The sequence below is a fragment of the Micromonospora sp. CNZ322 genome (assembly GCF_007827755.1).
This window is the reverse complement of record NZ_VITD01000003.1, coordinates 536,539-579,696: the sequence shown is the minus strand read 5'-3', so window position 1 is coordinate 579,696 and position 43,158 is coordinate 536,539. Positions and strand designations below refer to the sequence as shown.

The 43,158-nt window shown below is 70.9% G+C and carries 45 protein-coding genes and 2 tRNA genes (1 of these 47 only partly in view); 15 read left to right on the top strand and 32 right to left on the bottom strand.

Annotated features, from left to right (window positions below; translation table 11 throughout):
- Nucleotides 1–634: 634 nt before the first annotated feature.
- On the top strand, nucleotides 635–859 hold the full coding sequence (locus tag FB453_RS11330; RefSeq protein ID WP_112584164.1) for a hypothetical protein: 225 nt from the start codon (nucleotides 635–637) through the stop codon (nucleotides 857–859).
- A gap of 3 nt (nucleotides 860–862) precedes the next feature.
- On the opposite strand, the gene FB453_RS11325 is transcribed toward FB453_RS11330, so the two are convergent.
- The 6 genes from FB453_RS11325 to FB453_RS11300 form a co-directional block, all read right to left on the bottom strand.
- Nucleotides 863–1,660 carry a carbon-nitrogen hydrolase family protein gene (locus tag FB453_RS11325; RefSeq protein ID WP_145789662.1) on the bottom strand — a complete coding sequence of 266 codons (798 nt, stop codon included), beginning with the start codon at nucleotides 1,658–1,660 and terminating at the stop codon, nucleotides 863–865.
- A gap of 136 nt (nucleotides 1,661–1,796) precedes the next feature.
- Nucleotides 1,797–3,092: an ATP-dependent Clp protease ATP-binding subunit ClpX gene (gene clpX / locus FB453_RS11320; RefSeq protein WP_030333537.1), complete on the bottom strand. Its 1,296-nt coding sequence runs from the start codon at nucleotides 3,090–3,092 to the stop codon at nucleotides 1,797–1,799.
- 209 nt (nucleotides 3,093–3,301) lie between these two features.
- Nucleotides 3,302–3,964 carry an ATP-dependent Clp protease proteolytic subunit gene (locus FB453_RS11315; protein WP_030333536.1) on the bottom strand — a complete coding sequence of 221 codons (663 nt, stop codon included), beginning with the start codon at nucleotides 3,962–3,964 and terminating at the stop codon, nucleotides 3,302–3,304.
- A gap of 10 nt (nucleotides 3,965–3,974) precedes the next feature.
- Entirely contained in the window at nucleotides 3,975–4,616 is a 642-nt protein-coding gene (locus FB453_RS11310; protein ID WP_007464111.1) for an ATP-dependent Clp protease proteolytic subunit, read from the bottom strand.
- Between the two features lie 250 nt (nucleotides 4,617–4,866).
- A complete protein-coding gene (gene tig / locus FB453_RS11305; RefSeq protein ID WP_145789660.1) occupies nucleotides 4,867–6,213 on the bottom strand; it encodes a trigger factor in 1,347 nt (448 codons plus the stop codon).
- Between the two features lie 138 nt (nucleotides 6,214–6,351).
- Nucleotides 6,352–6,425: transfer RNA gene (locus FB453_RS11300), tRNA-Pro, on the bottom strand.
- Between the two features lie 321 nt (nucleotides 6,426–6,746).
- On the opposite strand from FB453_RS11300, the gene FB453_RS11295 reads away from it, so the two are divergent.
- Nucleotides 6,747–6,820: transfer RNA gene (locus FB453_RS11295), tRNA-Gly, on the top strand.
- A 164-nt stretch (nucleotides 6,821–6,984) separates the two neighbouring features.
- On the opposite strand, the gene FB453_RS11290 is transcribed toward FB453_RS11295, so the two are convergent.
- Nucleotides 6,985–7,611: a DUF4304 domain-containing protein gene (locus FB453_RS11290; RefSeq protein WP_486480232.1), complete on the bottom strand. Its 627-nt coding sequence runs from the start codon at nucleotides 7,609–7,611 to the stop codon at nucleotides 6,985–6,987.
- Nucleotides 7,612–7,788: 177 nt separating this feature from the next.
- On the opposite strand from FB453_RS11290, the gene FB453_RS11285 reads away from it, so the two are divergent.
- Nucleotides 7,789–8,181, top strand: coding sequence for a hypothetical protein (locus FB453_RS11285; protein ID WP_145789654.1), 393 nt, complete (start codon nucleotides 7,789–7,791; stop codon nucleotides 8,179–8,181).
- Nucleotides 8,182–8,292: 111 nt separating this feature from the next.
- On the opposite strand, the gene FB453_RS11280 is transcribed toward FB453_RS11285, so the two are convergent.
- Together FB453_RS11280 and FB453_RS11275 are read right to left on the bottom strand one after the other, a co-directional pair.
- Nucleotides 8,293–9,123, bottom strand: coding sequence for an NADH-dependent fumarate reductase family protein (locus FB453_RS11280; RefSeq protein ID WP_145789651.1), 831 nt, complete (start codon nucleotides 9,121–9,123; stop codon nucleotides 8,293–8,295).
- The gene (locus FB453_RS11275) at nucleotides 9,120–9,629 is read right to left on the bottom strand and encodes a SigE family RNA polymerase sigma factor (protein WP_112584161.1); all 510 of its coding nucleotides are present in this window, start codon (nucleotides 9,627–9,629) and stop codon (nucleotides 9,120–9,122) included. The genes FB453_RS11280 and FB453_RS11275 overlap by 4 nt, the downstream gene beginning before the upstream one ends.
- Before the next feature lie 179 nt (nucleotides 9,630–9,808).
- Between FB453_RS11275 and FB453_RS11270 the strand changes: the two genes are divergently transcribed.
- From FB453_RS11270 to FB453_RS11265, 3 genes are all read left to right on the top strand, one after another.
- The gene (locus FB453_RS11270) at nucleotides 9,809–11,959 is read left to right on the top strand and encodes a M14 family zinc carboxypeptidase (protein ID WP_145789649.1); all 2,151 of its coding nucleotides are present in this window, start codon (nucleotides 9,809–9,811) and stop codon (nucleotides 11,957–11,959) included.
- A gap of 146 nt (nucleotides 11,960–12,105) precedes the next feature.
- Nucleotides 12,106–12,300: a hypothetical protein gene (locus tag FB453_RS34175; RefSeq protein ID WP_146765853.1), complete on the top strand. Its 195-nt coding sequence runs from the start codon at nucleotides 12,106–12,108 to the stop codon at nucleotides 12,298–12,300.
- 86 nt (nucleotides 12,301–12,386) lie between these two features.
- Entirely contained in the window at nucleotides 12,387–13,487 is a 1,101-nt protein-coding gene (locus tag FB453_RS11265; protein WP_486480231.1) for an aKG-HExxH-type peptide beta-hydroxylase, read from the top strand.
- A gap of 39 nt (nucleotides 13,488–13,526) precedes the next feature.
- On the opposite strand, the gene fxsT is transcribed toward FB453_RS11265, so the two are convergent.
- Genes fxsT through FB453_RS11250 form a run of 3 tightly spaced genes read right to left on the bottom strand, consistent with a single transcriptional unit; the run spans nucleotide 13,527 to nucleotide 18,187 of the window.
- Nucleotides 13,527–16,727 (bottom strand): FxSxx-COOH system tetratricopeptide repeat protein, encoded by a 3,201-nt coding sequence (gene fxsT / locus FB453_RS11260; RefSeq protein WP_145789645.1) that lies wholly within the window; start codon nucleotides 16,725–16,727, stop codon nucleotides 13,527–13,529.
- On the bottom strand, nucleotides 16,724–17,698 hold the full coding sequence (locus FB453_RS11255; protein WP_145789643.1) for a S1 family peptidase: 975 nt from the start codon (nucleotides 17,696–17,698) through the stop codon (nucleotides 16,724–16,726). The genes fxsT and FB453_RS11255 overlap by 4 nt, the downstream gene beginning before the upstream one ends.
- A gap of 57 nt (nucleotides 17,699–17,755) precedes the next feature.
- Nucleotides 17,756–18,187 carry a CU044_2847 family protein gene (locus tag FB453_RS11250; protein WP_145789641.1) on the bottom strand — a complete coding sequence of 144 codons (432 nt, stop codon included), beginning with the start codon at nucleotides 18,185–18,187 and terminating at the stop codon, nucleotides 17,756–17,758.
- 70 nt (nucleotides 18,188–18,257) lie between these two features.
- Between FB453_RS11250 and FB453_RS11245 the strand changes: the two genes are divergently transcribed.
- Together FB453_RS11245 and FB453_RS11240 are read left to right on the top strand one after the other, a co-directional pair.
- Complete coding sequence (locus FB453_RS11245) at nucleotides 18,258–19,022, top strand: class I SAM-dependent methyltransferase (protein ID WP_145789639.1); 765 nt, start codon at nucleotides 18,258–18,260, stop codon at nucleotides 19,020–19,022.
- A gap of 71 nt (nucleotides 19,023–19,093) precedes the next feature.
- On the top strand, nucleotides 19,094–19,360 hold the full coding sequence (locus FB453_RS11240) for a hypothetical protein (protein WP_091405397.1): 267 nt from the start codon (nucleotides 19,094–19,096) through the stop codon (nucleotides 19,358–19,360).
- A 165-nt stretch (nucleotides 19,361–19,525) separates the two neighbouring features.
- Here the strand turns inward: FB453_RS11240 and FB453_RS11235 are convergent, their stop codons facing one another.
- Nucleotides 19,526–20,071, bottom strand: a complete 546-nt coding sequence (locus FB453_RS11235) for a hypothetical protein (protein ID WP_112584154.1) — start codon at nucleotides 20,069–20,071, stop codon at nucleotides 19,526–19,528.
- A 138-nt stretch (nucleotides 20,072–20,209) separates the two neighbouring features.
- Between FB453_RS11235 and FB453_RS11230 the strand changes: the two genes are divergently transcribed.
- Complete coding sequence (locus FB453_RS11230; RefSeq protein WP_091405403.1) at nucleotides 20,210–20,551, top strand: hypothetical protein; 342 nt, start codon at nucleotides 20,210–20,212, stop codon at nucleotides 20,549–20,551.
- Between the two features lie 11 nt (nucleotides 20,552–20,562).
- Here the strand turns inward: FB453_RS11230 and FB453_RS11225 are convergent, their stop codons facing one another.
- The 4 genes from FB453_RS11225 to FB453_RS11210 all read right to left on the bottom strand — a co-directional run bounded on the left by FB453_RS11225 (nucleotide 20,563) and on the right by FB453_RS11210 (nucleotide 23,730).
- The gene (locus FB453_RS11225; RefSeq protein WP_112584153.1) at nucleotides 20,563–21,030 is read right to left on the bottom strand and encodes a ribose-5-phosphate isomerase; all 468 of its coding nucleotides are present in this window, start codon (nucleotides 21,028–21,030) and stop codon (nucleotides 20,563–20,565) included.
- A gap of 87 nt (nucleotides 21,031–21,117) precedes the next feature.
- A complete protein-coding gene (locus tag FB453_RS11220; RefSeq protein ID WP_145789636.1) occupies nucleotides 21,118–22,317 on the bottom strand; it encodes a DUF1015 family protein in 1,200 nt (399 codons plus the stop codon).
- An 89-nt stretch (nucleotides 22,318–22,406) separates the two neighbouring features.
- Nucleotides 22,407–22,922 (bottom strand): hypothetical protein, encoded by a 516-nt coding sequence (locus tag FB453_RS11215; protein WP_145789634.1) that lies wholly within the window; start codon nucleotides 22,920–22,922, stop codon nucleotides 22,407–22,409.
- Nucleotides 22,923–23,103: 181 nt separating this feature from the next.
- Complete coding sequence (locus FB453_RS11210; RefSeq protein ID WP_112584151.1) at nucleotides 23,104–23,730, bottom strand: mycothiol-dependent nitroreductase Rv2466c family protein; 627 nt, start codon at nucleotides 23,728–23,730, stop codon at nucleotides 23,104–23,106.
- A gap of 223 nt (nucleotides 23,731–23,953) precedes the next feature.
- On the opposite strand from FB453_RS11210, the gene pepN reads away from it, so the two are divergent.
- Entirely contained in the window at nucleotides 23,954–26,503 is a 2,550-nt protein-coding gene (gene pepN, locus FB453_RS11205) for an aminopeptidase N (RefSeq protein ID WP_145789632.1), read from the top strand.
- 83 nt (nucleotides 26,504–26,586) lie between these two features.
- Nucleotides 26,587–27,150, top strand: a complete 564-nt coding sequence (locus tag FB453_RS11200) for a Uma2 family endonuclease (RefSeq protein ID WP_145789629.1) — start codon at nucleotides 26,587–26,589, stop codon at nucleotides 27,148–27,150.
- Between the two features lie 57 nt (nucleotides 27,151–27,207).
- Here the strand turns inward: FB453_RS11200 and FB453_RS11195 are convergent, their stop codons facing one another.
- The 14 genes from FB453_RS11195 to FB453_RS11130 all read right to left on the bottom strand — a co-directional run bounded on the left by FB453_RS11195 (nucleotide 27,208) and on the right by FB453_RS11130 (nucleotide 40,209).
- Nucleotides 27,208–27,615, bottom strand: coding sequence for a DUF5130 family protein (locus FB453_RS11195; protein WP_091405419.1), 408 nt, complete (start codon nucleotides 27,613–27,615; stop codon nucleotides 27,208–27,210).
- Nucleotides 27,602–27,916 (bottom strand): aa3-type cytochrome oxidase subunit CtaJ, encoded by a 315-nt coding sequence (ctaJ, locus tag FB453_RS11190; protein ID WP_428842198.1) that lies wholly within the window; start codon nucleotides 27,914–27,916, stop codon nucleotides 27,602–27,604. Before ctaJ ends, FB453_RS11195 begins: the two co-directional genes overlap by 14 nt.
- Before the next feature lie 57 nt (nucleotides 27,917–27,973).
- Nucleotides 27,974–29,437 carry an amidase gene (locus tag FB453_RS11185; RefSeq protein ID WP_112697952.1) on the bottom strand — a complete coding sequence of 488 codons (1,464 nt, stop codon included), beginning with the start codon at nucleotides 29,435–29,437 and terminating at the stop codon, nucleotides 27,974–27,976.
- 181 nt (nucleotides 29,438–29,618) lie between these two features.
- Nucleotides 29,619–30,620, bottom strand: coding sequence for an amidohydrolase family protein (locus FB453_RS11180; protein WP_145789627.1), 1,002 nt, complete (start codon nucleotides 30,618–30,620; stop codon nucleotides 29,619–29,621).
- Nucleotides 30,620–31,144 (bottom strand): 3-hydroxyanthranilate 3,4-dioxygenase, encoded by a 525-nt coding sequence (locus FB453_RS11175; protein ID WP_112584144.1) that lies wholly within the window; start codon nucleotides 31,142–31,144, stop codon nucleotides 30,620–30,622. Before FB453_RS11175 ends, FB453_RS11180 begins: the two co-directional genes overlap by 1 nt.
- On the bottom strand, nucleotides 31,141–31,563 hold the full coding sequence (locus tag FB453_RS11170) for a RidA family protein (protein WP_145789625.1): 423 nt from the start codon (nucleotides 31,561–31,563) through the stop codon (nucleotides 31,141–31,143). The genes FB453_RS11175 and FB453_RS11170 overlap by 4 nt, the downstream gene beginning before the upstream one ends.
- Complete coding sequence (locus tag FB453_RS11165) at nucleotides 31,560–32,333, bottom strand: fumarylacetoacetate hydrolase family protein (protein WP_145789623.1); 774 nt, start codon at nucleotides 32,331–32,333, stop codon at nucleotides 31,560–31,562. Before FB453_RS11165 ends, FB453_RS11170 begins: the two co-directional genes overlap by 4 nt.
- Nucleotides 32,330–33,394, bottom strand: a complete 1,065-nt coding sequence (gene dmpG / locus FB453_RS11160) for a 4-hydroxy-2-oxovalerate aldolase (RefSeq protein ID WP_112584142.1) — start codon at nucleotides 33,392–33,394, stop codon at nucleotides 32,330–32,332. The genes FB453_RS11165 and dmpG overlap by 4 nt, the downstream gene beginning before the upstream one ends.
- On the bottom strand, nucleotides 33,391–34,326 hold the full coding sequence (locus FB453_RS11155; RefSeq protein ID WP_145789621.1) for an acetaldehyde dehydrogenase (acetylating): 936 nt from the start codon (nucleotides 34,324–34,326) through the stop codon (nucleotides 33,391–33,393). The genes dmpG and FB453_RS11155 overlap by 4 nt, the downstream gene beginning before the upstream one ends.
- Complete coding sequence (locus FB453_RS11150) at nucleotides 34,323–35,120, bottom strand: fumarylacetoacetate hydrolase family protein (RefSeq protein ID WP_145789619.1); 798 nt, start codon at nucleotides 35,118–35,120, stop codon at nucleotides 34,323–34,325. The genes FB453_RS11155 and FB453_RS11150 overlap by 4 nt, the downstream gene beginning before the upstream one ends.
- A gap of 20 nt (nucleotides 35,121–35,140) precedes the next feature.
- Nucleotides 35,141–36,622, bottom strand: coding sequence for a 2-hydroxymuconic semialdehyde dehydrogenase (locus FB453_RS11145; RefSeq protein WP_145789701.1), 1,482 nt, complete (start codon nucleotides 36,620–36,622; stop codon nucleotides 35,141–35,143).
- Between the two features lie 23 nt (nucleotides 36,623–36,645).
- On the bottom strand, nucleotides 36,646–37,983 hold the full coding sequence (locus FB453_RS11140) for an FAD-dependent oxidoreductase (RefSeq protein WP_145789617.1): 1,338 nt from the start codon (nucleotides 37,981–37,983) through the stop codon (nucleotides 36,646–36,648).
- Nucleotides 37,980–39,284 carry a kynureninase gene (gene kynU / locus FB453_RS11135; protein WP_145789697.1) on the bottom strand — a complete coding sequence of 435 codons (1,305 nt, stop codon included), beginning with the start codon at nucleotides 39,282–39,284 and terminating at the stop codon, nucleotides 37,980–37,982. Before kynU ends, FB453_RS11140 begins: the two co-directional genes overlap by 4 nt.
- 22 nt (nucleotides 39,285–39,306) lie before the next feature.
- Nucleotides 39,307–40,209, bottom strand: coding sequence for a tryptophan 2,3-dioxygenase family protein (locus FB453_RS11130; protein ID WP_145789699.1), 903 nt, complete (start codon nucleotides 40,207–40,209; stop codon nucleotides 39,307–39,309).
- Between the two features lie 148 nt (nucleotides 40,210–40,357).
- On the opposite strand from FB453_RS11130, the gene FB453_RS11125 reads away from it, so the two are divergent.
- From FB453_RS11125 to FB453_RS11115, 3 genes are all read left to right on the top strand, one after another.
- The gene (locus tag FB453_RS11125) at nucleotides 40,358–40,822 is read left to right on the top strand and encodes an Lrp/AsnC family transcriptional regulator (RefSeq protein ID WP_091405454.1); all 465 of its coding nucleotides are present in this window, start codon (nucleotides 40,358–40,360) and stop codon (nucleotides 40,820–40,822) included.
- A 97-nt stretch (nucleotides 40,823–40,919) separates the two neighbouring features.
- On the top strand, nucleotides 40,920–41,444 hold the full coding sequence (locus FB453_RS11120) for a hypothetical protein (protein WP_181518423.1): 525 nt from the start codon (nucleotides 40,920–40,922) through the stop codon (nucleotides 41,442–41,444).
- Between the two features lie 75 nt (nucleotides 41,445–41,519).
- The gene (locus FB453_RS11115) at nucleotides 41,520–42,296 is read left to right on the top strand and encodes a class F sortase (RefSeq protein WP_486480238.1); all 777 of its coding nucleotides are present in this window, start codon (nucleotides 41,520–41,522) and stop codon (nucleotides 42,294–42,296) included.
- Here FB453_RS11115 and FB453_RS11110 read toward each other — a convergent pair.
- Complete coding sequence (locus tag FB453_RS11110; protein WP_486480230.1) at nucleotides 42,239–42,931, bottom strand: TioE family transcriptional regulator; 693 nt, start codon at nucleotides 42,929–42,931, stop codon at nucleotides 42,239–42,241. The two genes, FB453_RS11115 and FB453_RS11110, sit on opposite strands and share 58 nt — an antisense overlap.
- A 135-nt stretch (nucleotides 42,932–43,066) precedes the next feature.
- Between FB453_RS11110 and FB453_RS11105 the strand changes: the two genes are divergently transcribed.
- On the top strand, nucleotides 43,067–43,158 hold the start of the coding sequence (locus FB453_RS11105) for an erythromycin esterase family protein (RefSeq protein ID WP_145789610.1). It continues 1,504 nt past the right edge of the window; 92 of the gene's 1,596 nt are visible here — the first part of the coding sequence; the start codon lies at nucleotides 43,067–43,069; the stop codon falls past the right edge of the window.

The window sequence follows — 43,158 nt, the reverse complement described above, 5'->3', positions numbered from 1 at the left end:
AATTGGCACTGGCTTTACAAGCACCCTGTTGAGTTCTCAAAGAACAACCACACACCGACCAGAAGCCCCACCTCAGTGGAACCCCAACCGGGGCTATTCACCGCTCCGCGACCAGCGCTTTCAGCGCCAGGCACTTTTACCACGTTACCCGCTCGTTTCCGCCGTGTCAAACCGATATTTCGCGGTTCGTCGTGCTTCACCCGACATGCGGATAGTGTTGCTTGCTCGAGTCCACGATGACGCACGTCGTTGCCGACGTTCGTTTCTGTCGTGGGAAGCCGCAGACCGGCCGATCACCGCTTCGCGGCTCTCCGCCCGGCTCCTGCCGGCTTCGAAACTCTACCCGGTCGGCTCCGCGTTCGCAACCCCGTTTCCGGAGTGTTCCGCACCGCCCGATCCTCAGTCTCGCTCGGCGTTCCCGCCACGAGCCTGGCGCCCGTTCTCGGCCGGTTTGTCCGGCCTCCCCCGTGCAGAGAGAAAGTTACGCGGACGGCCCGGAGAAGGCAAATCAGGGTTCATCACTGGTTCGAACGAGGAGCGTCGCACCGCCCCCGACGCGGCCGAGGACCGAGCACCTCGACTCCCCGCCACAGCCCGAGGACGCGGGCCACCTGGACGTGCCAGAGTGTCAGTCATGGATGAGTCCGGGCACGGCGCCAGGGTGTTCGCCGAGGAGGCGCTGCTCGGCCTCATCGGGCCGTTCTGGCAGGTGGTGATCGGCGCTGTCGTGCTGGTCGTACTTGTGCTCTCGGTGGGACGACTGGCCCGGCGGGGCAGGTCCCGGATGACCACTGCGCTGCTGGTCACCGCGGCGGCCATCGCCGGGTTCGCGGTGATCGGCGTCCTGCTGGAGGGCTGAGGTTCAGAGCCGGCGGTTGGCCAGGCTGGGCAGCTCGGCGCGGATCGTGTCGAGCCGGTCCAGGTCCAGGTCGACGACAGAGACCCCCGGACCGTCCGGCACCTGGCCGATGACCGTCCCCCACGGGTCGACCACCATGCTGCGCCCGAAGCAGGTGCGACCTGGCTCGTGGTCGCCGGTCTGACCGGCCGCCGCCACGAAACACTGGTTCTCGATAGCCCTGGCCCGCAACAGGACCTCCCAGTGGTCCCGGCCGGTGTGCATCATGAACGCGGCCGGAACCACAAGCAGCTGCGCGCCTCCATCGGACGCGAGCAGCCGGTACAGCTCCGGGAAGCGCAGGTCGTAGCAGATCGACAGGCCGACCCGCAGCCCCTCGACGTCGACCACCACCGGTTGGGCTCCGGGCGCGACACTCGCCGACTCCCGGTAGGAGACCCGACCGGGAATCTCCACGTCGTACAGGTGAATCTTGCGATAGCTCGCGGCCAGACTGCCGGAACGGTCGAAGACCAGCGAGGTGTTCCAGGTGTGGTCCGGGTCCGGGCCGGCCTCGTGGAACGAGCCGGCCACCAACCAGATCCCGAGCCGCCGGGCGACGCCGGCGAAGAAGGTGCCCACCTCGCCGTCGACCGGCTCCGGTTCGGGCAGCCCAGCGGCAGGGCCCAGGTAGTCCACGTACTCCGGGAGGACGGCGAGATCCGCGCCGCCGGCGGCGGCGCGCTCCAGTAGGGCCTCTGCGGCCGCCAGATTGGCCTTACGGTCGTCCCGGGCGTTCAGCTGGCAGACGGCGACACGCATGAGCAAAGCGTACGGCTGGAGGGCTCTGACGGACAGCGTCACGATCTGGCCGGCACGAGCCGTCAGGGGCGAACGGCAACCGAACACGATCACGCCGGCCGCTCAGGATCGAACGGCCGGCGTGATGCGGGAAGGATCAGGCGGACTTTTCTTCGCGGTCGCGCCGAGCCCGGCGCCCGGTGAACTCACGCGGCACGATCGTCGGGTTGACGTTCTCCAGGACAACCTCGCGGGTGATCAGCACGCGGGCGGCGTCGGGGTTGCTCGGCACCTCGTACATCGCGGAGAGCAGAACCTCCTCGATGATGGCCCGCAGACCACGGGCGCCGGTGCCCCGCAGCATCGCCTGATCGGCGATGGCTTCCAGCGCCGGCTCGTCGAACTCGAGCTCGACACCGTCCAGCTCGAACAGGCGCTGGTACTGCCGGACCAGGGCGTTGCGCGGCTCGGTGAGGATCCGAACGAGGGCGCTGCGGTCCAGGCTGCGAACGTTGGTGATCACCGGCAGCCGGCCGACGAACTCGGGGATCAGCCCGAACTTGAGCATGTCTTCCGGCATGACCTGGCTGAAGATGTCGTCGGTCGACCGCTCCGAGACCGACCGGAGTCGGGCGCCGAAGCCGGTGCCGCCCTGCCCGGTGCGGGACTCGATGATCTGGTCGAGGCCGGCGAACGCTCCGCCACAGATGAACAGCACGTTCGTGGTGTCGATCTGGATGAACTCCTGGTGTGGGTGCTTACGGCCACCCTGCGGCGGCACGTTGGCCACCGTGCCCTCGAGCATCTTGAGCAGGGCCTGCTGCACGCCCTCACCGGAGACGTCCCGGGTGATCGACGGATTCTCCGACTTGCGGGCGATCTTGTCGACCTCGTCGATGTAGATGATGCCGGTCTCGGCGCGCTTGATGTCGTAGTCGGCGGCCTGGATCAGCTTGAGGAGGATGTTCTCGACGTCCTCGCCGACGTAGCCCGCCTCGGTCAGCGCGGTGGCGTCGGCGATGGCGAACGGGACGTTCAACATCCGGGCGAGGGTCTGCGCCAGGTGGGTCTTGCCGCACCCCGTCGGGCCGAGCAGCAGGATGTTGGACTTCGCCAGCTCGACGGCGTCACTGCCGGAGCCCGGCGCGCCGGCCGCCTCGGCCTGGATCCGCTTGTAGTGGTTGTAGACCGCTACGGCGAGCGCCTTCTTGGCCTGATCCTGACCCACGACGTAGGTGTCGAGGAACTGGCAGATCTCCATCGGCTTGGGAAGCTCTTCCCACTTCACCTCGCCGGACTCGGCCAGCTCCTCTTCGATGATCTCGTTGCAGAGATCGATGCACTCGTCGCAGATGTAGACCCCAGGGCCCGCGATGAGCTTCTTGACCTGCTTCTGCGACTTGCCGCAGAAGGAGCATTTCAGTAGGTCGCCGCCGTCACCGATCCGTGCCACCTACGTTCTCCCTGCACTCATCGGCCGGAGACCCGGCCCTGACCTGCGGACGTTGCGCGCCGCCCGGCTTAGTTCGCGCCGCCGGCCCAACCGGCGAAGCGGTACGGACCCGACGTTACCCGCTGGCGGGGCATTCTCCGACCCCCAAAACGGGTGTGTCAGAGGTCGGCCGGGAACGGAGCCCCGGCCAACCTCTGACCCGGTACAGCTCAGCGGGCGGCGTTGGCCGCCAGCAGACCCTTCTTGCGACTGGTCAGGATCGTGTCGACCAGCCCGTACTCCTTGGACTCCTCGGCCGTCATGATCTTGTCACGGTCGATGTCCTTGCGAACCTGCTCGATCGGGCGGTTGCAGTGGCGGGACAGCATGTCCTCCAGCTGCGTACGCATCCGCAGGATCTCCCGGGCCTGGATCTCGATGTCCGAGCCCTGCCCGTAGCCGCCCTCGGTGGCCGGCTGGTGAATGATGATCCGCGAGTTCGGCAGGGCCATCCGCTTACCCGGCGTGCCCGCCGAGAGCAGCACGGCCGCCGCGCTCGCCGCCTGCCCGAGGCAGACCGTCGAGATGTCCGGGCGGACGTACTGCATGGTGTCGTAGATCGCCGTCATGGCGGTGAACGAACCACCCGGCGAGTTGATGTACATGATGATGTCGCGGTCCGGGTCGGTGCCCTCGAGCGTCAGCAGCTGGGCCATCACGTCGTTGGCCGACGCGTCGTCCACCTGGACGCCGAGGAAGATGATCCGGTCCTCGAAGAGCTTGTTGTACGGGTTCGACTCCTTGACCCCGTACGACGTGCGCTCGACGAACGACGGCAGCACGTAGCGGTTGTGCACGGCCGCGAACTGGGGCGGCAGGCTCAGATCGGTCATCGTCAGCTCCTCAGCTCAGGGTCCCGGCGCCATCCGGAACCTGTGCGGCTCCGATGATCACCTTGTCGATGAAGCCGTAGTCCATGGCCTCCTGGGCGGTGAACCAACGGTCCCGGTCCGAGTCGGCCTCGATCTGCGACTGGCTCTGGCCGGTGTGGTGCGCGACCCGCTCCTGGAACATCCGCTTCGTGTAGAGCATCTGCTCCGCCTGGATGGCGATGTCGGACGCCGTGCCGCCCAGACCACCGGACGGCTGGTGCATCATGATCCGTGCGTGGGGCAGGGCGTACCGCTTGCCCTTGGTGCCCGCGCAGAGCAGCAGCTGACCCATCGAGGCAGCCATGCCCATCGCCACGGTCGACACGTCGTTGTCGATGAACTGCATGGTGTCGTAGATCGCCATGCCGGAGTAGACCGAGCCACCCGGCGAGTTGATCCACAGGTTGATGTCGCGGTCCGGGTCCTCCGCGGCGAGCAGCAGCAGCTGCGCGCAGATGCGGTTGGCGACCTGGTCGGTCACCTCACTGCCCAGGAAGATGATGCGTTCCTTGAGCAACCGGTTGTAGACCGAGTCGTCGAGGTTGCCAATGGAGTCGCCACCGCGCGCGTCAATCGCCCGGAGCGACTTCTTGGGGATGTGCATGTCGGTCATGGCAGCCCTTCGCTCTCCGTACCGTCTTTCCCGACACTAACCGCTGTGCGGGGCGGCAGAGTCCCGGTCGGGGCACTGTTCGCTCTCAGCGCAGCTGTGTCGGGCGTACCCGCGGCGCGGGCTTCCGGGCGTACCCGGCAGTGCTTGCTGCCCGGGCATTACCCGGCAAAGCTTGCTGCCCGGGCATTACCCGGAAAGGGAAACGGCCGCCGTCCGCCGCTCAGCGGCGGACGGCGGCCGCACCCGACGATCAGTGGTCGTGGTTGTGCTCCGCCTCGTTGGCGGCGCGCAGGGCGTCGAGGGTGATCCCGTTGCCGGCCGAGTCCTTGATCGTGATCTTCTCCATGACGGCCGCGAGCGCCTTGCCCCGCCGCACGTCGCCGAAGACCGCGGCGGCCGCGCCGGAGCGCACCAGCTGGTCGTAGTACTGCTGCGGGGCCATCCCGGCGCGCTGCGCCCGGTGCACGATCTCGTGCCCGAACTCGTCGTCGGAGACCTGCACGTCCTCCGCGTCGGCGAGCGTGTCCAGCAGGAGCTGGACCTTGACGCCCTCGGTCGCCGCCTCGGTCAGCTCGGCGTCGATCTGCTCCTCGGTCTTGTCCTCGGCCGCGAGGTACTCCTCCATCGAGGCGCCGATCCGCTCCAGCTGGTCGACCATGGCCTGCTTGCGGCTCTCGACCTCCTCGCGAACGACACCCTCCGGCGCCGGGATGTCGGCGGCCTCGACGAGCTGGGCCAGGGCCTTGTCCCGAGCGGCGTAGATCTGCTCGACCTGCTTGCCCTGGGTGACCCGGGACCGCAGGTCGCCGCGCAGCTCCTCGATCGTGTCGAACTCGCTCGCCATCTGGGCGAACTCGTCGTTCAGCTCCGGCAGCTCCTTCTCCTTGACCGTGCGCACGGTCACCGCCACGTCGGCGTCCCGACCGGCGAAGTCGCCGCCGACCAGCTGGGTGGTGAAGGTGGTGTCGTCACCGGCGGCGAGGCCGACCACTGCCTCGTCCAGGCCCGGCAGGAGCTGCTTGCTGCCCACCTCGTGGGAGATGTTGCTCGCCTGGCCGCCCGGCACGTCCTCGCCGTCGACGGTGGCGTTCAGGTCGATCTGGACGTAGTCGCCCTCGGCGGCGGCCCGCTCGACGGTCTTGAGGGTCGCGAAACGCTCCCGCAGGTTCTTCACCTGCTCGTCGATCTCGCTCTCGTCGATCTGCAGCTCGTCGACGGTCACCTCGATGGTGCTCGCGTCCGGGATGGTGATCTCCGGACGGACGTCGACCTCGGCCGTGAAGTTCAGCGAGTCACCGTCGTTGAACTCGGTGATCTCGACCTCCGGGCGCCCCAGCGTCTTCAGGTCGTGCTCGCGCACCGCGGCGAGGATGTTCTCCGGGATGGCCTCCTGGACCGCCTCGTTGAGAACGGTGCCCCGGCCCACCCGCTGGTCGATCACCGCGGTCGGCACCTTGCCCCGGCGGAAGCCCGGAACCTGGACCTGCGAACCGATCTCCCGGTACGCCTTCTTGAGGCTCGGCTCGAGCTCGACGAACGGCACCTCGATGGCGAGCCGCACGCGCGTCGGGCTCAGAGTCTCGACGGTGCTCTTCACAGGCGTACTCCTTGACGGATCTCAGTTGAGTCTGGGCGTGATTCAGCCCATCGAGTGTAGGCGAGCCGGCCTGACGCTCCGGCATCGCCCGGGGACCGCACTGGGCGGCACCCGGGGCGGCCCGGCCGCGGACGACAGTCGGGGTGGCGGGATTTGAACCCACGGCCCCTCGCTCCCAAAGCGAGTGCGCTACCAAGCTGCGCCACACCCCGTGGCGACGTGCAGTCTATGCCGTCGCCACGCCTCAGTCGGTGCCGGGGCATCCCCCACCCGGACACATCACCCGAAAATTACCATTTCGCTCCGCGCCCGTCCCGCCAAGATCCGCCGGGCGGCTCCAAGATCCGCACAACTTCGCGGATGTAGTGGGCTCCGCGCACGGCGAGGCCACTACATCCCGGAGGTTGTGCGGATCTTGGGTCGCCGTGCCGCCGGTCGCGGAGGACGCGGCACCGCAGGGGCGGCGACGCGGTTACGCGTCGGGCGTCGACATTGGGTACGCTGTAGGCGCGTCCTGTTTCGGCGGGATGCACGCGGGCGTAGCTCAATGGTAGAGCTTCAGTCTTCCAAACTGACTACGCGAGTTCGATTCTCGTCGCCCGCTCCACGCACGAAGGCCCAGGTTGACCGCACGATCGCGGCACCTGGGCCTTTCGCATCTCCCCCGCCAAGCGGAGGGACCAACTACCTTCTAGGACGTTTCGGCGTAGCTCCGAGTCGCACTGGTGATCGACGCCGTGACATCGTCGGCGCGGGTGTGCCTACCGGTCCTCACCGCGAGCCTTCGGCCCTGGATTTACTGTTCGCGTAGGTCCAGATGTTCTGGATCATCGCCGACTTGTGCGTGTGGGCCGGCCGCTCGGTGAACAGCAGGTATTCGAGCTCCGGCGACGGCCCCTGCTCCGCCAGCAGCCAGGCCCGGACCCGCCAGCCGCCGGCCCCGAGGAACTCCCGGCGGTCGGCGACCGCGAGGAACGCCTCACGGTCCAGCAGCGGCAGCAGGTCCCTCAGTGTCTCGTCCAGCCGCCGGCGCACCTGCTCCGACACCTCGGCGGCGGTGACCTCGTCGGCGATCCGCCACTGGTCCCCACCGGACAAGGTGGTGAATCCGACGCGATGCTTCCAGATCGCGTACAGCGGCCGAGGTTGCTCGGACTCGGGAAGGCGGTAGCGACGCCGGGCAGACTCCCACGCCGGCGCCAACACCAGGCCCACGTTGATGTAGAAGATCTTCTCGGTCGCGCTCGAGTGGTCCGACATCTGAAGCTCGACGACGAGCGCGTCGCCCGCCGCCGAATACCGACGGAAGACGCGACCCTTCCCCTGCTCGAAGCCGTACCCGGCCAGATGCTCCGCAAGGCCCTTGACGAAGTCGTTGAACAACGTTTGCAGGGACATTGACATGGTCCTTCCAACTGGCCGGGACGGCAACGAGCAGATGAGCGGCCGGGTCCTGATCGCGCACACCCCAGGCGCCGGCGAGCTGCATGGCCCGCAGATCCGGCGCGTTCCGACGTTCGATGTTCGCCGATACGGCTCCTGTGCAGGCGATGGCGGACGGCCGAGACTGTAGCGATGTCATCCGTTGGGGCGGGCGCCCCTCGCAGGCAGGTCGTCGCTGCCGCTCTGCTCATCGTCGTCGGCGTGCTGGTCCTCTTCGTCCCGGCCGGTGACGAGGGCAGGGTTCTCGTGCCCATCAGCGACGGTCACGGGCTGTCCGCGGTGGACGGGGTCGGCGCAGCGCTGCTGACGGCGGGCGGCACCTGGCTGGAGGTGCTGGTGATACGACGCCTGCCGTACCTCGCCCTGCCGCCACGGGCCCTGTTCGCACTCGGCCTGCTGGCTGGCCTCGGCGTGGGGCTCCTGGTCGCCTCGGTGTTCGCCGGGTTCTTCTGGTGGTGGGCGGTCGGCGCCACCACGCTCGGACTTGCCGTCCTCGTCCTCGTGCCCCTCACGGCGCGCCGCTGAGAGAGACGCGCCGGAGCTCGTACGGGTCACTGCGGTTTCGACACACGGCAAGGCCCAGGTGAACCGCCGGTGGCGGCACCTGGACCCACTCGGCGAGGCCGAGTCGCGGTGTCACTTCAGGTGGAACCGTTCGTCGACAGCGAGAGCCGCCAACTGCGGCACGGAGAACGGCAGCTTCGTCAACGCCGGCCGACTCTCGTCCAGTCGCACGCCCTGCGCCACGAAGACCACCACGCCGTCCGGGTGCCGGTACGCCGACCACTGGTCGAGCCGATCGTCGCCGCTCGGTCGGACCACCACGCCGACCCGCACGGCTCCGACGGTCTCGACCTGACACTCGCCCCGCATGCCCCAGAATTTCTGGGCCAGGTCGCACGGCTCGGTCGGCAGTTGGTTGCCGGCGTCGTGCACCTCGACGATCACGCGTCCGGTGCCCTTGCCCTGCACCACGGCCACCGAGGACGAGTAGCTCCACACGTCGACGCCGTCCACCTTGGCCTCGAACTGCGCCTGGTGGGTCCGCAGCGTCCGCTCCTCGGCGGACCGGCTCGACGGGTCCTCGGGCGTGGTGTAGCCGGAAGGTATGACCGAGACGGCCTCGGTGAGCAGGTGAGCCCCCTGCTCGTACCTGGACCCGGCCCGCGCGGTCCGGTCCTCCTGAGGTTGCCCGTCCGGCCCGGTCGGCCAAGGCTCCTTGGTGTCCGGAGAACCCAGTGGCCCCTGGCCCGCCGGTTGGTAGACGTGGCCGTCCGGGGTGGCGACGGCCGCGAAGCCGGTGACCGCCAGCACGACAGCCGCCGATCCGAGGGACACCCACAGCGCGCGTCGACGGAAGTGCCTCCGCCGTGCCGCGTCGAGCGCGGCTGTCGTACTCAATGGTGGTGGCGGGGTTGTTTCCGCCATCTCGCTGCGCAGCCCCTCGCGCAACTCCTGTTCGTTCATCGCTCCCCCATCCCGATCCCGCTGTTGGTGGGTGTCAGGAGGCCACGCAAGGTGTCGAGCCCGCGTGCCGCCTGGCTCTTCACCGTCCCTGGAGAACACTCCAGCAGCGCCGCGACGTCCTCGATCGACAGGTCCTCCCAGTACCGCAGAACCAGCACGGCCCGCTGACGCGGTGCCACCCGGGCCAGCGCCTGCAGCAGCACCAGTCGGCTCTCCGGTGAGTCGGGCGGGGCCACCTGCTCGGCGTCCTCGCCACCCACCCGTTCACGCCGCCACCAGCCGCGGCGGCGCTCGTCGAGGAAGGTCCGGATCAGGATCTGGCGCACGTAGCTGTCGAGCACCTCGTGCCGGGAGATCCGGTTCCAGACCCGGTAGAGCTTGACGAACGTGGTCTGGACCAGGTCTTCGGCACGGTGCCAGTCGCCGCACAGCAGGTACGCGGTGCCGCGCATGGCACCGGACCGTGCCGCGAAGTACTCGGCGAACGCCTCGTCGCGATCGCTCATTCAGGCCTCCGATCCCTGTTTCGAGTTAGTCACGCGGGGTCTGGCCCAGGGGGTTGCTCCGAATCTCGCGGACATGTCACGGGATCAACGCCGGGAAGGCGCGAAGGACGCCTTGACAGGTGTCGATCTGTGCACTGGTGTAAGGACCAAGCACATCGACATCCGTCACAGGAGGGCACATGATCGTCCGACGACGGTGGACAGCTGCCGCCACCACAGTGATCCTGTTCAGCGCAGTGTTGTCCCATCCGGCTTCCGGAGCGGCCGCACCTGCCGACCCGGCCGCCCCGATCTCTCTGAGCGCCACCGAAACCGCACTGGTGCGAGTCCAACTCCGCGATCAGGCCCAACTGGACCGGCTCGTCGCCACCGGCGCGGACCTGGCCAACCGACCCCGGGCACGGGACGGCCGGATCCTCGCCGACCTGGTGCTCAGCGGCACGCAGCTCGGCGAACTGACCGCGCAGGGCGCGACGGCCGTGCAGATCGTGCAGCGCGCCGGAGACGGCAACCGGCACTACGCCGACAGCGTCCGCGCGGCTCAGGCCCGCACCGCCGCCGGGCTGCGCGCGCCGGCCGCAGGCCAACGGTCCACCGCCGCCGCCACTGCCGTGGACACCCTCCAGGTGCAGCAGGCGTACTGGTGGACCACGACCGGACAGACCTTCCTGCAGGCCCAGGTGGCGACCACCGCCACCGACGACCCGGACGTGGAGATCACCGTCAGTTGGCGGACGGCGGACGGCGCCACCGGCTCGTTCCCGCTGTACCGGTTCGAGGACTCCGGCGAGTACCAGTACCACTACACGCTCCCCCAGCCGGTGCCGAGCCGACCGGTTCAGCTGAGCGCCACCTCCAGCCTCGGCGGGGTCAGCCGGGCGGTCACCCCGACGCTCTGGCCGAACGCCACCCCGCCGCCGCTGCCGGCCGGCTACCAGAAGGACTTCATCGACGCGTACCTGACGCCGGTGGACATCCAGGCGCGGATCAAGCGGCTGGCCCGGCAGTACCGGGGCCTGGTGGACGTGATCGACCTGCCGAACAAGACCCAGGGATACCGACGAAACGCCGTCGGCTACCTGGGCGACCCGGCGGTGGCCGCCCTGGTGGTCGAGTCGGTCCGCTTCGGCGACCAGAACATGAACGGCGTACAGGTGCGGACTGTCGACCCGGGCCGGGCGAACCGGCCACTGACCATCGGCTACCGCGACCGCGTCCTCACCGTGTCACTAGCCACCGACACCGCGGGCAAGACGGTGAGCACCACCGACGAGGTCGCAGCGGCGATCAACGCACGTCAGCCGGACCGGTTCCGGGCCATCGTCGAGGACGGCTCGGCCGGGCTGCCGATGCCCGTCGCCGGCCCCACCCGACTCGACGACGGCCTCCAGGGCACCGAGGTGCCGGCACGGCCGTGGACGGTGCAGGCGCTGCGCCTCGGCGTACACCGGGACGGTTCCCGGGTCGGGGTGCTCGCGTACTCCCAGGAACACGCCCGGGAGTGGGCCACCCCGCTGGTGACGCTGGAGTTCGCCGAGCGGATGCTGGCCAACGCCCGGACCGACCCGGCCACCCGTGAGCTGCTGGAGCAGGTCGACATCTTCGTCATCCCGACGGTCAACCCGGACGGCGCGAACTACTCGTTCAACGACTTCAACTTCCAGCGCAAGAACCTCGTCAACCACTGCACCGGCGCGGCCCGCGACCCGAAGAACCGCACCTCGTGGGGCGTCGACATCAACCGCAACTACACAGTCGGGTCGTACTTCGACGGCTACGTGGGCGCCAGCGCCAACTGCCTGTCCGGTAACTACGCGGGCACCGCCGAGCTGTCCGAGGCGGAGAGCGGCAACGTGATCGCGCTCGCTCAGGACCACCCCAACATCAAGTTCGCGATGAACGTGCACTCCTACGGCGGGTACTTCATGTGGCCGCCGGGGGCGTACCGGGCCGACGGCAGGGTCACCCTGCCGCGACCGTCGATCGACGAGTCGACGCTGTTCCTCAACAGCGCCCGGCGGATCGTCGGCGCCATCGCCCAGGAGCGCGGCACCGTCACCTGGCCGTCGCAGACCGGACCGGTCGCCGACGTGCTCTACTCCGCCGCCGGCAACTCGGCCGACCAGCTCTACTACGAGCTGGGCATCTTCGCCTGGGACTTCGAGGTCGGCAACGACCGGTGGAACCCGGCGACCAACCAGTGGGAGGGCGTCGGCTTCCAGCCGCCGTTCGACGAGGCGCACGGCGAATCCCAGGAGTACGCCGGCGGGCTGGTGGAAATGGTCCGGGTCGCCCGCGACTACGCCGCCGCCGAGGCGGCCGCCGACTGACCCGCGGGTCCCGTACCGCCGCCGGCTGCTGCCGGCGGCGGTACGGCCCAGGACGCGCGACCCCCGGTGACGGACGGTAAGCCGATGGTGATCACAGACGTTGACGTGTTTTCATGTCAGCACGCCTGCGCCAACCCGGGACATCGATGACTGAGCAACCCGCACCTGATCACCTCGTTGTGGTCGACGTGTTGACGCAGGGTCTGAGCCACCTGCTACGCGACGAGGATCCGGAACTGGCCCGATGGATCGAGGAACTGGTCGCGACACTGAAGAGTCCCCGGCAGACGACGCTGGCCGGCTGGAACAGCTTCCTCGACCCCGGCGCCGACTCCAGCTGACCCGCTCGGAGTTCACCCGCCTGGCCGACGGCCGGGCTGGCCCGGCTGCCATCCGCGCTCTGCGGCGCGCGCAACGCAACCGCACGATGCTCGTCCTCAAGAGCCTCGCCGACACCGACGACGCCCTGGCGGCGTCGGCGCACCTGCTCGGCCAGGCCCACCGCCTCGACCCGGCCGCCGCGGACGTGCTGCTCGATCACCCGTGGCTGGCGGTCTGGGCGATCGATCGGGTCCGGCACGGTGCCACCCGCCGACCCGACTACCTTCCGTTCGCGGCGCTCGCGGCGGCCGCCCTCAGCGGTCGGTCGGACGCGGCGGTGCCCGTCACGCCGCGCGCGGGCCTGGTGCCCGTGCCGGGCCTCGGGGTGCTGCGCCGACACGGCCGCAGCACAACTGTCACGCCGGCCGACCTGACCGGGCGCCAGTGGACGCCCACCCGCTGGTGGCGCTTCACCGACCAGTCGGTCACCCTCGACCTCCGCGTCGACGACCTGGACCCCTACCGCGACTGCTTCGGGCTACCGGTCGCCGCCCGGCTCTCCGCACCGCAGGCCGCGGAGCTGGAACGGTCCGTCGGGCACGCCTGGCACCTGCTCGTCGGGCACGCCCCGACGCACGCCGCCGAGGTGGCCGCCGGGATCAGCACCTTCGTGCCGTTGGCCGACGGCACCGAGCGCGGGCACAGCGTCACGCACGCCGACGCCTTCGGGGCGTTGGCCGCCGACGCCAACCTCGACCCGGTGGATCTCGCCGTGACGATGGTGCACGAGCTGCAACACAGCAAACTCAACGCTGTCCTCGGCCTGGTCCAGCTGCACGAGCCCGCCGACCCGGCGCGGTACTTCGCGCCCTGGCGTCCTGACCCGCGTCCGATCGGCGGGCTGCTGCACGGCACCTACGCGTTCACGGCCGTCGCCGAGGTGTGGGCCGCGCTGCGCGCCCATCCGAAACTGGCGGCCCAGGCCACCGCGCGGTTCGCTGTGGTACGGGCGCAGTTGGAGCGCGCCCTGGTCGAGCTCGCCCGGGCCGGAAGTCTCACCTCGGCCGGGCGGCTCTGGGCAGATCGCCTGGCCGAACGGATCGGCCAGTTGGCCGCCGTGCCGGTCCCGGCGTCCGCCGACGCCGCCGGGCGGCGGGAGGTGGCGGAGGCCGAGCGCGCGCGCCGACCGGCGATCACCACCGGATGAACCCACGGCTCGGTACGACCGCCGCCGGTGGGCGAGGCGTCAGGTCAGCCCGACGGTTTCGATGTCGCACTCGATGCGCCGCTGACCCCGCGCGGCGTCCACCTCCGGGTGGTCCGGCCCGAACAACGCCTCCAGCGCCGCGGCAGCCTCGTCGAGCAGCTCGCGGCCCCGAGCCTCCTCGCCGACCTCGATCAGATCGACCGACGCGTTGACCGCACAGTAGAGCGTGTACGGGTGCCCCGGCCCACGCAGGCGACGCGAGTCCTCAAGGATCGCCTCGGAGAGCACCTGCGCCTGCTCCAGCCGGTGCGACCGGACCAGGTTGATCGCCTGCGCGGTGCGCGCGCTCAGCAGGTACGGATGGGTGGGCGGCAACGCCTCGCCCATCGCCTGCAGGGTGGCCGCACCCAACTCCCGCGCCTCACGGTCGAAGTTGCGAGCCCGCAGGATCACCCCGAGGTTGACCGCAGCGCAGAGCGTGACCGGATGCCGATCTCCGAAGACGGCTCGGAAGGTGGTGTGCCCCTGGGCGGCCAGGGCGTACGCCTGGGTCGCGTCGCCCGCCGCGCGCATGGCGTTCGCGCAGGTCATGCCCGCCTCCGCGGCCAGCACATGATCGGTCCCGAAGCGGCGGGTCACCATCCGGTAATTGGCCGCGCCCTCGCTCACGGCGGCGTCGAGCCGCCCCGTCTTGCGTAGGCAGGCGATGTGGATGCAGGTGGCGCGCAGCACGGTGAGGTGCTCCGCTCCCAGCAGCGACCGCTGCACCGGCAGGGAGCTGTCCAGCAGTTCCAGCGCGTCGGCGTACCGCCCCAGGAGGTAGAGGTCGCGCGCCTGGGCCTCCTGGGCCAGCACGAGTGCATAGGTGCCGTCCTCCGCAGCGGCACCGGCGTGCCGCGCCACTTCGAGGTTGAGCTCGTACGCCCCTTCGAAGTCACCGGTCAGGCGAAGGTTGATCGCCATCGAGTTCATCACCCGCAGCGTGCTCGGATGCCCGTCGCCGAGCACCCTGCGGTGCACGTCGAGGTTGCGCCGGTCCAGGTCGGCCGCGGCCGCGAAGTCGCCGATCCGCCGCAGGTCCGCGCCGACGCTGTTCGCCGCACCCAGGGTGTACTCGTGCTCCTCACCGAGGCTCGTCCGCATCCGCTCCAGCGCTTCGAGGCCGAACGCGGCCGCGCGCGGGTCGGCGAGCAGCCGCAGGGCGTCCGCGTACCGTCGCATCGCCAGCAGGGTCAGCGGATCGCCGCTGCGCCCGCCGTCTGGACCGGGCTGGTCCCAGGCGGCCAGGATCTCCTCCGCGAAGTCCCGACAGCCTTCGAAGTCACCCAGGTTGTAGATGTAGCGCAGTTGGTCCATCGCCGTCCGGCGGGCGTCGAGGTCACCGTGGATCAGACCGGCGACGCGGACGTGTGGCGCGATGTCGGCATGGCGGGGCCAGGTGCTCCGGTCGTCCGGAAAGCCCGGGTTGGCGGCGGCCAGCAGCCGGCGGGCGTTCGTCAGCGGACTGTCGTCGCCCTGCTCGGCGAGCCCCTCCCGGATGACCGCCTGCACCAGTCGGTGCACCTGTACGTGCCGGCTGGCGTTGTCCGCCTTCGCGAGCCCGAGCGACGCCAGTTGCCGGATGGCCCGGGCTATGTCGTTGCGCTCCTGGAGGCTGGTGCGCAGCGGTTCGTCCAACCCGGCGCGGCGCCCCTCCCAGAGCAGGCGCATCGGGACCGGGTCGGGGCTGAGGAAGGCGAGTAGCTGGATCAGCTGCGCGGCGGCGGGATTCTGCTCGCGTACCGCGGCGAGGGCCATCGACACCACAGTCAACACGGTGCCCCGGTACTGCCTGGGCTGCCCCTCACCCAGCAGCTCCCGGGCGTGTTCCTTGAGGTCGACGAGGTACTCGTCGACCGACGACAGCATGGTGAGCAGCCAACTGACGGCTTGTTCCAGGGCGAGTGGCAGGTCGCCAAGCTCGGCGGCGAGCCGGCGGGCGTCGTCAGGGCTGGTGGCGGGACGCCGCTTGAGCAGCAGTTCCACGCTCTCGGCTCGGGTGAAAACGTCGACGTCCAGGGTCAGGGCGCTCGCCGACCAGGCCATGTTCCGCGACGTGACGAGGACGTGGCCGCGTTCGCCGACGAGGTTCGAGGAAGGCATGAGCGGAGCCAGCTCGTGCGGGTCGTCGGCGTTGTCGTAGACCAGCAGCCAACTGAGCGAACTCGTCGACAGCGAGTCGAGGACCGTCCGCACGGTCTGCTCCAGGCTGGCGCTGGCGGCCAGGCCGAGCCGCTCACCGAGAGCGGCGATCGAGGTACGCAGCGCAGTGAGATCCTCGGCGGCCATCCACCAGATCAGCTGGTAACGGTCCGCGTACCGGTAGGCGAACTCGACCGCGAGCTGGGTCTTGCCGACCCCACCGACACCGCGCAGCGCCGCTTCCGGCAGCACCGAGGCCCGGTGCTGTGACGACAGAAGCTCGTCGAGGGCGACGAGCTGTTTCTCCCGGCCGGTGAAGTACAGGTTGCGCGGTGGGACGCCGCCCCGGATGAGAGTTCGGGACCGCTGGGGCGTCGTCTCCTCGATGATGATCGTCCTGCGCATGTCGGATTCAGGTTCCTCTCCACCGGCCTCGGCCGGTGCCGCCTGGTGCGGGGATCGTAGCGACGTCCAGTGCGCCTTCGCAGCCACGCGCACATCGTCGAGGTCGGCGGTGGTGAGCCGCAGGGCCGCCGCCGCATCCCGCAACCACTGCTCAAGCGGCTTGCCGTCCGACTCGAGGCCGGCGTGGACCAGGCCCGCCAGCGCCACGGCCGCCGGGACCTGCCAGTCACCCACCGGTTGCCAGCCGACGGCCTCCACCAGGCCGGGCAGGTCCTCCGGTGACAGCGGATGATCCGCGACCGCCGCGACGGCTCCGGTCACCACCTCGGGCGGGACGTCCGTGAGCAACTGCGCGAGAAGCCAGGAGAGGTAGATCTGCTGGGCGGACGTGACCGCGCTGGCACCGGGGTGAAAGTTGCCGATCACCTGCAACAGCGTCGACATGCCCCGGGGCTCCTGCGCGCAGGCGCGCACGATGCGGTAGACGTCGTACCGGACCTCGGAGTGCCGGGGCACCGACAGTGGCTTGCGCAGCTCCCCCTCGACCTCGTCGAGGTAGAGGGCTCGGGTGTTTCCGTCGTTGATCGAGCTCATCGACAGCAGCGCGTCACAGATGGCTTGCACCTGGGCGCTCGGCATCCGGGGCGTCGTCACCGATTGTCCTCCGTACCCGTCAGCAGACCGAGGCTCTCGGCAAGGTCACGGAAGGCCCGCAGTGGCCTGCTCGCCGGCCCTTCCGTCAACAGCAGGACGCGATAGAGAGCCGCGATCCCATCCTCGTATTCTAAGCCCGTTCGAATCAGGCCGAACATGTCGAGACCCAATGGCCCGAATGGGTTCACCATCCGACTGATGTGCGATGGCAGCGACTGAATGACCAATTGACGGCTGTCGGGGTGCCGGAGTACCGGGATTTCCTCCAGCAGTCGGGCCAGCGCCATCTTTTGCGCGAATGAGAGCGGCGCGGGTGCCGGCCGGTGCGTCGCCCGGGCGACAGCCGCCAGCGGGCCGGACGGCAGCAGGGCAGGCGGCAACAGGCCGGGCGGCAGCAGGGCACGCCACTGCCCGACGGGCAACATCCAGCCGACCAACTGCTGGCCGACGCTCGTTCGGGCCAGCACCATGCCCACCACGGCGCCATCCGGCGCGTACACCCCGGAACCACTGAACCCCCTGTCGATTCCGGCCGTGGCAGGGGAGATCCGGTCGAGTTGACGCCATCCCGTGCCCGCGTCGACCGGACCGACGGCCCGTGCCAGCACCATGACGGACGCGGGAGTGTTGGCCGGAGAACCCACGATCCGCACGTCGAACTCGTCGTCGCCACGATCGGCCAGGGTGGCGGGGGCGGACGGCAGCGGTGTGGCGCAGCGCAGGACCGCCAGGTCGCCGTCGCCCGCCGGGCCGACAGCCCGGGACCAGGTCACCTCGGCGGCGACCCGGGTGCCGGGGTGGCTCGGTGTGTCGACGAGCACCCGGGGCTGGTCCGCTCCGGTGCCGTCATCGACGACATGCCAGCAGGTCAGCACGAGGTCACTGGTCAACTGGATGCCCGCGCCGACGACCGACGAGGAGTGGCCACCGAGTATCCGCACCCGGCCGGCGAGCGACCGGGTGCCGGTCATCCGTTCTCCGCCAACCACTCGACCAGGACGGCCGGCGGCCGGCAGCCGGCACTGCGGTCAGTCATGTGCGGCGTTCTCCTGCGCACCGGCCCCGTCCTCAGCTGGCGACGGCAGTGCGGGGACGGGCGAAGTCCAGATCAACTTGACCTTGAGGTGGCCCTGAGCGCTGGTGCGGGCGACGACGGCGCCAGCCTCCGCGGTGAGGGTGACGCCGATCTCGACCTCCACCTGATCGGGGCGCACCGCCACCCCCCGGACCACGCCCAGCGCCGCGTCGAGCGCGGGTTTGATGTGGGCCAGTGCCATTTCCAGCGTCTGCCGGGCGGGGCGGATCCGGTCGAGCAGACCGACCCGTTCCAGATCGGTGCCCGCGTGTTCCTCGACGAGGAGGACGCCCTGATCAGTCTCGAAACGAAGGAGATCCGCCACGTGACAAATTCTCGCCGAAAGATCGTTCGGAATAGGTGTCAGATCACTGACAGGAGTCATTGCATGCACAGTGCGCCGACACGGGACACATCTGCTTGCCATCACCACTGCGGCCTGTCAGCCTGACGCAATGCAGGACACGGCGACCTTCCAGGATCTGCTCCGCGAAGGCGCCGACGCATCAGTGGACGGTTGGGACTTCTCCTGGTTCGAGGGCCGCGCGACAGAACAGCGGCCGTCCTGGGGATATCTGAAACTCATGGCAGCCCAGATGAGGGTGGCCCGCGCCGCACTGGACATCCAGACCGGGGGCGGCGAGGTGCTCTCCGAGGTGCCGGCATTCCCACCGGTGACCGTGGCCACCGAACACTGGCCGCCCAACCTCCAGCTGGCCCGACGCGCGCTCGAACCGCGCGGCGTGCGGGTGGTCGACGTTGCCGAGGACGCTCCGTTCCCGTTTCCCGACGAGACGTTCGACCTGGTGGTGAGCCGGCATCCCAACGTCGTGCTCTGGGATGAGATCGCACGGGTGCTCACTCCCGGCGGGCGGTACCTCGCCCAGCAGATCGGCCCCGGATCGAACCGGGAGCTGGCCCAGTTCCTCACCGGTCCCCGCGAGATCAGCGACGAACGCAGCCCGGCCCGCGCCGCCGCCGACGCGCGAGCCGCCGGCCTGGTCATCGACGAGCTGCGGCACGAGGCGCTGCCGACCACCTTCAACGACGTGGCAGCGGTGGTGCACTTCCTCCGCAAAGTCATCTGGACGGTGCCGGACTTCAGCGTCGACCGCTACCGGGCCCGCCTCGCCGATCTGCACGACCACATCCGTCGCCACGGTCCGTTCGTGGCCCACGCCCAGCGCATTTTGGTCCGGGCGCACAAGCCCGAGCACTGACGCGACAGCTCCTGCGCTGCTGGCCGGGTTTCACCCGTTTCCGTCGGGTCTCTGGTGGGTAGGGCCCGTTCATGGACACGAACACCACGGCCCACCTGGTGGGCGGCCCCCGAGACGGCAGCACCCACGAGACCGGCAACGAGGCACTCGTCGAGGTGGAGATCGACGGCCTGATGCACCGCTACATCAAGACCACCAAGCAGCACGACGATGGTCGACCGCTCTACAACTACGACGGGGCGGTCGCCCCGGACGGCGGCGAGCCCGGCGTCGAGGATCCAGCCGCCCGGGTCGCATCGCCCCGAGCCGACGCCGAGGGGCACGGCGGCACCCACTGACCGCCGCACCATCGGGATCACGCAAGCCCACGAAGGAGATACCGGTCGGAGCGGCCGGCCACGGATGAACCGCGGCCGGCCGGGTAAGCGGCGACCTTGCCTGGTGGGGAGACGACCGGGTGCACGGGTGGGCGGTCGCGGACCGGCCCGCCCGTGCACACCCGGTCAGTTCGAGGAGATCCAGTTCCAGGCCGAGACGACCCAGTCGGTCTGCTGGAGCCACGCCACGCCGAGGCCGACCAGGAACACCGCCGTCGCCAGGTGGGCACCTCGGGCGCTGCGCCGGACCCGGCCCAGCTGCCGCTCCAACACCACCCGGCCGACCAGCCGGAACAGGGCGAACAGGCCGACCGCCACCAGCAGGCTGAGCACCAGCACCAGCAGGGGGCCGCTCAGGTCACCCTGACCGGACAGCGCCCAGATCCCCCAACACACGAACGCGAAAAGGCCTGCCGCCGCGCTCCACTCACCGCCACGCCGCAGCTGCGCCACCCGGGAGCTCAGTGAGCGGCGGGGCACCGGCTCGCCGGGCCAACCGGTGCCGGTCGGCTCCTGCTCTACCACCGGGAACGGCTCCGTCCGCGGGGTGCGCGGTTCACCCACCGGAGCGACCCCCCGGCGGAACCCGTCACGCTGCGGCGGCACCCCGACGCCGGCCTGCGGTGGCACCTCCACGGTCCGCTCCGCCCACGGCTGCGTCTGGTCTGCCATCTCGTCCTCCCCCTGACCGACGGCAACAGCACCGCCTGATTCGAGGGTAGCCAGCCGGCAAATCGGTCGCCGACCCCGGCCGGGACGCGCGGCCCCGCGACGGTGCCGGATCGAACCCGGCCAGGGTACGGTCGGCTGATGGGTGACCCCGACCGACGACGGCGACGGCTGCGCCACCACGCCGACACCGAGACGGCCAGACCGGGTGCGGACGGCCCGACGGTCAGCACGCCGGGCGTGCACGACGGTGACGAGCCGCCGCCGAGACGCAGAAGCACGGGCGGCGACGAGCGCGACGGCGAGCGAGGGCTGCGCGGGTTGGTCGGTTCCGGCTCGTCCCAGGTGGGGCTGAGCGCGGCGCTACGGGCCCGGGATGCGGCCCGCCCCACCGACGACGACCTGGCCGAGGCGGAAGCCCGGGTGGTGGTCGTCCGGCGAAACTGGGTGCCCCGCGAGGAGTTGCCCCGCTCGCCGCGCTGAGCGCCGCACGGTCAGGGCAGGTCGGGCAGCTTCCGGGTCCGCTCGTACTCGGCCACCTGGGCGATCCGGCGAGCGTGCCGCTCGTTGCCGGAGAACGGCGTGTTCAGGAACGCCTCGACGATGCCGGTCGCCTCGTCCAGCGTGTGCTGGCGGGCACCGATGGCGACGACGTTCGCGTCGTTGTGCTGGCGGGCCAGTTGAGCGGTCTCGACGCTCCAGGCCAGCGCGGCGCGGACGCCGGCAACCTTGTTCGCGGCGATCTGCTCACCGTTGCCGGAGCCACCGATGACCACTCCGAGGCCCGTCTCGTCGGCCACCACCTGGTCGCCTGTGTGCAGGCAGAACGTGGGGTAGTCGTCGTCCGGGTCGTAGCTGTGCGGGCCGACGTCGACCACGTCGTAGCCCTGCATGGCCAGGTGGTTGGCCAGGTGCACCTTCAACTCGAAACCGGCGTGATCGGATCCCAGGTAGACGCGCATACCGGGCAGTCTGTCAGGCCGCGCTCGGGGACGTCACAGGGGCGGCGTCCCCGAGCCGGGTTCGTCACACGGTCGTGGGGATGGCACTCAACGCGGCAGCTCGGCGACGACCAGACCACCGCGCGCCTTCGGGGTGAACCAGGTGCTCTTGCGGGGCATCTTCTCCCTGGCCAGGTTGACCGCGACGAAATCCGCCACGGTCACCGGCGCGATCAGGATGGCCAACTCGGCCCGGCCGGCGTCGACCTCACCGGTGAGCCAGCTCGCCGGGTAGTCACCGCCGACGTAGGTGATCCGCTTGTCACCCGGGTCCAGACCGAGCGCGTCGCGCAGCACCAGCCGCTCGACCAGGGCGTGGTCCAGGTTTTCCAGGCGGGCGGAGGCGGTGGCGGGCAGGCGCACCGCGTACCCCTGGCCGTCGAGGCGGAGGTGCACGGTGCCGCCGGCCGCTGGGACCTCGACCGGGCCGTCGATCGGCTCGACCTCGGCGCCCGCGGCGCGCAGCCGGTCGAGCAGCTCGGCCGGGGTGGTGGTCAGCTCGCTGACCAGCCGGTTGTACGGCTGGATGGCCACTGACGCGGGGGTGGTGACCACGGCCAGGAAGCGCGGCAGCCCGCCGGTCTGGGCGGCCAGGCTGCGGTGGTTGCCGTCCGCGACGACCAGGTCCCCGCCACCGGCGAGAGCGGTCAGCGTTGCCTGCTCCGGGCCGGGGCCGAGCAGCCAGATGGCGTGCGTGCGCCCCGCCTGGTCGGTGTCCGTCGCGGCGGGCGCGCCGGCCGTGTCGGTCGCCGCCGCGAGCGCGGCGTGCAGCTCGTCGCCACGCCCGGTCTGGAGCAGGAGTACGGGTGAGAGCAGGTGACCCAGCGCGTCGGCCAACGCCACCCGCTCGCGCACCTTGGCGATGAAGACGTCCTCGTTGCGGATGACCAGGCCCGGCTCGTCTGCCCGGGTGGAGATCTGGTCGGTGTCCACCATTGCGAACAGCCCGTACGCCGGCTCCTCACCGGGCGCGCTGATCCGGTAGAGCACCACCACCTGCTCGGCGGGGGTGTAGCTGCCGTCGGCCTTGGCCTCGGCGAGGCGGGCCACCGCGTCCGGCAGCGCGTCGAGGAACGACCTGCCCAGGCTCTGCGGGGCGCGGTGCGGCATCTCGATGCCGAGAGCGCTGTGCGGGTTCGACTCGATGATCGCGGTGATTTCCGCGTCGTCGGCGAACTCGTCGTAGTTTTGCGCGCCGGTGCCGCCAGTGGTGACCCAGGCCCGGGTGATCGGATGCACGACCGTCATGCCCACTGACGCTACCGGCGACGGTGTCGCCGCCGACGGGGACCCGCGGGGCGTCCACCAGATGAAAGCGCCCGGTGGGGCCCGGCTGGTCAGCCCGCGCGGTCGGAGGTGCCCCGGCGGTGCTTACCCGCGCTCACCGGCCCACCGTTGCCACGCCGACCGGTCCCGAGCGGCCCGGTGTTCGGCGCGCGGCGGGGCGACGCGGGCGGCCCCGGCACCGGACGGTCGGGCGGAGGCGTGGGAACGGGCCGCGGGCTCAGCGGCGGCGTCGGCACCGGGCGCGGAGGAGCCGGCGCCGGCGGCGGAGGCGCCGGTTCGGCCGGTGCCGCCCCCGACGGCACCAGCACCGGCGTGTCGGTCGGCACCGCGTCGACGGACGACGGCAGTGAGTCGGCCGCCCTGGGCGGGGTGAGCCGGGAGGTCACCGGGACCCGGGCCACGCCCACCACGATGGGCGGCGCGAGTAGATCCACCAGGTGGGCGGGCAGGTCCGGGCGGACAGTCGGCCAACGGGAGTCGTCAACGGACCAGTAGTCCGCGCCGGGATTCTCGATCACCCCCTGCCGGGTCAACTGATCGTCACCGGACGCACGGTGCTTGGCCATCGGGATTTGCCTCCACGAACTGCGGCGCGCGGCCCTGCGGGTCGCTGCGGCGGACACCGAGGGAAACGACGCCGCCCGCCTCCCGGTGACGCCACGACCCTCCGCCGACCTCGGCACCCGACGAGAAACGCCCCCGTCCGCGCTACTGACGAAGCACGGACGGGGGCGCGGTGGTCGTCGCTCAGTCGAAGATCGGGCTCTGCTCCCGGGTGCGCTTGAGCTCGTAGAAGCCCGGGGTGCCGGCGACCAGCAGCACGCCGTCCCAGAGCCGGCCGGCGGCCTCCCCCTTCGGAGCCGGGGTGATCACCGGGCCGAAGAACGCGACAGGGGTGCCGTCCGGGCCGGGCGCGTGCACGACCGGCGTGCCCACGTCCTGCCCGACCGGGCGCATGCCCGCCTCGTGGCTGGCCCGCAGCGCCTCGTCGTAGTCGGTGCTGTCGGCGGCCGCCGCCAGTGCCGGGTCGAGGCCGGCCTCGGTGAGCGCGGCCACGTACAGCTCCGGACCCCGCTCCTGCTTCTGCAGGTGGATCCGGGTGCCGAGCGCGGTGTAGAGCGGGCGCAGCACGTCATTGCCGTGCAGTTGCTCGGCGGCGATGCAGATGCGCACCGGGCCCCAGGCGGTCTTCAGAAACTCCTTGTACTCCTCGGGCAGCTCGTCCCGGCCGTCGTTGAGCACGGCCAGGCTCATCACGTGGAAGCGGATGTCCACGTCCCGGATCTGCTCGACCTCGAGCAGCCAACGGGAGGTGATCCAGGCCCACGGGCAGGCCGGGTCGAACCACATGTCGGCGGTGACACGCTCGGTCACGGTGAGATCCTTTCGCGACGGGTGGCGCCGGCAGCGGTCGGCGTCTCAGGAGAATCTTCACCCCGCAGCGCATCGACCGGCACCCGAATGAGAGCGTGACCTCGGCCACCGCAGGCTGCCCGTACATGGAAGACTCGAATCGGGCCAGCCGTCACGAGCGGTAGGCGAACGGGCGCCGCCGGGCGTACGGCGACATGTGGGATGGAGACGAACAGTGCCGGGAGTGCGCAACCTGACGCAGGTCGAGGCGACCGAGCGGGCACGCCTGCTCAACGTGACGGGGTATGACATCAGTCTGGACCTGTCCAGCGCCGTGCTGGCGGCCGACGGCCGCACGTTCAGGTCGACGACCGAGGTCCGGTTCCGCTGCTCCGAACCGGGCGCGAGCACCTTCATCGAGCTGGCCGCCGATTCGGTGCGGTCCGCGACGCTGAACGGCACGCCCGTCGACCTCTCCGACTGGTCCGCCGAGAAGGGCCTGACCCTGTCCGGGTTGGACAGCGACAACGTCCTGGTGGTCGACGCCGACTTCAATTACTCCAACAGCGGTCAGGGTCTGCACCGGACGGTCGACCCGGTGGACGGCGAGACGTACCTCTACAGCCAGTTCGAGACGGCCGACGCGCAGCGGGTGTACGCCTGCTTCGACCAGCCCGACCTGAAGAGCGTCTACACCTGGCACGTCACAGTGCCGGCGCACTGGCGGGCGGTCTCCAACATGCCGGTGCAGCGGGAGGAGTCGGCGGGTGAGGCGCTCAAGACGCTGCACTTCACCGAGTCGCCCCGGATGAGCACCTACATCACGGCGATGTGCGCCGGGCCGTACCACGAGGTGCGCGACACGCACGACGGCATCGACCTGGGGGTGTTCTGCCGGGCGTCGATGGCACAGTACCTGGACTCCGACGACCTGTTCCTGATCACCAAGCAGGGCTTCGACTTCTTCCACGAGAAGTTCGACGTGCGCTACCCGCTGCCGAAGTACGACCAGCTCTGGGTGCCCGACTTCAACGCCGGTGCGATGGAGAACTTCGGCTGCGTGACGCACGCCGAGTCGCACTACCTGTTCCGCTCGCAGGTCACCGACTTCGAGTACGAGCAGCGGGCCAACACGATCCTGCACGAACTGGCCCACATGTGGTTCGGTGACCTGGTCACCATGCGCTGGTGGAACGACCTGTGGCTGAACGAGTCGTTCGCCGAGTGGGCCAGCCACTGGTGCAACACCAACGCGACCCGGTTCACCCAGGCGTGGACGACCTTCCTGTCCATCCGGAAGAACTGGGGCTACCGGCAGGACCAGCTCTCCTCCACCCACCCGGTCTACACCGAGATGCCGGACATGGAGGCCGTGGAGGTCAACTTCGACGGCATCACCTACGCCAAGGGCGCGAGCGTGCTCAAGCAGCTCGTCGCCTACGTGGGTGAGGAGCCGTTCGTGGCCGGGCTGCGGGCCTACTTCGGCAAGCACGCCTGGGGCAACGCCACCTTCGACGACCTGCTCACCGAGCTGGAGGCCGCATCCGGGCGGGAGCTGCGCAAGTTCGCCGCGCAGTGGTTGGAGACCGCGCAGGTCAACACGCTGCGGCCGGAGGTGACCATCGGCGCCGACGGCACGTACGAGCAGGTGCTGGTGCGGCAGGAGGCCCCGGCGGCGTACCCGACGCTGCGGACCCACCGGATCGGCGTGGGCCTGTACGACCTGACCGACGGGCGGCTGGTCCGTCGGGAGCGGTACGAGGTGGACGTGACCGGCGAGCACACGGATCTCGCCCCGCTGCGTGGCGTCCGGGCGGCCGACGTGTTGCTGCTCAACGACGACGACCTCAGCTACACCAAGCTGCGCCTCGACGAGCGCTCGATGGCGACAGTGGTGCAGCACATCGGTGGCTTCGACTCGTCGCTGGCCCGCGCTCTCTGCTGGACCGCCGCATGGGACATGATCCGCGACGCCGAGCTGTCCGCCCGCGACTACGTGGCGCTGACGCTGAGCGGGCTGCCCGCGGAGACCGACATCAACCTGGTCACCGCCACCCTGCGGCAGGCGACCACCGCGCTCACCCTGTACGCCGACCCCGCCTGGGCGCCGACCGGCTGGGCCGACCTGGCCCGTACCGCCCGCGACGCGCTCGCCGCCGCCGAGCCCGGCAGCGGGTTCCAGTTGGCCTGGGCCCGCGCGTTCACCTCGGCGGTCCGCTCCGAGGAAGACCTGGCCACGCTGCGCGGTTGGCTGGACGGCACCGGCATGCCGGCCGGGCTGACCGTCGACACCGAGCTGCGCTGGTCGGTCCTCGCCGCGCTGGTGGCCAACGGTGCCGCCGGGACCGCCGAGATCGAGGCGGAGCTGAGCAGCGACCGCACGGCCAGCGGCGAGCGGGAAGCGGCGTACGCGCACGCGTTGATGCCGACGGCCGAGAACAAGGCCGCCGTGTGGGCCCTGCTCACCGGCCCGGACTCGCTGCCCAACTGGCGGCACCGGGCGCTGTTGCAGGGCTTCGCCCACCCGGCGCAGGTGGAGCTGGTCGCCCCGTACCGGGAGCGGTACTTCGCGGCGGTCGGGCAGGTGTGGGCCACCCGGGACAGCGAGCCGGCGCAGGAGTTCGCCCAGTTGGCGTACCCGACCTACCTGGTGGAGGACGACACGGTCGCGGCCACCGACGCGTGGCTGGCCGGTGACGGGCACCCTGCCCCGCTTCGTCGGCTGGTGGCCGAGGGCCGCGACGGTGTGGTGCGGGCGCTGAAGGCCCGCGCGAAGGACGCCCAGAGCGCCTGAGCAGCTTGTCCGGCCCCGGGGCCGGCGTGGGTGTGAGCCCGCGCCGGCCCCGGACGTTATCGTGGCGGAAGGAGGTGGACGTGATGGCACAGCCGACCTATCCGTGGCACCCACCGGAGCGGGGCTGGAGCGAACAGGATCTGTTCGATCTACCCGACGACGGTAATCGCTACGAGATCATCGACGGGAGCCTGCACGTGACCCCTCCAGCCGGTCCGGAGCACCACGAGCTGGCCGACGAGATCCGGATGGCGCTGCGCCAGGCGGCTCCCACGGATTGGCGGGTAATCCGGGAGATCGGGGTGCGGGTGCCCGGCGGCAAGCTGATCCCCGATCTGACGGTGTTGCGACCGAGCGCACCTCGCGGGCGGATGTGGGCCGAACCGGTGGACATCGCACTCGTCCTGGAGGTGGAGTCGACGGGGAGCCGTCGCCACGATCGCTTCACCAAACCTGCCCTCTTCGCTGAGGCAGGCATCCCGCACTACTGGCGGGTGGAGCGGGGCGACTTCGGCCCGGTGATCTACCGCTATCGGCTCGGCAAGGGCGACCATTACGAACTGTTGGGCACCATTGGTCCGGACGACGCGGTGACGGTGGACGAGCCGTGGACGATGAGGGTGGACCCGAGCGCCTGGCCTCGCTGAGACGTGAAAGCCCGGCCCACTGAAGAGCGGGCCGGGCTTCGTCGTACGTGGGAGGGGTCAGCCCTTGCCAGCGTGGCTGGCGAGCTGGTCGAGGCCGTTGATGATGCCGCCGGCCAGGTCACCGCCGCTGAACGCGCCGACCATGGAGAGCGCGGCCAGCTTGGCGTACGTGTCGGGGATGCGCTTGCGGGCGTACCGGCCGGTGATGATCTCCAGCTGCCGCTGGTTGGGCGACACGGCGATCAGCACCGACTTGTCGGGCTCGGCGAGCTGACGGTGCAGCCGCTGGGCGTGCTCGCGGATCGGCTCGTCGAGACCGCCGACGAAGACCGAGAAGACCAGGCCGGTGCCCTTGTCGGCCAGGCGCAGGGCCTCGTCGATGCGCAGCAGCTGGCGGGTCGAGAACGGCCCGTCGAGCACCTCGGGCGGATTTTCCGACCCGGTCTGCTTCTCACCAACGGTCACTTGCGCCTCCGGTTCCACCGGCCGGCGCCTCGACGCTGGCCTGCTCAAGCTTGTGGCTGGTCAGCGCGGGCGCCTGCGCCCCCGCCGTCAGCGCGGTGCCGGCCGAGTCGGCCAGCTGCTCCGGACGGCCCAGGAACCAGACCGGAGTGAAGTCGAAGGGCCGGCCCGGGCGGTAGCGCTTGGCACCACCGCCACCGCCGGTGGCACCCCCACGGCTACCGGCGTACGACAGGCCGGCGATGACCAGCACCGCGGCCAACGGGATGCCGACGAAGACCAGCAACGTCTCGGTAACAGACAATCCCAACGCCCCCAGGCGGAAGAAGGACGACCTTGAACAACCGGGTCGGATGGACGATCACGCTGCCGACCGCCCGACTCCGTCGCCATTCACGTTAGCGGAGTCGACGGCCCGCCAGATTGCGGGGTGCCGATCCCATCCGTCACTGGAGTTCTCCAGTTGCGCAGCGGTAGCGATAAGCCGCGCGTCGTCGCCGTACCGACCGGTGAGCAGCACCCCGACGGGCAGGCCGTCGGTCGTGGTACCCAGTGGCAGGGAGACGGAGGGATCGCCGGTGACGTTGAAGATGGCGCAGTAGGGCGAGAACCGGCGTTGCCTGTCGAAGTCGGCGGCCGGGTCCGCGTCGGCGGTGAACCAGCCGACGGGCGCCTGCGGTGTGGCCAGGGTGGGACAGAGGAGCAGGTCGCAGCCGGCGGTGCGGCGGGCACCGAGGCGGACCTGGGCCTGCAACTCCCCGAGGGTGGCGGACAGGGTGCCGGCGGAGAGTTCGGCGCCCCGGGCCCGGAGCAGCCGAGTCAACGGCAGCAGCTCCGCCTCCCGCTGCGGTGGCACCGGGGCGAGCGCCAGGACGTACCAGAGGATCTCGAACAGCGGCCACGCCGCCGGCCCGAGCGGCGGCGGCACCTCGACCACCTCGTGACCGGCCGCCGTGAGCAGCGCGGCGGCCCGGTCCACGGCGGCGACGCAGTCGGGATGCACCGGTTCGTCGGCGAGCATCGGCGTGGTGAACCGGCCGATCCGTAGCGGGCCGGGCTCGGCCCGGCGCGCGACCGCCAGGTAGCCGCCGGACGGCGCGGGCGGCGGCAGGTAGGGCTCGCCGGGGACCGGGACGGCCATGACGTCGAGCAGTGCCGCGACGTCGGTGACCGTCCGCCCGAGCGGGCCACTGGTGGGCAGGCCGAACGCGCCGGAGCCGATCGGCCCGCCGGAGACGAGGCCCCGACTGGGCTTGTAGCCGACCAGGCCGCAGAGCGACGCCGGGATGCGCAGCGATCCACCGCCGTCGGACCCCTGGGCGACCGGGACCAGCCCGGCCGCGACCGCCGCCGCCGCGCCGCCGCTGGACCCGCCCGCGGTGTACGCCAGCTGCCACGGGTTGCGGGCCGGCGGCGCGACCCGGCCCTCCGAGTAGAGCGAACAGCCCAGCTCGGAGGTGGTCGTCTTGCCCAGGCTGACCAGACCGGCGGCCTTGATGAAGCGGACCACGTCGGCGTCGACCGGCGGGACGAAGTCGAAAAAGGCGGCCGAACCGAAGGTGGTGCGGACCCCGGCGGTGAGCGTCAGGTCCTTGATCGCGGTTGGCACGCCGTGCAGCGGGCCGCGCTCCTCGGTCGGCACCGCGTCGGCGGCGCGCGCGGCCTGCCGGGCGAGGTCCGGTGTGACGGTGACGAACGCGCCCACTGTGTCGCCGAGCGCCGCCACCCGGCGCAGGGAATGCTCGACCAGCTCGACGCTGGACAGCTCGCCGCGGGTCATCGCGGCGGCCTGCTCCAACGCGGTCAGGTCGTGCGGCTCGGCCATGCCGTCATCCTGCCGGCAGTCGGTGGTTCGCGCAGCCGACACGCGCTGGCGACCGGGAAACGGACCAACCGGACGCCCGTTCGTCCGCGCGGCCTGCCCGGCCGCAGATCTTGGACAGTTTCCGTCAGCGCCGGACGGAAACTGTCCAAGATCTCCTCACGCCGAGGGCGAGGCGCTGTGCTCAGCCGTGCAGGAAACGGAGGGCGTTGGTGGACAGGAGCTTGTCGCGTTGGTCGTCACTGAGGAAGTCGGCCGCGTGAACCACCGCGCCGGCCGGTCGTTCGCCGAGCGGGTACGGGTAGTCGCTGCCGACCAGCACCCGGTCCTCCCCCAGCGTGTCGACCAACAGTCGCAGGGCGGGCGGCGCGAAGACCACCGAGTCGACGCTGAACCGGTCGACGTAGCTGCTGGGCGGGCCCGCGGACGCCCCCCGGACCAGGTCGCCACGGCGGCGCCAGGCGTTGTCGGCGCGGCCGAGCCAGAACGGGAAACTGCCGCCGCCGTGCGCGAAGCAGATCCGCAGCGTCTCGGGCACCCGGTCGAAGACACCGCCGAGGATCATCGCCAGCACCGACAGGTGCGTCTCGGCGGGCATCCCGGTGAGCCAACGGGCCATCCAGCGGTCCAGTCGCGGCCCGCCGGGCATGTCCCACGGGTGGACGAAGACGGGTGCGCCCACCTCGGCACAGTGCTGGAGGAAGGTGACCACGCCGGCATCGTCCAGGTCCCGGTCGCCGACGTGGTTGCCGATCTCCACGCCCACGTGCCCGGCGGCGAGGCTGCGGTCCAGCTCGGCACAGGCGGCGTCCGGGTCCTGGAGCGGCACCTGGCAGAACGGCACTAGTCGGTCACCTCCGGCCGCGGTGACCTCCAGGGTCAGGTCGTTGAAGATCCGGGCGACCTTCACCGCCTGGTCGGCCGGCCGGTCGTAGCTGAAGAAGACCGGGGTGGGCGAGACCACCTGCACGGCCACGCCGTCGGCGTCCATGTCGGCCAGTCGGCGCGACGCGTCCCAGCACTCGGCGCCGACCGGGCGGAACTCCGTCTCCCCCACCATGATCATGGCGGCGCGCTCGGAGTCGACCCGCAACCACGGCCAGCCGGACCCGCCGCACGCCGCGCCGAGGTCCGGCCAACCCTTCGGTACGACGTGCGTGTGCACGTCGACCACGCCTGCGGGCATCAGCCCTTGCCCGGGTGCAGGGTGCCGCAGTTGGCGCAGGTGCGCGCCTGCTCGTCGGCGTAGAACGCCTGGAACACCGGGGGCAGATCGGCGGCGATGTCGCGGACCTGCAACTCGACCTCGTGCACCTTGCTGCCGCACTGCGGGCAGTACCACTGGAACGTCTCCAGCGTGCCCTCCTCGCGGACCCGCTCGACGACCACGCCGATCGACCCGGCCTCCGGCCGCTGCGGCGAGTGCGGGGTGTTGCGCGGCAGCATCCACATCTGACCCTCGCGCACGTGCACCGTACGCGGCCCCTCCGGGGTGACCAGGTTGATGTGCATGTTGCCCTTGACCTGGTAGAAGAACTCCTCGTACGGGTCCACGTGGAAGTCGGTGCGCTGGTTGGGCCCGCCCACCACCATCACGATGAAGTCGTCCCCGCCGGGGAACATCTCCTTGTTGCCCACCGGGGGCTTCAACAGGTGCTGGTTGTCGGCGATCCAGCCCGGAAAGCTGAACGGCTCGGCGATCTCACTCACGACTGACCTCCCGAGGGAAGAAGGGCCACGGCCTGGATTTCGATCAGCAGGTGCGGGTGCGGCAGCTGGTGCACCGCCACCGTCGTACGGGTCGGGCCGGAGGCGTCGAAGAACTCGGCCCACGCCTCGTTGTAACCGCCGAAGTCGTTCATGTTGACCAGGTACGTCGTCACCTGGACCAGGTCGGTGAGGTCCGCGCCGACCGAACGCAGCAGATCCCGCACGTTCTCGATGACGGCCCGTGTCTGCACACGGATGTCGAGGTTGGTGGTGCCGAACCCGTCCACCTCGACACCGGCGAAGGTGTTGTCCGGGCGCCGCGACGACGTACCGGAGACGAAGACGAACCCGCCGGCGACCTTGACGTGCGGAAAGGCTCCCCGCGGGACGGCCTTCCCGGCCACCACCCGGGCGGTCACGACGACGCCCGCAGCGAGGCCGTGCCGAGCTTCTCGACGACGGCACGAACGTGGGCGCCGGGACGCAGCGGCACCGCCGCCGTGGCCGCACCGGCCAGGAAGACCCACCCGGACTCCAGCCGCACCCCGTGCCGGCCCGCCAGCCGGATGCCCTCGTCGAGCGCCCGGCGCGGATCACCGAGGATCGCCGCCGTCGAGCCGACCTGCGCCACCCGCCCGTCTACCTCCAGCAGCACGCCCAGGTTGTCCAGCCCCGCCGGCACCGGCGACCACGGCCCGATCACGAAGGCGGCGGCCGAGGTGTTGTCCGCTACCACGTCCGGCAGCGAGAAACGGAAGTCCGCGTACCGGGAGTCGATCAACTCGATGGCCGGGGCGACCGCGCAGACCGCCGTGGCAAAGTCGCCGATCGGCTCGCCCGGCTCGGGCAGCCGGTCCAGCAGGAACGCCACCTCCGGCTCGACCCGGGGGTGGATGTACGCGGCCGGGTCCACGGCGCCGCCGTCGGGCACCCGCATCGCGTTGGTGAGCCGCCCCCAGATCACCTCGTCCACGCCGACCTGGGCCATCTTCGCCCTGCTGGTCAGCCCCATCTTCAACCCGACGAGCCGCTCACCGGCGTTCAGCCGGCGTTGCAGCAGCGCGGCCTGCACGGCGTACGCGGTGTCCACGTCGAGGCCGGTCTCGGCGGCGAGCTGCGGGATCGCGGTGGCCGTGTCGGCCGCCGCACCCAGCTTCTCGGCGATCCCGACGATGTCTACGCCGATCATGAATGCTGCTCCTTGTCGGCCAGGTCGAGTGCCACGTCCACGATCATGTCCTCCTGGCCGCCCACCATCCGGCGGCGGCCCAGCTCGACCAGGATCGACCGGACGTCCACGCCGTACTTCGTGGAGGCCCGCTCGGCGTGCCGCAGGAAGCTGGAGTAGACCCCGGCATACCCCAGGGAGAGCGTCTCCCGGTCCACCTGGACCGGCCGGTCCTGGAGCGGGCGGACGATGTCGTCGGCGGCGTCCATCAACGCGAACACGTCGCAGCCGTGCTTCCAGCCGTGCAGCTCGGCGACCGCGACGAAGACCTCCAGCGGGGCGTTGCCGGCACCCGCGCCCATGCCCGCGAGGGAGGCGTCGACGCGGACGGTCCGGCCGTGCACCGCGTCGGGGCCGACCGGCGCGGGCCCGGTGACCCGGCCGTGCTCGACGGCGAGCACGCTGTTGGCGACCCCGAGCGACAGGTTGTGGTGGGCGTGGATGCCGATCTGCGTCTCCGGGGCGAGGACCTGCCGGTACGCGTCGACCCGCTGCGCCACGTCGGACATCAGCAGCCGGCCGCCGGAGTCGGTGACGTAGACGCAGTGGGCCCCGTACGACTCCATGAGCTTGGCCTGCCCGGCGAGCCCGGCCGGATCGAACATGTGCGACATCATCAGGAACCCGGCCACGTCCATGCCGTTCTCCCGGGCCCAGGAGATGTGCTGGGCGGAGATGTCCGCCTCCGTGCAGTGGGTGGCGATCCGGACGCTGGTCACCCCGAGCGCCTTCGCGGCCTTCAGGTCGGCGATCGTGCCGATGCCCGGCAGCAGCAGGGTGGTCAGTTTCGCAGTGGTCAGCACCTCGGCCGCCGCCGAGATCCACTCCGCGTCGCTGGCGGCGCCGTGGCCGTAGTTGACGCTGGAGCCGGCGAGACCGTCACCGTGCGCCACCTCGATGGCGGCCACCCCGGCGGCGTCCAACGCGGCGGCGATGGTGCGTACGTGGTCGACTGTGTACTGGTGGGCGATGGCGTGCATGCCGTCGCGCAGCGTCACGTCCTGGATGTACAGGTCGGTCATGGCGCGGCCACCTCCGAAGAACGCAGGGCGACCAGCCGCTCCGCGGTGCGCAGCGCGGCGGAGGTCATGATGTCCAGGTTCCCCGCGTACGCGGGCAGGTAGTGCCCGGCACCGGAGACCTCCAGAAAGACCGACACCTGAAGAGCGGTGAGCCGCCGCCCGAGCGTCGGCAGGTACGCCTCGACCCGGTCGAACTGCACGTCCTGCTTGAGCCGGTAGCCAGGGACGTACTCCTGCACGGCCGCCACCATCTCGGCGACCGAGGCGGCGATGGCGTCGGTGTCAGCGTCGGCGTCCGGGCAGAGGCAGTAGACGGTGTCGCGCATCAGCAGCGGCGGGTCCGCCGGGTTCAGCACGATGATCGCCTTGCCCCGCTCCGCACCGCCCACCACCTCGATGGCCCGGGCCGTGGTCTCGGTGAACTCGTCGATGTTGGCCCGGGTGCCCGGCCCGGCGGACTTCGACGCGATCGACGCGACGATCTCCCCGTACGCCACCGGGGTGACGCGGCGTACCGCGGCGACGATCGGCACTGTCGCCTGCCCGCCGCAGGTCACCATGTTGACGTTGGGCTGGTGCAGGTGCTCGTCGAGGTTGACCGGCGGCACCACGTACGGGCCGAGCGCGGCCGGGGTCAGGTCGACCACAGTGCGGCCGTGGGCGCGCAACACCTCGTCGTGGTGTCGGTGCGCGCCGGCCGAGGTGGCGTCGAACACCAGCTCGACGTCGGCGAACTCGGGCATCGCCACGAGCCCGTCCACGCCGTCGGCGGTGGTGGCGACGCCGAGCCGGCGAGCACGCGCCAGCCCGTCGGAGGCCGGGTCGATGCCGGCCATCGCCACCATGCGCAGGCTGTCGCTCAGCCGCAACACCTTGATCATCAGGTCGGTGCCGATGTTGCCGGAACCGAGCACCGCCACCTTGGTGGTCACTGGCCGCCCCTGTCGCTGAAGGATGTGCGCACCGAGCCGAGCCCGGAGATCCGGGCCTCGTACGCGGCACCCGGGGTGACCGGCACCATCGGACCGAGCGCCCCGGAGAGCACCACGTCCCCGGCGCGCAGCGGGTCGCCGGCGCGGGCCAGGGTGCCGGCCAACCACTGCAGGGCGTGCAGCGGGTTGCCCAGGCAGGCGGCGCCCGCGCCCACCGAGACCGGCTCGCCGGCGTGCTCCAGCACCATTCCGCACAGTCGCAGGTCCACGTCGGCGAGCCGGCGCGGCGTGGTGCCGAGCACGAAGAGCCCGCTGGAGGCGTTGTCGGCGACGGTGTCCACGATCGAGATGTCCCAGGCGGCGATCCGGGAGTCGACGATCTCGATCGCCGGCAGCACGCTGTCGACCGCGCGGATCAGGTCGACAGTGGTGAGCTGCGGGTTCGGGAGATCCTTGTCGAGCACGAAGGCGATCTCCGCCTCCACGCGGGGCTGGAGCAACCGGTCGATGGGCACCTCGACCCCGTCACCGACCGCCATGGCGTCGGTCAGCATGCCGAAGTCCGGCTGGAACACCCCGAAGGTCTCCTGCACGGCCCGGGAGGTCAACCCGATCTTCGCGCCGACCCGGCGTTCGCCGCGGCCCTGCCAGGCCCGCGCCTGGAGTTGCTGCACCCGGTACGCGGCCTCGACGTCGCCCTCCGGCAGCAGCCGGCCCCGGAGCGGCGCGCACGGCTTGCCCGTGCTGCGAGCGTCGGCCAACTCCCGGTTGGCGGCCTCGATGTCAGCTTCCATGCCCGCTCCCTCGCTACGGCTCACGACAGGTCCACACAGACGTTCGTGAGTTCGGAGTAGAAGTTCAGCGAGTGCACGCCGCCCTCGCGACCGATCCCGGACGCCTTCACCCCGCCGAACGGGGTGCGCAGGTCACGCAGGAACCACGTGTTGACCCAGACGATGCCGGCGTCGAGCCGGGCGCCGGCCCGGTGCGCTACGCCCACGTCCCGGGTCCACACGGTCGCCGCCAGGCCGTACTCGGTGCCGTTGGCGAGGGCGTACGCCTCGTCCTCGGTGTCGAACGGCGCGACGTGCACCACCGGGCCGAAGATCTCCTCCCGGTTCGTGCGGGCGTCCGGGCCGAGCCCGGTGAGCACCGTCGGCTGCACGTACGACCCGCCGTCGCGGGTGTCGCCGAAGGTGGGCGTGCCGCCACCGGTGAGCACCTCGGCGCCCTCGGAGCGGGCCAGCTCGTACGCGCCGAGCACCTTCGCCCGGTGCTGGTGGGAGATCAGCGGCATGGTGGCGGTGGCCTCGTCGGTCGGCCAGCCGTACGCCAGCTCGCCGGCCCGCTTCGCCAGCCGGGCGGTGAACTCCTCGAAGACCGGGCGCTGCACGTAGATGCGCTCGGTGCAGAGGCACACCTGCCCGCCGTTGGTGAAGCTGGACCGCACCGAGCCGGCCACCGCGGCGTCCAGGTCGGCGTCGGCGAAGACCAGGCCGGCGTTCTTGCCGCCGAGTTCGAAGCTCACCGCCTTCACCCCGTCGGCGGCGGCCCGCATGATCGCGCCGCCGGTGGCCGACTCGCCGGTGAAGGTGATCGCGTCGACGCCCGGGTGACGGGTCAGGAACTCGCCCGCCGAGTCCGGCCCGAAACCGTGCACCAGGTTGAACACCCCGGCCGGTACGCCAGCGGCGGCCATCACCTCGGCGAGCACCGTCGCCGAGGCGGGAGTCTCCTCGCTGGGCTTGACCACCACGGCATTGCCGCAGGCCAGCGCCGGAGCCACCTTCCAGGTGAGCAGCAGCAGCGGCAGGTTCCACGGCACGATGACCGCGACCACGCCGACCGGCTTGCGCAGCGCGTAGTTGAGTGCCCGGCCGCCGGTCGGGGTGACCGTCGTGAACGACTCGGTGGGTGCGGTCGCCACGATCTCCGCGAACGCCCGGAAGTTCGCCGCGCCGCGCGGAATGTCCAGGGTGCGGGCCTGGGCGATGGACTTGCCGGTGTCGGCGACCTCGGCGGTGACCAGGTCGTCGAAGCGGCGCTCCAGCTCGTCGGCGACGCGGCGCAGCACCTCGGCCCGCTCGCGCTCCCCCATCCGGCCCCACGGCCCCCGCAGTGCCGCCCGGGCGGCGGCCACCGCGTCGTCCACGGTGGACTGCGACGCCTCGTCCACCTCGAAGACCTGCTTCCCGGTGACCGGGCTGGCCTTGGCGAACGTAGATCCGCCGTCGACGAACTCGCCGGCGACGAAGTTTCGCAACCGCTGCGGGCCACTCGGCGCGTGGCCGGCCATCAGCCGCGGATCCCAGTTGCCGGTCATGCCTGCCTCCCTCGGCCCAGTGCCGCACCGATCGCGCCGACCAGCAGCAGCGCGGCCCCGCCGACGACCGCCCCGAGCACCCGGTGCTGTCGGCGCACCCGGCGGCGAACCTCCGCGTACGGGGTGGTGGAGAACGACACCAGCTCGTACTGGGAAACGTACCGGCCGGGCAGTGCCCGTTCCAGTGCGTGCTCCACCCGCCGCCGGGTCTGGAAGACCGGGGAGGCAACCTTGTCCCGCATCTCCACGAAGTTGGTCAGCGCCATCGTCGCGATTGCCTCGGCGTTCTCCTGTCGGCGCCGCTGGAACAGCGGCAGCGCCGCCAACCAGTCGTCGGCGCACTCGTCCAGGCAGCGGTCCAGCTCCACCACGTCCTCGAAGGCGCAGTTGGCGCCCTGGCCGTAGAACGGCACGATGGCGTGCGCCGCGTCGCCGAGCAGGCCGACCTTCCCGTTGACCTGCCACGGGGTGCAGCGCACAGTGCCGAGCACGCCCACCGGGTTGTGCTGGTAGTCGTCGACCAGGTTCGGGGCCAGCGGGACCACGTCCGGGTAGTGCTCGGTGAAGTGCCGTTCGATCTCCGCCGGGCTGGTCAGCGAGGCGAAGCTGCCGGCACCGTTGTTGGGCCAGAACAGCGTGCAGGTGAAGGAGCGGTCCGGGTTCGGCAGCGCGATCATCATCGAGGTGCCGCGCGGCCAGATGTGCAGCGCGTCCGGGTCCAGGGCGAAGTCCCCGCCCAGCGGCGGAATCGTCAGCTCCTTGTAGCCGTAGTCGAGGAAGTCCACGCTCTCGTCCAGCAGCCCGTACGTCAGCAGTTGCCCGCGCACCGCGGAGCCGGCGCCGTCGGCACCCAGCACGACCGACGCCTTCGCCGCGACCGGGCCCTGCGGGGTCTCGAAGCTCAGGGCGCCGTCGGTCGGGTCGAGCCCGACCAGCCGGTGGTCGAAGACGACCCGCACGCCCGGCAGTGCGGCGGCCTCGTCCAGCAGGGCGTTGTTCAGCGCACCCCGGCTGATCGAGTTGATCGCCCGGTCGCCGGCCGCGCTGTACGACTGGAACTGCTGCTCGCCCTCGACCGGGTGGATCATCCGGCCGCGCATCGGCAGCGCGTCGGCCATCACCTGCTCGGCCAGCCCGATGCGGCGCAACGCGTCCAGGCCGCGCTCGGAGAGCGCCAGGTTGATCGAACGACCGCGTTCGGCGGTGCCGGCGCGCGGGTCGGAGCGGCGCTCGTAGAGGGCCACCGGGTAGCCACGCCGGGCCAGGAAGCAGGCCGCCAGACAGCCGGCCAGCCCGGCACCGACGATCGCGATCTCGTCGCGCCGCGCGGTCATGAGGTCGCCCCCACCGTCGAGGCGAGCGCCACGGCGGCACGCCAGCAGTCGAGGTACGTGGAGTACAGCGGCACCGGGGCGAACCGCACGACGTCGGGTTCGCGGGCGTCGGCGATGACCCCGTGCTCGTACCGTAGGCGTTTGGTCAGCTCGTTGGCGCTGCCGGAACCGATGCGCACGGAGAGCTGGCAGCCCCGGCGGGCTGGGTCGCGCGGGGTGACCACCCGCAGCGGCCGGCCGACGGTCACCTCGTCGAGCAGTGACTCCAGCCAGCCGGTGAGGCGCTGGCTGCGCGCGCGCAGCGCGGTCATCCCCACCGCGTCGAACAGCTCCAGCGAGGTACGCACCGGACCCATCGCGAAGATCGGCGGGTTGGAGATCTGCCAGGCCTCCACTGTGGCCGGTGGCCGGGACACCGGCGTCATCTCGAACCGGGTGGCCGCCGCGGTGCTCCACCACCCCTCGAACCGGGGCAGGTTCTCGTCGCCGAGGTGCCGCTCGTGCACGAAGACACCCGCCAGGGCACCCGGGCCGGAGTTCAGGTACTTGTAGGAGCACCACGCGGCGAAGTCGACGTCCCAGTCGTGCAGGGCCAGCGGCACGTTGCCGACCGCGTGGGCCAGGTCCCACCCGACCACCGCTCCGGCGGCCCGGCCGGCAGCCGTGATCGCCGGGATGTCCAGCAGCTCACCGGTGAGGTAGTTGACCCCGCCGAGCAGCAGCAGCGCCACCCGGTCGCCCTCGGTGGCGAGGTAGTCGGTCACGTCCTCGGTGCGCAGGGCGTCCTCACCCGCGCGCGGACGCAGCCGGACCACTGTGTCGTCCGGGTCCAGGCCGTGGAACCGGGCCTGGCTACGCACGGCGTAGCTGTCCGAGGGGAACGCGGCGTCCTCGATGACGATGCGGGTGCGCGCGCCAGCCGGTCGGTAGAAACTCACCATCAGCAGGTGCAGGTTGACAGTGAGCGAGTTCATCACCACGGCCTCCGTGGGCCGGGCGCCGACCAGTCGCGCGGCCGGCCCGGTCAACAACTCGTGGTACGGCAGCCAGGGGCGCTCCGCCTCCAGGTGCCCCTCCACACCGAGCCGCCCCCACGCGTCCAGATCGGCCAGGAGTTCGTCGCGGGTGGCCCGAGGTTGCAGGCCGAGCGAGTTGCCGGCCAGGTACGCCGACTCGGGGTGGTCGCCACCGTCGGCCGGCGGCACGTGGAACAGGTGCCGGTGGCCGGGGTCGGCCTCGTCACGGCGATGCGCTTCCGCTTCGCCAGCGGCGAGGCCCAACGGCTCGGCTTGAGGGGTCATCATTGCTTTTCTCGCTCTCCGGTCACATCGCGGTGCGGGCCGACCACAGCTCCGGGAAGACCACCCGGGCCATGCTGCGCTGCAACCACGCCAGGCCGGCGGAGCCTCCGCTGCCGACCTTGGCACCCATCGTCCGCTGCACCGCCTTGACGTGGTTCCAGCGCCAGTCGCCGAACTCCTCGGCGACAGCGCTCAGCACCTCGCCGAGCAGCCGCAGGTGATTGTCCGGGCTGGCGTCGTCGTAGATCCGTACCCAGGCCGCCTCGACCAACGGGTGCGGGTCGTGTTCGACGGCCACGTCGCGGTCGAGCAGGTCGGCGGGAAGGTCGAAGCCGCGCCGGGCGAGCAGCGCGAGCACATCGTCCCAGAGGCTCGGGGTGGCCAGTGCTGCGCTCAGCTCGGCGTGCACCTCGGCCTGCCGGCGGAACGGGCGGATCAGCGTCGGGTCGCGCAGCCCGAGCAGGAACTCCAACTGCCGGTACATCGCCGACTGGAAGCCGGAGGCCTCACCGAGCAGATTGCGGAACCGGTTGAAGTCGGCAGGGCTCATCCAGCGCAGGCCCTGCCAGGCGGCGTTAAGCCCCTCCAGGTGCAGCTTGGCTCGGCCCAGCGGTGCCAACGCCTCCCAGATCTGGTCGGCGCGGATCAGCCGCTGGGTCTCCCGCAGCTCGTGGCAGGTCAGCCCGAAGTACAGCTCCATGATCTGGCTGACCATCAGGAAGGACATCTCGCCCGGGTCGCTGCTGAGCGGGTGCTGCATCTTGTGCAGGGCGCTGGCCTGCACGTACGCGTCGTACGGCACCATGTCGGCGAACTCCAGGGTCGGCACACCACCGGTGCGTTCCGCCTGCGCGGCGCGCTGCCCGGGGGTCACCGGTTGCACCGTGGCACGGCGGTTCGGCGCCCGCCGCTCCGTCTGATCCACCATCTCGTCTCCCTCCCCCGGACTTGCCGACGTCATGATCTCGCGGTCGGATCGGCCTGCGGAATGCCGAATCAACGGCTCTCGGTCCCTTCACCTGGCAAACCAAAGGCAACTAGGCGAAGTCGGTTCACGAAAGTAAGGTCGGAGCGTGGACGACATGGACTGGGCGCTGCTGCGCGAGTTGCAGGCCGACGCGCGGCTCTCCTTCAGCGAGTTGTCCCGGCGGGTGCACCTGTCCCCACCGTCGGTCGCGGAGCGGGTGCGCCGGCTGGAGGAGGCCGGGATCATCACCGGCTACCACGCCCACGTCGACCTGAGCCGCGCCGGCCGCACCGTGGTCGCGCTGATCCGGATGTCCTGCTACGGCGCGCGGTGCATCCTGCACGACCCGGCGGTGGCCGACTGGCCGGAGATCCTGGAGATCCACCGGATCACCGGGGACGCGTGCAGCGTGCTGAAGGTGGCGGCCGGCTCGATCGGCGCGTTCGAGGGGGTCATCGACCGTCTCGCCCCGTACGGCCAACCATCGAGCACGATGGTCCTGTCCTCCCCGCTGAACTGGCACCCCGTCACCCCCCTCCCCGCCACCGGGCCCATCCCCCGCCCACGCTGACCCCGCCCACAGTGCGGGTTTGCCCCCGCGCCAGCGGGAAAGCAGCCCGCGTGCCCAGGGGAGGGTTCCGGCGGTCGTCGCCGGTTGGGGGGAAATCATGCAGGCAATCCGCACGATCAACCGCGCGCTCTCGTCCGTACTGACACTGGTGGGGCTGGTCGGGGCGTTCGTCCTGTTGTCGGTCGCGCCGGCGCGAGCCGGCGAGAACGTCTTCGTCGAGGTGACACCGAACAGCGCCCAGGCCGGCAGCCGGGTCAACATCAAGGCGAGCTGCGACAACGACAACAACAACCGGCAGTCCAGCGTGCACTCCGACGCGTTCGGGCACGTGCAGCTCAAACCGGACAAGGGCTTCCTGACCGCGCAGGCCACCATCGCGAGGGACAAGCCGGCCGGTGACTACCCGGTCGACCTGCGCTGCGAGAACGGCCAGACATCGTCGACCACGCTGACCGTGCTGAACATGGCCTCACCCAGCAAGGGCCCGGCGACCGGTGGCGGTGGGATGGCCGGCGGGCGCGGCACCGGCTCGCTGCTGGTGCTCGGTGGCGTGGCGTTGGTGGCCACCGCGATCGTGCTCGGGATGGCCGGCGGCCGACGTCGGCCGGGAGCCGGCTCCTGAGCCGGATCACCCATGACCCGCAGATCCGCGCGTGCGCGGCCGGATCGCCGCGCCCGCCTCCGGGCCGGGCCGGCGCTGCGCGCGTCCGGCCGGCTGGTGGCCCGCGTCTCCGGACGGCTACGTCGGGTCGCCGGGCAGGCCGTGTCGGCCAGCGTCACCACCACCGACCCGGCCGCCCGTCCGCTGCCGCCGCGGCGTCCGGCCGGGCCGGGGTCGACTCGGCACCGGTTCGGTACGGGTCCCGGGTTGCCGGTGCTGGCCATCGCCGCGCTGATGGTGCTGATCGTGGCGATGCTCGGCGTCGAGCAGGTGACCGGAATGAGCCTGTTGCCGGACCGGCTCAGCGCCGGACTGCGACCGCCGCCGAAGAAGTTCCCGGTGCTGCCGGCCAGCCAGCCGACCAGCCTCGCCATCGACAAAATCGACGTGCGGGCGCCCGTACACGACGTCGGCATCGCCCCGGACGGCACGATCGCCGTGCCGGACGCGGGCCGCGCCCAGGAGGCCGGCTGGTACGACCAGGGGCCCACCCCCGGCCAGTACGGCCCAGCCGTGATCGTCGGGCACGTCGACACCACCAGCGGGCCGGCGGTCTTCCACAAACTCCGCGAACTGCGCTCCGGTGACGAGATCGAGGTCACCCGCACCGACCAGCGCGTGGCCGTCTTCGAGGTCAACTCGGTGGAGAAGTTCGACAAGGGCCGACTGCCGGTGGACGAGGTGTACGGCGACTTCAGTCGCCCGAGCCTCCGACTGATCACCTGCGGCGGCCAGTGGGTCGGTGGCGAGACCGGCTACGCGGACAACGTGGTGGTCTTCGCCTCGCTGGTCAAGGCGCGTGCCGGTGGTTGACAAGCGTCGACGTACTCGGCGAGCCCGGCGGCCCCGGTGAGCATGGCCCGGCCTCGCTCGGTGAGCCGTTGCCGCCACTGGCGCAGCGAGGCGGCGAGCGGTTCGGCACCGCCAGCGTCACGCACGCGACGCAGCACGCCGGCGATGTGGTCGAGCCGGTACCCGCCACGGCGCAACAGGTGGGCCAGCTCGGCGTCACGGACGTCGTCGGGCAAATAGAGCCGGTAGTGGGTCACCGGATCACGTACCGGTCGCAGCACGCCGGCCCGCTCCCATTTGCGTAGCGTGGCCGGCTGTAGACCGAGCCGGTGAGCCAGCACGCTGATCGGCACGGCTTTCTGGCTCTGCGGTTGCGGTCTCGTTCCGGTGAGCGTCGCCACCGCCGCCTCGACAGCGTCCAGAGTTTCCCGATCGCGCTGGAGCAGGGCATGGCCCTGGTCGATGGTGCGCAACGCCGTGTCGATCTCACCCCGGTTGACGGCCCGCATGATCTCGCCACTGGCCGCATAGCCGTGGCCCGGGATCAACGCGAGGTAGGCACGCAGCGCCTTGACGTGCAGCTCGGTGAAGCGACGGTAGCCGTTCGGCGTCCGCTGGGCCGGAGGCAGGAAGCCGTCTCGTTCGTAGTTGCGCACGGCCTGCGCGGAGAGACCGTGGGCGCGCGCGAGGTCGACTGGTCGGCGTACCCCCGGGTTTGAAGCTTTTATGCCTGTCACCGCACTCCACCGCTCGTAAGTCTCAACCGCTGGTTCAACGATACGGTTCATGGAATGCCACCTTTTCTCGACCTGCTGGCGGTATCCCCGGACCTGCTCGCGCTCGGCGAGCCGACGCACGGTGAGTCCGCCTTCCTCCAGCTCCG

Bases quoted from the DNA above. Each gene is read 5' to 3' on its own strand.
- FB453_RS11285 (WP_145789654.1), top strand. From the start codon at position 7,789: ATGTCATCCGTTGGGGCGGGCGCCCCTCGCAGGCAGGTCGTCGCTGCC.
- FB453_RS11215 (WP_145789634.1), bottom strand. From the start codon at position 22,922: ATGGCCAAGCACCGTGCGTCCGGTGACGATCAGTTGACCCGGCAGGGG.
- FB453_RS11230 (WP_091405403.1), top strand. From the start codon at position 20,210: ATGGGTGACCCCGACCGACGACGGCGACGGCTGCGCCACCACGCCGAC.
- FB453_RS11225 (WP_112584153.1), bottom strand. From the start codon at position 21,030: ATGCGCGTCTACCTGGGATCCGATCACGCCGGTTTCGAGTTGAAGGTG.
- FB453_RS11120 (WP_181518423.1), top strand. From the start codon at position 40,920: ATGCAGGCAATCCGCACGATCAACCGCGCGCTCTCGTCCGTACTGACA.
- FB453_RS11235 (WP_112584154.1), bottom strand. From the start codon at position 20,071: ATGGCAGACCAGACGCAGCCGTGGGCGGAGCGGACCGTGGAGGTGCCA.
- FB453_RS11270 (WP_145789649.1), top strand. From the start codon at position 9,809: ATGATCGTCCGACGACGGTGGACAGCTGCCGCCACCACAGTGATCCTG.
- FB453_RS11255 (WP_145789643.1), bottom strand. From the start codon at position 17,698: ATGACCGGCACCCGGTCGCTCGCCGGCCGGGTGCGGATACTCGGTGGC.
- FB453_RS11330 (WP_112584164.1), top strand. From the start codon at position 635: ATGGATGAGTCCGGGCACGGCGCCAGGGTGTTCGCCGAGGAGGCGCTG.
- FB453_RS11145 (WP_145789701.1), bottom strand. From the start codon at position 36,622: ATGGCCGGCCACGCGCCGAGTGGCCCGCAGCGGTTGCGAAACTTCGTC.
- FB453_RS11325 (WP_145789662.1), bottom strand. From the start codon at position 1,660: ATGCGTGTCGCCGTCTGCCAGCTGAACGCCCGGGACGACCGTAAGGCC.
- FB453_RS11220 (WP_145789636.1), bottom strand. From the start codon at position 22,317: ATGACGGTCGTGCATCCGATCACCCGGGCCTGGGTCACCACTGGCGGC.
- FB453_RS11245 (WP_145789639.1), top strand. From the start codon at position 18,258: ATGCAGGACACGGCGACCTTCCAGGATCTGCTCCGCGAAGGCGCCGAC.
- FB453_RS11185 (WP_112697952.1), bottom strand. From the start codon at position 29,437: ATGGCCGAGCCGCACGACCTGACCGCGTTGGAGCAGGCCGCCGCGATG.
- FB453_RS11310 (WP_007464111.1), bottom strand. From the start codon at position 4,616: ATGACCGACATGCACATCCCCAAGAAGTCGCTCCGGGCGATTGACGCG.
- FB453_RS11265 (WP_486480231.1), top strand. From the start codon at position 12,387: ATGCTCGTCCTCAAGAGCCTCGCCGACACCGACGACGCCCTGGCGGCG.
- FB453_RS11250 (WP_145789641.1), bottom strand. From the start codon at position 18,187: ATGACTCCTGTCAGTGATCTGACACCTATTCCGAACGATCTTTCGGCG.
- FB453_RS11240 (WP_091405397.1), top strand. From the start codon at position 19,094: ATGGACACGAACACCACGGCCCACCTGGTGGGCGGCCCCCGAGACGGC.
- FB453_RS11315 (WP_030333536.1), bottom strand. From the start codon at position 3,964: ATGACCGATCTGAGCCTGCCGCCCCAGTTCGCGGCCGTGCACAACCGC.
- FB453_RS11280 (WP_145789651.1), bottom strand. From the start codon at position 9,123: ATGAACGAACAGGAGTTGCGCGAGGGGCTGCGCAGCGAGATGGCGGAA.
- FB453_RS11150 (WP_145789619.1), bottom strand. From the start codon at position 35,120: ATGGAAGCTGACATCGAGGCCGCCAACCGGGAGTTGGCCGACGCTCGC.
- FB453_RS11275 (WP_112584161.1), bottom strand. From the start codon at position 9,629: ATGAGCGATCGCGACGAGGCGTTCGCCGAGTACTTCGCGGCACGGTCC.
- dmpG (WP_112584142.1), bottom strand. From the start codon at position 33,394: ATGACCGACCTGTACATCCAGGACGTGACGCTGCGCGACGGCATGCAC.
- FB453_RS34175 (WP_146765853.1), top strand. From the start codon at position 12,106: ATGACTGAGCAACCCGCACCTGATCACCTCGTTGTGGTCGACGTGTTG.
- FB453_RS11165 (WP_145789623.1), bottom strand. From the start codon at position 32,333: ATGATCGGCGTAGACATCGTCGGGATCGCCGAGAAGCTGGGTGCGGCG.
- FB453_RS11290 (WP_486480232.1), bottom strand. From the start codon at position 7,611: ATGTCCCTGCAAACGTTGTTCAACGACTTCGTCAAGGGCCTTGCGGAG.
- FB453_RS11200 (WP_145789629.1), top strand. From the start codon at position 26,587: ATGGCACAGCCGACCTATCCGTGGCACCCACCGGAGCGGGGCTGGAGC.
- FB453_RS11180 (WP_145789627.1), bottom strand. From the start codon at position 30,620: ATGCCCGCAGGCGTGGTCGACGTGCACACGCACGTCGTACCGAAGGGT.
- FB453_RS11140 (WP_145789617.1), bottom strand. From the start codon at position 37,983: ATGACCGCGCGGCGCGACGAGATCGCGATCGTCGGTGCCGGGCTGGCC.
- kynU (WP_145789697.1), bottom strand. From the start codon at position 39,284: ATGACCCCTCAAGCCGAGCCGTTGGGCCTCGCCGCTGGCGAAGCGGAA.